General features: G+C 39.9%; 55 protein-coding genes and 1 tRNA gene (1 of these 56 running past the window's edge). 18 read left to right on the top strand and 38 right to left on the bottom strand.

Annotated features, from left to right (window positions below; translation table 11 throughout):
* The first annotated feature begins 57 nt into the window (after nucleotides 1–57).
* From B4Z47_RS21845 to B4Z47_RS21855, 3 genes are all read left to right on the top strand, one after another.
* Complete coding sequence (locus B4Z47_RS21845; RefSeq protein WP_115047615.1) at nucleotides 58–699, top strand: ABC transporter ATP-binding protein; 642 nt, start codon at nucleotides 58–60, stop codon at nucleotides 697–699.
* A gap of 46 nt (nucleotides 700–745) precedes the next feature.
* Nucleotides 746–2,140: an ABC transporter permease gene (locus tag B4Z47_RS21850; protein WP_115047613.1), complete on the top strand. Its 1,395-nt coding sequence runs from the start codon at nucleotides 746–748 to the stop codon at nucleotides 2,138–2,140.
* 120 nt (nucleotides 2,141–2,260) lie between these two features.
* Nucleotides 2,261–2,737: a hypothetical protein gene (locus B4Z47_RS21855; protein ID WP_115047611.1), complete on the top strand. Its 477-nt coding sequence runs from the start codon at nucleotides 2,261–2,263 to the stop codon at nucleotides 2,735–2,737.
* An 82-nt stretch (nucleotides 2,738–2,819) separates the two neighbouring features.
* Here the strand turns inward: B4Z47_RS21855 and B4Z47_RS21860 are convergent, their stop codons facing one another.
* The 9 genes from B4Z47_RS21860 to B4Z47_RS21900 form a co-directional block, all read right to left on the bottom strand.
* Nucleotides 2,820–3,533, bottom strand: a complete 714-nt coding sequence (locus tag B4Z47_RS21860) for a 16S rRNA (uracil(1498)-N(3))-methyltransferase (protein ID WP_115047609.1) — start codon at nucleotides 3,531–3,533, stop codon at nucleotides 2,820–2,822.
* 17 nt (nucleotides 3,534–3,550) lie between these two features.
* Nucleotides 3,551–4,864, bottom strand: coding sequence for a hemolysin family protein (locus tag B4Z47_RS21865; protein WP_115047607.1), 1,314 nt, complete (start codon nucleotides 4,862–4,864; stop codon nucleotides 3,551–3,553).
* An 8-nt stretch (nucleotides 4,865–4,872) separates the two neighbouring features.
* Nucleotides 4,873–5,415, bottom strand: a complete 543-nt coding sequence (locus tag B4Z47_RS21870) for an inorganic diphosphatase (protein WP_115047605.1) — start codon at nucleotides 5,413–5,415, stop codon at nucleotides 4,873–4,875.
* Nucleotides 5,416–5,423: 8 nt separating this feature from the next.
* The gene (locus B4Z47_RS21875) at nucleotides 5,424–6,074 is read right to left on the bottom strand and encodes a DedA family protein (protein ID WP_115047603.1); all 651 of its coding nucleotides are present in this window, start codon (nucleotides 6,072–6,074) and stop codon (nucleotides 5,424–5,426) included.
* Between the two features lie 143 nt (nucleotides 6,075–6,217).
* On the bottom strand, nucleotides 6,218–6,634 hold the full coding sequence (locus B4Z47_RS21880; protein ID WP_046674212.1) for an HIT family protein: 417 nt from the start codon (nucleotides 6,632–6,634) through the stop codon (nucleotides 6,218–6,220).
* Between the two features lie 238 nt (nucleotides 6,635–6,872).
* Nucleotides 6,873–7,346, bottom strand: a complete 474-nt coding sequence (gene greA / locus B4Z47_RS21885; protein WP_046674213.1) for a transcription elongation factor GreA — start codon at nucleotides 7,344–7,346, stop codon at nucleotides 6,873–6,875.
* Between the two features lie 143 nt (nucleotides 7,347–7,489).
* Nucleotides 7,490–8,188 (bottom strand): response regulator transcription factor, encoded by a 699-nt coding sequence (locus B4Z47_RS21890; RefSeq protein ID WP_046674214.1) that lies wholly within the window; start codon nucleotides 8,186–8,188, stop codon nucleotides 7,490–7,492.
* A gap of 15 nt (nucleotides 8,189–8,203) precedes the next feature.
* Nucleotides 8,204–9,862 (bottom strand): sensor histidine kinase, encoded by a 1,659-nt coding sequence (locus B4Z47_RS21895; RefSeq protein ID WP_088160664.1) that lies wholly within the window; start codon nucleotides 9,860–9,862, stop codon nucleotides 8,204–8,206.
* Nucleotides 9,863–9,874: 12 nt separating this feature from the next.
* Nucleotides 9,875–11,755 (bottom strand): alpha/beta hydrolase family protein, encoded by a 1,881-nt coding sequence (locus B4Z47_RS21900; protein WP_159332820.1) that lies wholly within the window; start codon nucleotides 11,753–11,755, stop codon nucleotides 9,875–9,877.
* A 177-nt stretch (nucleotides 11,756–11,932) separates the two neighbouring features.
* On the opposite strand from B4Z47_RS21900, the gene B4Z47_RS21905 reads away from it, so the two are divergent.
* Nucleotides 11,933–12,223 carry a DUF4286 family protein gene (locus tag B4Z47_RS21905; protein WP_070567317.1) on the top strand — a complete coding sequence of 97 codons (291 nt, stop codon included), beginning with the start codon at nucleotides 11,933–11,935 and terminating at the stop codon, nucleotides 12,221–12,223.
* Between the two features lie 20 nt (nucleotides 12,224–12,243).
* On the opposite strand, the gene B4Z47_RS21910 is transcribed toward B4Z47_RS21905, so the two are convergent.
* From B4Z47_RS21910 to B4Z47_RS21935, 6 genes are all read right to left on the bottom strand, one after another.
* A complete protein-coding gene (locus B4Z47_RS21910) occupies nucleotides 12,244–12,594 on the bottom strand; it encodes a DUF983 domain-containing protein (protein WP_070567319.1) in 351 nt (116 codons plus the stop codon).
* A gap of 109 nt (nucleotides 12,595–12,703) precedes the next feature.
* Nucleotides 12,704–12,967: a hypothetical protein gene (locus B4Z47_RS21915; protein ID WP_070567322.1), complete on the bottom strand. Its 264-nt coding sequence runs from the start codon at nucleotides 12,965–12,967 to the stop codon at nucleotides 12,704–12,706.
* A gap of 27 nt (nucleotides 12,968–12,994) precedes the next feature.
* The gene (locus B4Z47_RS21920; RefSeq protein WP_070567324.1) at nucleotides 12,995–13,696 is read right to left on the bottom strand and encodes an RluA family pseudouridine synthase; all 702 of its coding nucleotides are present in this window, start codon (nucleotides 13,694–13,696) and stop codon (nucleotides 12,995–12,997) included.
* Nucleotides 13,697–13,837: 141 nt separating this feature from the next.
* A complete protein-coding gene (locus B4Z47_RS21925) occupies nucleotides 13,838–14,842 on the bottom strand; it encodes an MlaD family protein (RefSeq protein ID WP_070567326.1) in 1,005 nt (334 codons plus the stop codon).
* Nucleotides 14,843–14,847: 5 nt separating this feature from the next.
* Nucleotides 14,848–15,621, bottom strand: a complete 774-nt coding sequence (locus B4Z47_RS21930; protein ID WP_046674221.1) for an ABC transporter ATP-binding protein — start codon at nucleotides 15,619–15,621, stop codon at nucleotides 14,848–14,850.
* Nucleotides 15,622–15,627: 6 nt separating this feature from the next.
* A complete protein-coding gene (locus B4Z47_RS21935) occupies nucleotides 15,628–16,386 on the bottom strand; it encodes an MlaE family ABC transporter permease (RefSeq protein WP_075991659.1) in 759 nt (252 codons plus the stop codon).
* Between the two features lie 256 nt (nucleotides 16,387–16,642).
* Between B4Z47_RS21935 and B4Z47_RS21940 the strand changes: the two genes are divergently transcribed.
* From B4Z47_RS21940 to B4Z47_RS21950, 3 genes are all read left to right on the top strand, one after another.
* Nucleotides 16,643–18,172, top strand: a complete 1,530-nt coding sequence (locus B4Z47_RS21940; protein ID WP_115047598.1) for a DUF6600 domain-containing protein — start codon at nucleotides 16,643–16,645, stop codon at nucleotides 18,170–18,172.
* A gap of 159 nt (nucleotides 18,173–18,331) precedes the next feature.
* Nucleotides 18,332–19,513 carry a nicotinate phosphoribosyltransferase gene (gene pncB / locus B4Z47_RS21945; protein WP_070567330.1) on the top strand — a complete coding sequence of 394 codons (1,182 nt, stop codon included), beginning with the start codon at nucleotides 18,332–18,334 and terminating at the stop codon, nucleotides 19,511–19,513.
* A complete protein-coding gene (locus B4Z47_RS21950) occupies nucleotides 19,506–20,207 on the top strand; it encodes a class I SAM-dependent methyltransferase (RefSeq protein WP_046674368.1) in 702 nt (233 codons plus the stop codon). Before pncB ends, B4Z47_RS21950 begins: the two co-directional genes overlap by 8 nt.
* Before the next feature lie 26 nt (nucleotides 20,208–20,233).
* Here B4Z47_RS21950 and B4Z47_RS21955 read toward each other — a convergent pair whose 3' ends face one another.
* The 8 genes from B4Z47_RS21955 to B4Z47_RS21990 all read right to left on the bottom strand — a co-directional run bounded on the left by B4Z47_RS21955 (nucleotide 20,234) and on the right by B4Z47_RS21990 (nucleotide 30,312).
* Nucleotides 20,234–21,166 (bottom strand): DUF4097 family beta strand repeat-containing protein, encoded by a 933-nt coding sequence (locus B4Z47_RS21955; protein ID WP_070567332.1) that lies wholly within the window; start codon nucleotides 21,164–21,166, stop codon nucleotides 20,234–20,236.
* 97 nt (nucleotides 21,167–21,263) lie between these two features.
* Nucleotides 21,264–22,085 carry a hypothetical protein gene (locus tag B4Z47_RS21960; RefSeq protein ID WP_286727897.1) on the bottom strand — a complete coding sequence of 274 codons (822 nt, stop codon included), beginning with the start codon at nucleotides 22,083–22,085 and terminating at the stop codon, nucleotides 21,264–21,266.
* Nucleotides 22,075–22,632 carry an RNA polymerase sigma factor gene (locus B4Z47_RS21965; RefSeq protein ID WP_046674226.1) on the bottom strand — a complete coding sequence of 186 codons (558 nt, stop codon included), beginning with the start codon at nucleotides 22,630–22,632 and terminating at the stop codon, nucleotides 22,075–22,077. The genes B4Z47_RS21960 and B4Z47_RS21965 overlap by 11 nt, the downstream gene beginning before the upstream one ends.
* A 228-nt stretch (nucleotides 22,633–22,860) precedes the next feature.
* Complete coding sequence (locus B4Z47_RS21970) at nucleotides 22,861–23,343, bottom strand: hypothetical protein (protein ID WP_070567337.1); 483 nt, start codon at nucleotides 23,341–23,343, stop codon at nucleotides 22,861–22,863.
* A gap of 68 nt (nucleotides 23,344–23,411) precedes the next feature.
* Nucleotides 23,412–25,007 (bottom strand): SusD/RagB family nutrient-binding outer membrane lipoprotein, encoded by a 1,596-nt coding sequence (locus tag B4Z47_RS21975; RefSeq protein WP_159332819.1) that lies wholly within the window; start codon nucleotides 25,005–25,007, stop codon nucleotides 23,412–23,414.
* A gap of 12 nt (nucleotides 25,008–25,019) precedes the next feature.
* The gene (locus B4Z47_RS21980) at nucleotides 25,020–28,277 is read right to left on the bottom strand and encodes a SusC/RagA family TonB-linked outer membrane protein (RefSeq protein ID WP_236560142.1); all 3,258 of its coding nucleotides are present in this window, start codon (nucleotides 28,275–28,277) and stop codon (nucleotides 25,020–25,022) included.
* 187 nt (nucleotides 28,278–28,464) lie between these two features.
* Nucleotides 28,465–29,565: a FecR family protein gene (locus B4Z47_RS21985; RefSeq protein ID WP_070567341.1), complete on the bottom strand. Its 1,101-nt coding sequence runs from the start codon at nucleotides 29,563–29,565 to the stop codon at nucleotides 28,465–28,467.
* 189 nt (nucleotides 29,566–29,754) lie between these two features.
* Nucleotides 29,755–30,312: an RNA polymerase sigma factor gene (locus tag B4Z47_RS21990; protein WP_046674230.1), complete on the bottom strand. Its 558-nt coding sequence runs from the start codon at nucleotides 30,310–30,312 to the stop codon at nucleotides 29,755–29,757.
* Nucleotides 30,313–30,527: 215 nt separating this feature from the next.
* On the opposite strand from B4Z47_RS21990, the gene B4Z47_RS21995 reads away from it, so the two are divergent.
* The 3 genes from B4Z47_RS21995 to B4Z47_RS22005 all read left to right on the top strand — a co-directional run bounded on the left by B4Z47_RS21995 (nucleotide 30,528) and on the right by B4Z47_RS22005 (nucleotide 31,855).
* Nucleotides 30,528–31,046, top strand: coding sequence for an NADPH-dependent FMN reductase (locus B4Z47_RS21995; protein WP_070567343.1), 519 nt, complete (start codon nucleotides 30,528–30,530; stop codon nucleotides 31,044–31,046).
* A gap of 82 nt (nucleotides 31,047–31,128) precedes the next feature.
* Nucleotides 31,129–31,350, top strand: coding sequence for a VF530 family DNA-binding protein (locus tag B4Z47_RS22000; RefSeq protein ID WP_046674232.1), 222 nt, complete (start codon nucleotides 31,129–31,131; stop codon nucleotides 31,348–31,350).
* Nucleotides 31,351–31,405: 55 nt separating this feature from the next.
* Nucleotides 31,406–31,855: a KTSC domain-containing protein gene (locus tag B4Z47_RS22005; protein ID WP_070567345.1), complete on the top strand. Its 450-nt coding sequence runs from the start codon at nucleotides 31,406–31,408 to the stop codon at nucleotides 31,853–31,855.
* Nucleotides 31,856–31,983: 128 nt separating this feature from the next.
* On the opposite strand, the gene B4Z47_RS22010 is transcribed toward B4Z47_RS22005, so the two are convergent.
* From B4Z47_RS22010 to B4Z47_RS22025, 4 genes are read right to left on the bottom strand one after another with little or no spacing between them, the layout of a single operon-like run.
* A complete protein-coding gene (locus tag B4Z47_RS22010) occupies nucleotides 31,984–33,534 on the bottom strand; it encodes a hypothetical protein (RefSeq protein WP_070567346.1) in 1,551 nt (516 codons plus the stop codon).
* Entirely contained in the window at nucleotides 33,519–33,770 is a 252-nt protein-coding gene (locus B4Z47_RS22015) for a hypothetical protein (protein WP_070567348.1), read from the bottom strand. The genes B4Z47_RS22010 and B4Z47_RS22015 overlap by 16 nt, the downstream gene beginning before the upstream one ends.
* Nucleotides 33,771–33,818: 48 nt before the next feature.
* Nucleotides 33,819–34,787, bottom strand: a complete 969-nt coding sequence (locus B4Z47_RS22020) for a FecR family protein (protein WP_159332817.1) — start codon at nucleotides 34,785–34,787, stop codon at nucleotides 33,819–33,821.
* Nucleotides 34,784–35,317 (bottom strand): RNA polymerase sigma-70 factor, encoded by a 534-nt coding sequence (locus B4Z47_RS22025; RefSeq protein ID WP_115047582.1) that lies wholly within the window; start codon nucleotides 35,315–35,317, stop codon nucleotides 34,784–34,786. Before B4Z47_RS22025 ends, B4Z47_RS22020 begins: the two co-directional genes overlap by 4 nt.
* 349 nt (nucleotides 35,318–35,666) lie before the next feature.
* Here B4Z47_RS22025 and B4Z47_RS22030 point away from each other — a divergent pair, with 349 nt between their 5' ends.
* Nucleotides 35,667–36,230, top strand: a complete 564-nt coding sequence (locus B4Z47_RS22030; protein ID WP_115047580.1) for a porin family protein — start codon at nucleotides 35,667–35,669, stop codon at nucleotides 36,228–36,230.
* A 155-nt stretch (nucleotides 36,231–36,385) separates the two neighbouring features.
* Nucleotides 36,386–36,459, top strand: a tRNA-Pro gene (locus tag B4Z47_RS22035).
* 160 nt (nucleotides 36,460–36,619) lie between these two features.
* On the opposite strand, the gene B4Z47_RS22040 is transcribed toward B4Z47_RS22035, so the two are convergent.
* Both B4Z47_RS22040 and B4Z47_RS22045 read right to left on the bottom strand, forming a co-directional pair.
* Complete coding sequence (locus B4Z47_RS22040) at nucleotides 36,620–36,826, bottom strand: DUF1398 family protein (RefSeq protein WP_083296025.1); 207 nt, start codon at nucleotides 36,824–36,826, stop codon at nucleotides 36,620–36,622.
* A gap of 764 nt (nucleotides 36,827–37,590) precedes the next feature.
* The gene (locus B4Z47_RS22045) at nucleotides 37,591–38,457 is read right to left on the bottom strand and encodes an SDR family oxidoreductase (RefSeq protein ID WP_070567358.1); all 867 of its coding nucleotides are present in this window, start codon (nucleotides 38,455–38,457) and stop codon (nucleotides 37,591–37,593) included.
* 113 nt (nucleotides 38,458–38,570) lie between these two features.
* Between B4Z47_RS22045 and B4Z47_RS22050 the strand changes: the two genes are divergently transcribed.
* Nucleotides 38,571–38,906, top strand: coding sequence for a winged helix-turn-helix transcriptional regulator (locus B4Z47_RS22050; protein ID WP_070567360.1), 336 nt, complete (start codon nucleotides 38,571–38,573; stop codon nucleotides 38,904–38,906).
* A 1,355-nt stretch (nucleotides 38,907–40,261) separates the two neighbouring features.
* Here the strand turns inward: B4Z47_RS22050 and B4Z47_RS22055 are convergent.
* On the bottom strand, nucleotides 40,262–40,705 hold the full coding sequence (locus B4Z47_RS22055; protein ID WP_239468724.1) for a winged helix-turn-helix transcriptional regulator: 444 nt from the start codon (nucleotides 40,703–40,705) through the stop codon (nucleotides 40,262–40,264).
* A gap of 49 nt (nucleotides 40,706–40,754) precedes the next feature.
* On the opposite strand from B4Z47_RS22055, the gene B4Z47_RS22060 reads away from it, so the two are divergent.
* Nucleotides 40,755–41,450: a nitroreductase family protein gene (locus tag B4Z47_RS22060; protein WP_070567362.1), complete on the top strand. Its 696-nt coding sequence runs from the start codon at nucleotides 40,755–40,757 to the stop codon at nucleotides 41,448–41,450.
* A 213-nt stretch (nucleotides 41,451–41,663) separates the two neighbouring features.
* On the opposite strand, the gene B4Z47_RS22065 is transcribed toward B4Z47_RS22060, so the two are convergent.
* Together B4Z47_RS22065 and B4Z47_RS22070 are read right to left on the bottom strand one after the other, a co-directional pair.
* Nucleotides 41,664–42,107 (bottom strand): nuclear transport factor 2 family protein, encoded by a 444-nt coding sequence (locus tag B4Z47_RS22065; protein ID WP_070567364.1) that lies wholly within the window; start codon nucleotides 42,105–42,107, stop codon nucleotides 41,664–41,666.
* Between the two features lie 132 nt (nucleotides 42,108–42,239).
* Complete coding sequence (locus tag B4Z47_RS22070) at nucleotides 42,240–43,277, bottom strand: NADP-dependent oxidoreductase (RefSeq protein WP_201303494.1); 1,038 nt, start codon at nucleotides 43,275–43,277, stop codon at nucleotides 42,240–42,242.
* Between the two features lie 126 nt (nucleotides 43,278–43,403).
* On the opposite strand from B4Z47_RS22070, the gene B4Z47_RS22075 reads away from it, so the two are divergent.
* The 3 genes from B4Z47_RS22075 (at nucleotide 43,404) to B4Z47_RS22085 (ending at nucleotide 44,940) form a co-directional block, all read left to right on the top strand.
* Nucleotides 43,404–43,745 (top strand): winged helix-turn-helix transcriptional regulator, encoded by a 342-nt coding sequence (locus tag B4Z47_RS22075; protein WP_070567366.1) that lies wholly within the window; start codon nucleotides 43,404–43,406, stop codon nucleotides 43,743–43,745.
* A 370-nt stretch (nucleotides 43,746–44,115) separates the two neighbouring features.
* Nucleotides 44,116–44,556, top strand: a complete 441-nt coding sequence (locus tag B4Z47_RS22080) for an Hsp20/alpha crystallin family protein (protein ID WP_070567368.1) — start codon at nucleotides 44,116–44,118, stop codon at nucleotides 44,554–44,556.
* A gap of 81 nt (nucleotides 44,557–44,637) precedes the next feature.
* On the top strand, nucleotides 44,638–44,940 hold the full coding sequence (locus B4Z47_RS22085; RefSeq protein WP_112374265.1) for a hypothetical protein: 303 nt from the start codon (nucleotides 44,638–44,640) through the stop codon (nucleotides 44,938–44,940).
* A gap of 705 nt (nucleotides 44,941–45,645) precedes the next feature.
* Here B4Z47_RS22085 and B4Z47_RS22090 read toward each other — a convergent pair.
* The 5 genes from B4Z47_RS22090 to B4Z47_RS22110 form a co-directional block, all read right to left on the bottom strand.
* Entirely contained in the window at nucleotides 45,646–46,176 is a 531-nt protein-coding gene (locus tag B4Z47_RS22090) for a FecR domain-containing protein (protein ID WP_115047576.1), read from the bottom strand.
* 66 nt (nucleotides 46,177–46,242) lie between these two features.
* The gene (locus B4Z47_RS22095) at nucleotides 46,243–46,515 is read right to left on the bottom strand and encodes a sigma factor-like helix-turn-helix DNA-binding protein (RefSeq protein ID WP_139145030.1); all 273 of its coding nucleotides are present in this window, start codon (nucleotides 46,513–46,515) and stop codon (nucleotides 46,243–46,245) included.
* Between the two features lie 33 nt (nucleotides 46,516–46,548).
* A complete protein-coding gene (locus tag B4Z47_RS22100; RefSeq protein WP_070567376.1) occupies nucleotides 46,549–46,770 on the bottom strand; it encodes an RNA polymerase sigma factor in 222 nt (73 codons plus the stop codon).
* A gap of 566 nt (nucleotides 46,771–47,336) precedes the next feature.
* Nucleotides 47,337–48,908 (bottom strand): RagB/SusD family nutrient uptake outer membrane protein, encoded by a 1,572-nt coding sequence (locus tag B4Z47_RS22105; RefSeq protein WP_070567634.1) that lies wholly within the window; start codon nucleotides 48,906–48,908, stop codon nucleotides 47,337–47,339.
* A 180-nt stretch (nucleotides 48,909–49,088) separates the two neighbouring features.
* Nucleotides 49,089–52,073 carry a SusC/RagA family TonB-linked outer membrane protein gene (locus tag B4Z47_RS22110; RefSeq protein ID WP_286727898.1) on the bottom strand — a complete coding sequence of 995 codons (2,985 nt, stop codon included), beginning with the start codon at nucleotides 52,071–52,073 and terminating at the stop codon, nucleotides 49,089–49,091.
* Between the two features lie 434 nt (nucleotides 52,074–52,507).
* On the opposite strand from B4Z47_RS22110, the gene B4Z47_RS22115 reads away from it, so the two are divergent.
* Nucleotides 52,508–56,464 carry a hybrid sensor histidine kinase/response regulator transcription factor gene (locus tag B4Z47_RS22115; RefSeq protein ID WP_286727899.1) on the top strand — a complete coding sequence of 1,319 codons (3,957 nt, stop codon included), beginning with the start codon at nucleotides 52,508–52,510 and terminating at the stop codon, nucleotides 56,462–56,464.
* A gap of 226 nt (nucleotides 56,465–56,690) precedes the next feature.
* On the opposite strand, the gene B4Z47_RS22120 is transcribed toward B4Z47_RS22115, so the two are convergent.
* Nucleotides 56,691–57,671 carry the 3' portion of an MFS transporter gene (locus tag B4Z47_RS22120; RefSeq protein WP_145327655.1) on the bottom strand. It continues 345 nt past the right edge of the window, so only the last 981 of its 1,326 coding nucleotides appear in the window; its start codon lies beyond the right edge, outside the window; its stop codon occupies nucleotides 56,691–56,693.

Here is a 57,671-nt window from a genome sequence, read left to right on the forward strand (position 1 = left end):
ATTGCATATAAAAAGCAATTTATCTAAGTTTGAATATATTTTCAATTTCTGATCCGCATGAGCACTCCAATCGTATCGACAACAAAGTTATCATTTCAGTATCCCAATTCAAGGCTAATTGAATTTCCAGATATCTATATCGAGAAAGGCCAGCATACGCTGTTATTGGGGGATTCAGGTTCTGGAAAAACAACACTGCTGAATATTTTGGGGGGCTTGGCTCGGCCAGAAACAGGTCAGGTCAAGATCAATAGCCAAGATCTAGCATTGTTATCAAACAGCAAATTGGATGAGTTTCGTGCCCAATATATCGGGTTTATATTCCAAGAGGCACACCTGCTGAGAAATCTAACACTTTTGGAAAACATCAAGTTGGCGCAGTCTTTAGCAGGGAAAAAAATAGACATCAGTGCAATTCATCTTATACTTAAACAACTACAATTAGATGAAAAAAGTGCTGCCTATCCGAACGAATTGAGTCGCGGCCAGTTACAACGCGCCGCTATTGCACGTAGCGTCATCAATAAACCAGCCTTATTAATTGCTGACGAACCTACTGCCGCTTTGGACGATAATAATACCTACAGGGTATTAGAACTTCTCCTATCGATAGCTGACACTGCAGGATCAACTTTACTGATAACAACACACGACAAGAGAATAAAAGATCAGTTCTCCAAAATGTACCTTTTAAAATAATTGTTTTACTTTATTTACGCGTCACCTTTAGTTTTTAAAATTTGTTATGAACACGATACAATTGGTTTGGAAAAATTTAAGTAGGCAGTTTGGCTCGGTCTTTCTCAGCATGCTGTTAACGGCGTTTGGAATTTCCATCCTTGCCGTGCTTTCAATTACCGGAGAAACTTTTGAAAAGCAGCTTGACAATAACAGTAAAAATATTGATTTGGTCGTCGGAGCCAAGGGAAGCCCACTTCAGTTAATCTTGTCCAGTGTTTATCATATCGACAATCCAACCGGTAATATCCTACTAGGCGAACTGGAGCCACTACGCCAAAATCCACTTGTTCGGCTTGCTGTCCCCTTATCTTTAGGCGACAATTTTAAAGGTCACCGCATTGTTGGAACTGATTCATCTTTCTTAGCTATTTATGAAACCGCTGTAGCCGAGGGGCGTATTTGGCAAAATAATTTTGAAATAGTCATTGGTGATCAAGTTGCCAAAAAACAACAGCTAAAAATTGGCGATAAGATCCATAGTTCACATGGCCTGAGCAAAGATGGGCACCATCATGATGATCATCCTTTTACCGTTGTCGGTATTTTAAAACACAATAATAACGTTACCGACAACTTAATACTGACAAACTTGGAAAGTGTTTGGGATGTACATGGCATTGCACATCAGCATGAGCATCATGAAACAGCAGCAGAGAAAGAGCAGCGCGAACGTCAGGAAGACCGGGAAGAAACCGTCAACGCGCACTTACACCACCACGGCGAAGATATAGCAGAAAATTCATCTTCTCCCGTCGAAATGAATGAAAAAGGACATCACGAACAGGAAGACCATCCTGAACACACAGAGGAAGGTATGTTTGTGAAGTCCATAGGGGCCGATATGGTCAAGCAAAATGGACTGGAAATAACCGCCATCCTACTCAAATATCAATCTCCTGCGGCGATCGGAATTTTACCAAAATTGATCGATCAACAAACCGATATGCAGGCCGCATCCCCTGCGATGGAAAGTACACGTCTATTCTCTTTATTAGGTGTAGGGATAGATTCTTTATCTATACTAGCTTATGTAATTATGTTTATTGCAGGTTTAAGTGTCTTTATTAACCTATATAATGCATTAAAGCAACGTAAATACGATCTTGCCATCATGCGTACGCTCGGAGCCTCCAAAGGAAAACTCTTTGCTATTGTGCTCCTTGAAGGACTTACAATTACTATTATTGGTGGATTAATTGGACTTATAATGGCACATTTGGCACTCTACTATATCAGTAATCAAGCGAGTCAAAGCGCTGATTTTATTGAGGCCTTTAAACTCCATCCCAAAGAATTGGTATTTTTGTTTGCTGCTTGTATAATCGGTATCTTCGCAGCAATCATTCCAGCAATCAAAGCTTACAGGACAAGTATTTCTGGAACGCTATCAAGTAAATAAGTTTAACTAAGATCAATACACTACAAAAAAGATCGCAATAAGAAGAGCAGTTTGACCTATAGGTAGGATAACGTAAAATATAGAAGAACAGCTTCTTGATACAAAACAATAGCATAACACATGAAAAAAACGCTGACAGTATTACTATTTATAATATTTTGTACAATACAATCACAGGCTCAAATAGGCAGTAATCCGGATGTTCCTGACCATACGCCTATGATGAACAAAACATGGGAAGCGATTGATAAGATGGCTTATAAAGTAACCTATAATGGGGCAAAGAAAGTATATACTCCATTCTATCCAAAAGAACTTAAAGCCCTAGAAAATAAAATAGTTGAATTACCGGGCTACATGGTTCCTCTTCATAGTGGTCGTAACCATAAAAACTTTATGATGTCTGTATTACCCGTGATGCAGTGCCAATTCTGTGGATCGAATGGAATTCCACCCATGGTTGAAGTAACGTTAAAAGGTAGCGCGATAAAATTTTCCGAAGATCCAATTAAATTAAAAGGGAAAATGATATTTACCAAAGATCCACTTAAGGGAAATGCTGAGATCCAGATTGTAGATGCGGAACCTATAAAATAAACTAGCGTCCATTTGAACGACCAAATTGGCTTTGCAAATTATTCTTCAGAGCCAATTTGCCAAACCAACGCAGCGGCTTATTTTATCTATTCAGCAGCGAAACTTCCATACATGCGGCTAAAGCGGCCGTTTCGGTCCTTAAGCGCGCTTCTCCCAAAGAAATTGGATGAAATCCCATTTGTAGTGCCAAATCAATTTCCTCCTCAGAGAAATCTCCTTCTGGACCAATGAGGATAATATAATGTTGCGAAGGCTCCAAAACCTGGTTTAAATACTTTTTTTCAGCATCAACACAGTGTGCAATTGCTTTTTGAACGCCTTCTGTTGGAATATCTCTCAAAAATTGTTTAAACGATACAGCTGGATTAAGTTTGGGAAGATAGGCTTTCAATGATTGTTTCATGGCTGCAACAACCACCTTGTTCAGACGATCTAATTTTACCTCTTTTCGCTCAGAATGCTCACAGATAACTGGAGTTATTTCCTGAATGCCAACCTCAGTTGCCTTCTCTAAAAACCATTCTATACGATCAATATTCTTCGTTGGAGCAACAGCGATATGTAGATGATACCTCGGCTGCTGAAAGTATTCCTTGACATTTAAAATAGTAAGAACGGTACGTTTGGGATGAGGGTCAATAATTTGAGCTTCGTATAAACCACCACGACCATCGATGAGATGTAAATGATCGCCGGTATTCATACGAAGCACGCGAATTGCATGTTTACTTTCTTCCTCACTAAGGATAAAATTTTCTAACGAAGGATTTAAATCCGGTGTAAAAAATAACTGCATTTATTAGCGTTATTAGGTTATTCTTCTGTATCATCATCGGCCGATTCGACCAATTCCAATTTGACAAACTCAATATTCTGTTGGGCTTTCCGGATAATAGTGAATACGTAGCCATATTCTTCTTTCCGCTCACCTACTTCGGGAATTTTATCAAAAATCTCACTCACCAAACCCGACATGGTATCGTAATCTTGACTCTCTGGCAATTCTATAGGGAGAAACTCATTCACATCATGAATACTAGCTCCAGCATCGACCATATATTCCGTTTCAGAAATTCGTTCAACAACTGGAGTTTCCTCATCATATTCGTCCTGAATCTCACCGACCAGCTCCTCAACAATATCCTCCAGGGTAACCATACCTGCTGTCCCACCAAATTCATCCAGTACAATCGCCAACTGTAGACGCTTTTGCTGAAATTCAGCCATGAGATCATTAATCTTCTTCGTTTCAGGAATGAAATAGGGCTTGCGCATGATATTTTTCATGACAACTTCCTTTCCTTTAGCTAAGAGGGGAAGAATATCCTTTGTATGTACAATACCAACGATTTGATCAATGTTATCTTCATAAATTGGGAGACGGGAATACCCCTCTTCAGTCATTGTTTCAATCAGCTCAGAGGCATCAGCGCTAACTTCAACAGCGACAATTTTGGTACGGGGTACCATAATATTCTTAACGATACGTTCGTTAAAATCAAATACATTTTTAATCAATTCGTGCTCGGAAATATCCAAAGCACCAGACTCTTTACCTTTATCCAACAGGTACTGTAACTCCTCAGAAGAGTGCGCAGATTCACCTTTAGTGACTTCAAATCCCAAAATTTTCAGTAGAAAATTAGCGAAACCATTTAAAATCCAAATAAATGGTCTAAAGATAAAGTAGAAAAATTGCAGTGGAACCGCAATTTTCATGGTTGTTGCAACAGGTTTTTGAATCGCAATTGATTTAGGAGCGAGCTCTCCAAATACAATGTGTAACACAGTAATAATTGTAAAAGCCAATATATGTCCTGCATTCGTCGCGATTGTACCTGTCAATTCAACACCGAAAAAACCAAGAAACCCCTGCACAATTTGGGTCATTACAGCCTCTCCTACCCAGCCTAAGGCGAGTGAAGAAAGTGTAATACCCAATTGTGTAGCGGCCAAATAACCATCCAAATGCTCCGTTATACTTTTGGCTATTGTAGCAACTTTGCTACCTGTTTTTGCCTGAACTTCAATTTGGGAGACTCGGACCTTGACAATAGCAAACTCTGCCGCGACAAAAAAGCCGTTAGCCAATACTAAAAACAATGTCCAAAATATATCGAGCGCCATGCTTGGGGTTATTTGTTAACAAATTCTTTTTTGTACAACTCGATAGCCTCGATCAAGATTCTTTGCGCTTCTTCACGTCCCTTTACACCCTCAACAATGACATGTTTCTTTTCGAGTGCTTTATAACTCTCAAAGAATTGTACAATCTCCTTCATCGTATGCGGAGGCAATTGATCAATATCTTTAATGTAATTAAAAACAGGATCATTTTTGGCGACCGCAATAATCTTATCATCTTGTTCTCCACCATCAACCATATTCATCACACCAATAACCTGTGCTTCAACCAATGTCAAAGGTAAAATATCCACTGAGCAAATAACCAAAATATCCAAAGGATCTTTGTCATCGCAATAAGTTTGTGGTATAAAACCATAATTAGCAGGATAAACGACAGATGAACTCATTACTCTGTCCAAAAGCAACAAACCAGTTTCTTTGTCTAATTCATACTTTCCTTTGGATCCGTTTGTAATCTCAATGATAGCATTTACGGCATTTGGAACATTCTCACCTGGAGAAACCATGTGCCAAGGGTTTTGTTTACTCATTTTTTAATTTACTGTATATTTTGTTTGTTTCTTTTATCTTTTATACGCTTTTTTAGTAACGTTATTGCAATTGGCAAAAATGCGATCACAATCATACCAACGACAACATATTCTACATAATGTAAAATCCAAGGGAACTCTATACCGAGGAAATATCCAGACAGGGTCAACACAAGTACCCAAATAGCAGCCCCGGCAACATTGTACAGAACGAATTTCTTAAAATCTAATTTTACAACACCGGCAAAGATAGGTGCAAAAGTACGAACTATTGGAACAAATCTTCCTATAATTAAAGCTGTTCCACCATATTTATGGTAAAACTCTTCCGCCATGACCACATATTTTCGCTTAAAGATGAAGCTATCTTTTCGCTTAAATAACATTGGTCCGGCTCGATAACCAAACCAATACCCTGTAAAATTCCCTAATACTCCCGCGACAAATAAGCCTAGACAAAGCGTGTATATATTAACGTCAATTTTATTTAGTGCACAAAATAATCCTGCAAGAAATAATAAATAATCACCAGGTAGAAAAAATCCAAAAAATAGACCTGTCTCAGCAAATACAATTAAGATAACCAGATAAAATCCACCAGAGCTCAATAACTCTTCCGGATTTAATAATTGTTGAAATGACAACAAAAGTTCATGCATAATCTTTAGTAAAAATCAATATTGCGTTTCTTTTTTAGAACAAATCCTACGCTTATTCTTGTACAAATTTTAAACAGCAAAGTACAAATATAGCATTCTTCTAAAAAACGAACGTAAATCAAGTGTAATATAATCTTTTCTAGTTATTGATTTTGAGCAGTTATACCGACAATAGACTCGCGAATAGTAGTCGCAATTTCATGAAGTTCATCATTAGACAAGCTCAATTTAGGTCCAGCAAAATTTAAATCACTAATTTTATTAATAGGTACCAGATGTATATGTGCATGAGCTACCTCCAAGCCAACTACTGCTACTCCGACTTTTACACAAGGAATCACTTTTTTAATACCTTGAGCAACAATTTTAGCAAATACCCAAAGTGCCATATATTCATCATCCGCTATATCAAAAATATAATCTGTTTCTTTCTTAGGGATCACCAGAACGTGTCCCTTAGCCAATGGGCTGATATCCAAAAAAGCCAGAAAATCATTACTTTCTGCAACTTTGTAAGCTGGAATCTCCCCAGCAACGATTTTTGAAAAAATTGTCGACATATTATTCTAATCTTGGAATAAATCTTTTAAACAGTGATTAGCAAACAACAGACTTTAAAATGCAAAGCCTTCGGTATGTTAACAATTAAAAATTTAACTGTAGATTTTATCACACCCTGTTTTTCTACTGTCAACAAATATAAACAAAAAAGGTCGCGATTACTATATCACGACCTTCTTAATATAAAGTTAATTTGTGGATGCGCGGTTATGGCATACCGCACATAACCGACATATATTATCTTGAAATCTCTACGATTTCGAATTCAATTTTACCGGCAGGCACTTCAATAACAGCTGTATCACCTTTCGATTTTCCCAACAAACCCTGGGCAATAGGAGATTTAACTGAAATCTTGCCCGACTTCAAATCTGCTTCTGACTCCGCCACCAATTGATAAGTCATTTCAGCACCATTCTTTTTGTTCTTGATCTTAACAATCGATAAGGCCAAAACTTTAGATGTATCCAATTTGGACTCATCAATTAAACGTGCAGTCGCCAATGTATTCTCCAAATTGGCAATTTTAGCTTCGTGAAGCCCCTGAGCTTCTTTAGCTGCATCATACTCTGCATTTTCTGACAAATCTCCTTTGTCTCTAGCCTCTGCAATAGCATTGGCAATTTTAGACCTTCCTTCCGTCTTCAGATAAGCCAATTCTTCTTTAAGCTTACGCAATCCTTCTTCCGTAAAATAAGTTACTTCTGCCATAATTTTATCTTTTTTCTTATTTTCTACTTTTTAAAAAAGAAACAAGACCATATTTCCCTCGTCAGGAAACATGGTCTTGCTTTGAATCTATACGAAGATAATAATTGTTTTCAACAAAACAAATTCTTACCCGTTAAATAAAATTAAATCTCTTCCTCATCAACAAATTTATACCCCAGCCCCCGAACTGTTTGTAGATAATGTGGCTTATCTGGATTTGTTTCGATCTTTTTCCTTAAACGAACCACATGCATATCCAAAGTACGTGTGTTGACATTGGAGCTATAACCCCAGACAACCTCCATTAACTCCTCGCGTGTAATCTCCCGGCCTAAGTTTTGTAAAAAATGAAGCAAAATTCGGTTTTCCAAAATGGTCAACTCAACTTTCCTTCCGTCACGTATTAAGGAATGAATATTCGGATGATGTTCCGTTTGCCCAAATTTATATACTTCGGGACTGTTCTTAGGTAAGAAAAATTTCACCTTATTATCGATCATAGCAATAAGCACATCCATATTGAATGGCTTACTAATGTAATCAGTCACACCAAAGCTATAGGCTTCAATTTTGTCCACATCTTGAGACTTCGCTGTCATCATGATAATGATATTCTCAAACCCGGCTTTACGGACATCTTCACAGATTTCGTTGCCTTCTTTTCCTGGAAGCATCCAATCCAACAAAACCACATCGGGTCTCTTTTCCAAGATCAAACTTTCCGCTTCATTCCCATTTCCACTCTGAATGACCTGATAGCCTTCGGATTCCAATCGATGTTTTACCAAGAACCGTAAGTTCTCATCATCTTCAATAACAGCAACAGTGATGTCTTTATTCATATTTAAATTTATTTTTTAAACCGGAAATACCAAGGTAAAGGTGGTCCCCTGTCCCAATTGACTTTTTACTGTAATATCACCGCCTATAAATTCGGTAATCTCTTTACAGAAAGCCAAGCCCAAACCGATACTTCCTTGCTGATTATATTGACTTTTTATTCTATAAAACTTTTTGAAGATGTTGTTAAACTCTGCCTTCTCAATACCTATTCCTTCATCCTTAAAAGTGATAACAAAATTCTTCTTGTTTTGTTGTATCGCAATATCTAAGATTTTATGCCCCGCTTTCGAATATTTATAGGCATTATCGATCATATTTTGAAACACACTACTTAACAGTACCGGATCTGCAAGCATTGATGTCCTTACATCAATTTTTGTGCTAATCTTGAAATCCGCATATTTTATTCTTGACGAAGCTACTAGATTTTCGGTAAATTCCTCCAAATCAACTTCTTCTTTATTTAATTTTATGGTTTTATTTTCGATCTGACTAAAAGACAACAGCTTATTCATCAAGTTATTTAATCGGTCTGCCTCCTGATCTAATATATTTCCATACATTTTCCGCTCTTCATCAGAGAGTACCTGCGCACTCTTAATATTATTTCCAGCAATTTTAATAACACTCACAGGCGTCTTAAACTCGTGGGTAAGATTATTGATGAAATCGTACTGCAATTTAAAAAGTCTTCCGTTAATTTCTAAATTTCTATAAATTAAATATAATATTGCAATCAAAATAATATAAATCAGGGATACCCCTCCCAATACCGGCCAAAAACTGCGATTTATCTCTTTTGACAGAAAACTTTTACTCGACCTAAAAAGAAGTTTGTAGTCTGCTAAGGCTCCAGGTAACGGCATCTCCGTTGAAATCTCGTCATTTTCCGGCGTGATCGGAGCACCAACCAGTGGCACTATTTCTACTTTCTCATAAAGATTTGAATAACTATTTTTTACTTCCAGATACATTGGATCAATCTGAAAATTGAACATATCCTGTTCATATCCGACAGTATGATCCAAATTACCTTCCATAATAGACTTATAGACTATTAAGTCGTTGACCCTTGGAATATTCAGATAGGTAATCTGTCCAGGTCTTATGGTATAAAAAACCTTCAGAATATCCTTATCAGAAAGCTTGGCATTCGGTTGCAATTTATCGATATAAGTTGCCAGCTTCACACCAATATTATTAATCTCTTCGGAATGCAAGCCCATCTGCCCACGATCCCGAATCGTATTTTTATTCAGGCCAGACCTGGAAACGGTAAAAAAAGTAATGGTTTTCGGTTGAATTCTAAGGTTATTAACAATAAAACCATAGTTCAAGTTATGATCATTATTAAATTGTAAATCAAAAAAACCAATTTCTCTAACGAATGGGTAGGAACTTAATATACTATATGCATATTTTCCCGCCTGGACTGAATCCAAAAAACCTTGATAAAAAGATACTTCAGGAATTCTATTCTGAAAAAAATCATTGAAAGGGACTAAGGTTTGATCAAATATCTCCGATTTCCGATTGGTAAATTCGTTCTTAATATGCGATTCTGTATAATTACGCGAAAGAAAAAGGGCAAATATATAAAGACCACTAATCACGATGAAAAACATCAACAATAATCCGTAATTTTTTCGATAGCTATATTTCTCTGCTTTCATAATCTCCCGCCCTTAGTCTACAAGATATTTCGCCAAAAATCGCTCCAACTCATTATAGTAACCAAAGACATTCTCGTCCCGTTTAAAAGTTCTATCCTCGTCCTCTTTTAGGATGTATTGTACGGGAATATTATTATTCTTTAATTTCTGTACAAATTGATTTGCATCTGTTACCGAACTAAACCGATCCTTTCCTCCCTGTACCAATAGCACCGGTATCTTTACTTTATCCGAATGAAATACAGGTGAAATATTTTTAAATAGCTCAGCCTCCCGAATCGGATTCCCAACTACTTGATACATTTTCTGCACATACGATTTAAAATATGGCGGTATATCTCTAAAGTAAGTGAACAGATTGGTATAGCCGGAATAAGACACGGCACATTTATAAAGATCAGAATTAAAACAAGCAGCGTGTAGCGCCGAATAGCCTCCGAAACCTTTCCCTACAATAGCGACACGTTCCCGATCAGCAATTCCTTCTTTAATCAACCATTTTACTCCATCAGTAATATCATCCTGAATCTTCCCGCCCCATTCCTTAAATCCCGCAGTCCAAAACTTCTTACCGAAACCGGTCGATCCCCTATAGTTCATCTGAAAAACCAAATAACCCCTGTTCGCCAAAAACTGCGCTTCGTTATCGAATCCCCAAACCTCCCGTCCGTTAGGTCCATCATGGGGCAATACAACCATAGGCAGATTTTTGCGATTGGAATGAATGGGATAAGTTAAATAACCCGAAATCTGAATGCCATCTCTCGCCGTATAAGTGATATACTCATTTGGAGAAAGTTCTTTGTCTTTTAGATCGGAATTATTATCTGTTAGCTTCGTTAATTTTTGAGTCGAAAAATCATAGAAATAAATCCCGCCCGGGTTTACGTCCGTATAGGTTTTGATAATGACCTTGTTCCCCGAAATATCAGTATTCAATACCTGAAACTCAAAGCCATCAATCTGCTTCGACAATTGATTATATTTCTTTTTGGTAGCCTCATCAAAAAAATGTCTGTTCTGTCTTGATGTGCTATAATTGACAAATAACAGCTTATTCTGTTCAGTGAAATACCCCCCAGGGCTCACGTCAACATCTTTATGACTATATAGCTCGCCCAGCTCTTTTTGGTTTACTAAATCATAACTTACCAAGGCCAGTTTATCCCGGTCTATATTGGATAAAGCATAAATGATGGCATTTGAACTATCCTTATAACCCAGTGGAGTAAAACTACTTTCAACATCACATCGTATAATCTCTTTAAATGGTTCTTTTTCTGAACTTCTATAGAGCACAGATTGCTGTACAGAATCGTTGGCCACTGCCAATCGTACCTGCCCATCATTAGATACAACCCAGGAGCTCATATTTCCCGGATTCTGTAAAACCAATTCCCGAGGCCTCCCGTCTAAATAGATACGATAAAGGTCAAAAAAAGAAGAGTCTCTATCGTTGATTCCCGCTATAAAACTATCACCTCCGGTCGCCATAGCATGAATCCATCGAAACCGACCTCGTACCGGTTTAATCAATGGCCAAATCTTTTCTGTGTTGATGTCCACAGCATATAAACGTAAACTGTCCTGCGAAGATTGTTCCGTCAAAAAGGAAATTTTTGAATCATTGTTCCAAGCGAAGGATTTTACATTAATATCATTTTGATAAGTAAGCTGTTTGGAACTATCCTTATTGATCAAATCTATTAAATAGATATTTTTGCAATGATTATCTAAGCCAATGTAAGCGATAAATCGACCATTTGGAGAAATCTTAAAATTTGATTTTTCAGGTGTAGAAAAAAATTGATTTATTGGAATAAGATCAACACTATATCGTTGACACCCCAACATGATCATGGCAGAAAAAAACAAACCTATCCAAAATTTCATCCTCATAATCCCAAATACATCCTTATCATTTATTCCAAATATTGCAATTAAATACGGAATTGCATGAAATGCAACCTTATTTTTACAAGATATAGTAATTAAATGTAATATTCAAACTTATCTCGGTTCTGTCCTTTAGAATCTTTTTTATCGCAGAAAAATAGCGTATTTTTGCATATGTTTTTATACAATGTCTCCGTTATAGCAGAAGAAACAATCCATCAAGAGGTCGTTTCATGGATTCAGGATAATATCGTGCAATCCCAAAAATTTCAAGTGCATTTTCTGGAAATGCTCCAGTCGCCGCATGAAGGTATGACCTACTGCATTCAAGTTATACTCCCTACAGAAGACCATATAGCAGATTTTCAGCAAGTGCATCTAATTCCATTACAACAACTCATTTCGGAAGTATATAAAGACAAGGTGTTCCTTTTCGACAGTACCATGAAGTATCTAAAAAAATAAAAGAGCTCTGTGGAGCTCTTTTATTTTTTTATTTCATTAATATCGTTACCATCTTCTTCAAGGTTCTTATTATTCTTTTCACCTATCTCTGCCGCCAATTGATAGCGCGGATCATAACTGATTTTTGGCGTTAAAAAATGAAGTAAAATCAAACGGGCATATCTAAAATTAAAAGGTGCGAAGACCAAAATGGTTACAGCTAGACCAATCAGATAAGACCAAGGAGACTCGCTTCCTGTCAAAATTGCGATAGCAACAGATACAGTAACAATCTCAGCGACAGACAAAGCATAACTCACATACATGGCAGCATAGAAATACCCCGGCTCAACCTCGTACTTGACACCACAATAAGGGCAAGTATCATTCATATGCTGCTTATGTAAACTGTATACCTTTCCTACAAATACATTACCAATATGACACTTCGGACATTTGGAATGTATCATTGCATGGAATTTGGATGTGGGCATTAAGAATCTATTTTATTTCGTTTAAAAATTTCTTTGTTACGGGGTTCTTCTTGCGGTATTTTTTATACCATAAATAACCAAGGCCCGCCGCGGCTAGATAAGGTATTACCAATAGAAACAAAATACCGTCATTCAGACCTCTTCCTTGCATATTTCCTTCCTTCGTAGAATTCTCAGCGTTCAATGTACACATCGCACACTGTCCGTACGAAACAGACACAGCCGAGCAGCTTAAGGTAAATATTAGGAGTAAATATTTAAACCATTTCATAGCACAAAGGTACTGAAATTTTAACGATTAGCGTGCCAAAGATTCAAATTTATCCCAAAAGCCATCTTTCGGCAAAGAAGCGATCAATTCCATCTTATCCTTTTTTATTGGATGCGTAAAGGTCAATGAACGAGAATGTAAACAAATACTGCCCAAAGAACTGCCTCTTGGATATCCATACTTATTATCACCAACAATAGGACATCCCATCGCTGCAAGTTGCGCACGAATCTGATGTGTACGACCTGTTAAAGGCTCTACGCGCAGCAAATAGAATCCATTCAACTCACCCACCAATGTATAATCCAGCTCGGCATAACTTCCGCCTTTCACCTCGCGTGGAAAGGCCTTTGTTACCCTTGTTTGTCTATTCCGAACCAACCAATTGATAAGTTTCCCCTCAGTTTTTCGCGGACGCTGTCTAACGATTGCCAAATAGGTCTTTTTCACATGTCTATCCTGAAAAAATTTATTCATTCGCTCTAGCGCCTTGCTTGTTTTGGCGAACAAAATCATACCACTAACAGGTCTATCTAATCGATGAATAACACCAACAAATGCTTCATTTGGCTTATCATATTTCTTTTTCAAATATACTTTCACCATATCTTCTAAAGATAGGTCTCCTGTTTCATCCACCTGCACAATATCCCCGGCTTTCTTATTTATAGCGATGAGATGATTGTCTTCGTAAATGACGTCTTTATCGGTTATTTCGCTGTGATTCATTTCTTTCAAATATAAAAGGGTTATCCAAATACTACACAGTGCTAAGACCTGTTGAGTTGGATCCCATAATGACGCTATTATTTATTAAAAAAGGCCCTACGCAAGCGTACAGCCTTTCCTTATGTTCTTTTTTAACACAACTTACTTTGCAGTGTCCGCTTTAAGCAACTCAGCTTTTTTCGCATCCTCCTTCATCTTCTTTTTAAAGAAACCACGCAACAAGAAATTATGCTGCAATGCCTCCATATTCTCGTCCAGTTTGGATGTGCTCGAATTTAAATTATTGATTGCCGATTTAATTTGATTTGCCGATGCCGGGTCATTCAATAACACACCCACCGCATTATCTTTATCATTCAATCGACTTGAAGCATTATTCAAATTGTTTATCAATGCATTTGCTGTCTGAGAAACTCCTTGCAACTGCGCTGCAGACTGACGCAGGTTAGAGAATATAGCGGTATCAGTCGTTAAATCATGAATCAAGCCCTTATTGCTATTTAAAGAGTTTGTCAAGGTAACCAAATTAGCAGATGCTTTATTCGCATTATTCATTGCAGCACTGATTGACAATAATGTAGCACGCAATGTATTAACCATAGAAGTATCGGTCAACATCGCTCCAACCATTCCTTTTCCGTCCGCCAATCCACGTGATATTTCTACAAAGTCAGTCGTAATCTTTGCTAAGTTTTCATTATTTACCTGCAATGTTTCCATCATTGCTTCCATGTCCGCAGTCTTCGCCGAACGCAAGAAATCACCTGTCTCCACTGTTGGCGCATTTTGCGACCCTCCAGAAATCACTACGATCTTGTTACCAATCAAACCGTCCGAGCCCAATTTTGTTACAGCATCTTTACGAATATATTCAGCAGATTTCTCCTCGATTGTCAATACCACCTCAACATCCTGCACGCTTTTAAAATGTATATTCTTAATGATCCCTACCTTAACCCCAGAAAACCACACATTACTCCCCACTTTCAATCCAGCGACATCGGGAAATGAAGTCGTAATTTCGATATTTCTAGTAAATTTCTTTTGCTGGCTACCCAAAATAAAAATACCCGCTAAAAGAATCAATACGCCTAAAAAAACAAAAATACCGACAATGATTGCTCTTTTATTTTCTGCCTTACTCATGTATATTATAGAATAAAATTATAATTATAAAACGCTCTTACACGTGCGTCATCTGTATCAAAAATCTCTTCAAAAGACCCCTGTCTTTCAAACTTACCATCCAACAACATCACAATCCGGTCTCCCACTTCTTTCGCACAAGCCAAATCGTGCGTGATAATAATTGATGCTGTTTTATACCTCTCCTGAACCTCGTTAATCAATCCATTAATCTCCAAACAAGTAATCGGATCGAGCCCTGCTGTTGGCTCATCGTACATCATGATTTCAGGTCTAAGAATCAGGGTACGCGCAATACCAATTCGCTTCCGCTGTCCACCAGACAACTCTGAAGGCATCTGATTGATCGCTTGCGAAAGCCCTACTCCATCCAACACCTCTTCTACAGCTTGATTGATCTCCGAACGAGTTAAGTTGCGTTTATTTCGAACCAATGGAAATTCCAAATTTTCGCGCACAGTCATACTGTCATAAAGTGCGCTATTCTGAAAAGAAAACCCTATTTTCAAACGTAATTCACGCAATTCACGATCATTTAATTCAAGAACTGACTCTCCCAAAACATTGATCGTCCCCTCATCCGGTCTTAATAAGCCCGAAATCAATTTGATCAACACGGATTTCCCTGTTCCAGAACGCCCAAGCACAACGAGATTTTCTTCTTTATATAAATCCAGATTGACACCACGTAGGACGTGATTATCACCGAAAGATTTACTAACATCCCTAATTTCAATGACCGGCTTCGAATGGTCGATGGTTGATTTAATCTTTTCCATAGCTCGCTATCCAAAGAACGATAAAACTTGAACAATAATTATTTCCTCAATAAATACAAGGAACATCGAAGCTACAACGGCAGCATTGGCTGCCTTACCCACACCTTCAGTCCCCTTTGAAGAAAAATAACCGCAATAACAACTTACAGCTCCAATAGTAAAACCAAATATAACCGCACGCAAAACCATAGCACCTAAATCCTTAAATGCTATCGTCTCAAATACTTGCGTAAAAAAACTCAAAAAGCTTAAGTCGTCTTTACTCATCATACTTAGGTAACCGCCTAAAAGACCTATACCCGCTACATAAAAACATAGTACAGGAATCCCAATAGTTGTAGCTAATATTCTACTTACAATAAGATACTTATATGGATTAGTTCCCGAAACTTCCATGGCATCGATTTGCTCCGTGACATTCATCGAACTTAGTTCCGCACCGATTTGCGAGCCCACTTTACCCGAAGCTATTAAAGCTGTCACCAGCGGTGCAAGAGCACGAACAATAGCAATCGAAATAAGCGAAGGCAACATCGAAGTCGCCCCGAATTCTTCCAAAGAAGGACGCGATTGTTTTGTAAAGACAAATCCAACAATAAACCCCGTTAAACTGATCAAAGGCAACGATTTGTAGCCTATTTCATAGCACTGGCGGACAATTTCTTTAAATTCATAGGGTGGAGTTACCAATTCACGCCAAAACCGTAGCAAAAAACGGTGAATGTTTGCAAATTCTAGAAAAAAAGTCTGAAGTTTTTTAGCCATTTAAATGATGTCTATTTCAAATTAATGTGTCATAAAACACGTCTTATGCTGAACAAACACGTAGCAATTCGAGCGGTAAAGGTAAATAAAAAATATGTATCTAAAATTGTCGTTTATGTAAAAAGATCATCAATTTGACTTTTATATAAAAAAAATCAGATTTCCAGTGTACCGATTAAACCATTTTATACGTTATGCTGTCATAATAACAAAGACAATACAATAGAGTTTTGTCACACTTTTAAATATTACAGTCATGAAAAATTTAGGCAACATAAAATATTGGGTACTTGGTTTTATAGGTATCGCTTCTTTTTCAAGTTGCGCGACTTCGATGGCCCAACGGGGTGGATATAATAATGGTTATAACAATAATGGTTATAACAATTATAACAATGATGGAGTTTCGTTCCAGCTATTCTATGATCAGCTTTCACCTTATGGACAATGGGTTAATGATCCCAATTATGGTTATGTTTGGATCCCGGACGTTGGTCCGAACTTCCAGCCTTATGCAACCAATGGTTATTGGACAATGACTGACTATGGAAATACCTGGGTATCCAATTATGACTGGGGTTGGGCCCCTTTCCACTATGGTCGCTGGAACTACAATGACCGTTATGGCTGGGGATGGGTTCCTGACTATGAATGGGGACCAGCATGGGTAAATTGGCGTCAAAGTAATGACTACTACGGTTGGGCTCCTCTGGGCCCAGGCATGAATATTAATGTATCCGTTAATATCCCAATGAATTTTTGGACATTTGTAGGCGTCAATCACTTTATGCGGCGAGACATGGATAGATATTATGTTAATAGAAGAAATTACAATAATATCTACAACAGAACCACCATTATCAATAATACCACGATAATTAACAACAACTATTATGTTGGCGGTCCGCGAAGATCCGATATTGAACGTTCGACAGGAAGAAGCGTAACAGTGAATAGAATCGCAAGTGTCGATAGACCTGGGTCTGTACGCAGTAGCAGCAACCGCAGTAATGAAATCAGTATGTACCGTCCGAATGTAGACCGTAATACAAGATCCTCTGCACGCCCCACGAATGTCGTAGATGCTTCTACCCGAACACGAAATAACAATAGTGAGATTTCAGATCGAACCAATCGTGTCATAACCAACAGAGATAACATCGACTCGAGATCAGGAAATCGTGAGTTATATATTGACAACAGTGGAAATGCTTCTGTAAGGTCTCGTAATGATGCCAACAGCGGTGGTTCAAGCCGTAGTTCAATTAATAATACTCGAACCGGAGACAATGGTACTATAAATAGAAATACGAATGGTACACAACCTAATTCGAATAACTATGATTTTAGAACGCGATCAAGTCGCCAGTCGGATGCTTCAAACAATAACAACCCTACATCTACCACTAGGGACAGGCAAAATCGCTCCGTTGACAATAATGGTGTAGCCAACGGCAGAAGTACAGACTACAATAGAAACACAGATTATAATTCACGCTCGCGGTCTAGTGCGAACGGTTCCGATCAGGCTGTGCCGCCAAGAGTTGCGCAACCTACGACAACGCCGCAACGAAATGGAAATTATGATGGCAGCAGAACACGTTCGAGCCAACCTGTGTCGCAACCTGTAGCACAACCAACTCAAAATCGGAGCTACGAAAACACAAGAAGTAGATCAAATACAGACAATTCATCCTCAGTATCTCGATCAAGGTCTTCAGAAAGCTCAGGCGAACGTAACTCTGGACGTTCTTCGCAAGGATCAGAAAGATCTAGAACAAGATAATGACAGCCGAATAAAATAATAATTCACATTTGGCGGGTAAAATGAAAAATTTTACCCGCCTTTTATATGCATGTCTTTTTATATTTATCATGAACAATCCATACATTTTCACGTTAATTAGTAAATTTACCGCTTCAAACAAAAAACAGATCGATAAAGATGGCTTCATTTACCTCTATATTAGATAATGACTTTTACAAATTCACCATGCAGCATGCCGTGGTCAAGTTGTTTCCAAAGGCCAAGGCACGTTATCATTTTATTAATCGGGGACATCATAAATTTCCCGATGGTTTTGATGTACTCCTGAGGGAGGCCGTCCATGAGATGGCTAATTTGAAGTTAACAAAAGCAGAAAAGGCTTTCTTTGCCAAGACATGTCCTTATATAGACCCAACCTATTTCGATTTTCTTCAAGGTTATCGCTACGATCCCGAGGAAATCAAAATATTTCAGGATGGCCCCGACCTTGAAGTCATTATCGAAGGGTATTGGTACCGTACTATTCTTTGGGAAGTCCCATTAATGTCGCTTATCTGTGAACTTTTTTATGAATCCCAAGGTCTACAACGTGCCTCGGATGCAGCTGTGATCGCCACCGCCAAAGATAAAATCGAAAAATATAAAAAACTCAATATCACAATTGCTGATTTTGGCACGCGCAGACGTCATTCTTATGAAGTCCACGATTTGGTCGTTCGCACACTGAAGCAATACGGCGAAAAAACATTTATAGGCACCAGCAATGTACATTTAGCAATGAAATATGAGACGAAACCAATCGGCACACATGCCCATGAATGGTTTATGTTCCACGCTGCCAAATACGGATATAAAATGGCGAATCTCCTTGGCCTTGAACATTGGTCTGATGTCTACCGGGGTGACCTCGGAATAGCACTATCGGACACCTATACGACGGAAGTCTTCTTTCAGCAGTTTGACAAAAAATTAACCAAATTATTTGATGGAGTCCGACACGACAGTGGAGATCCACTTGAATTTACAGATAAGGTCATCGCACATTATAAGAAGAATGGAATCGATCCCCTCTCCAAAACAATTATATTCTCGGATGGACTGGACTATGAGAAAGTCGAAAGAATCGCGAGCTACTGTGAGGGAAAAATCTTGCATTCCTTTGGCGTTGGCACCAATTTCACCAATGATGTCGGTCTTAAACCCATGAATATCGTCATTAAGATGACCGACGCTTTGCCAGAAGATGATCAATGGACCCCGGTCATCAAACTATCTGACGAACCCATGAAACATACGGGAGATGAAGACTCCATATATATAGCAAAAAAAGTACTAATGATTGATGATGACAATGCATAGAGACGTATACGGTGAAGCTTTAGATGATTATTTCGTACATCAAGAAGAAAAATTTCCTTTAGTACTCCACACGAGTTATGGCGACCGAGACGAAATGCCGGTCGAGATTTTCTTTCGTGAACCTGATGATTTCCCTGAACTGGAATTTATTGGTCTATCCTTATGTGATGGACGTGTACTGGATGTTGGAGCTGGAGTTGGCAGCCATAGCCTTTATCTACAAGAAAAAGGTTTTGAAGTAGATGCACTGGAACTCTCGCAGACCGCCTGCCATATTATGCAACAACGCGGGGTACAACATATTATCTGCGAAGATTTCTATAAATTCGAAGGCCAAAAATACGATACACTTTTGCTTTTGATGAACGGAATAGGCCTTGCTGGCGACGTAGATGGCTTTCGAAAACTATTACAGCATAGCAAAGAATTATTGACTGAAAATGGCCAACTGATTTTTGACTCTTCAGATATCAGTTATCTGTACAAAGATTATAACATCAAAAAACCAGCGCATTATTTTGGGGAAATTCAATATCAATACGAATACAAAGGCAAAAAAGGAAACCTGTTCAAATGGCTCTACTTAGATCAGGATTTGTTGATTAAAATTTCGCACGAAATGGGCTGGGTTGTCCAAATTTTGTATGAAGATGAGAATGATCAATACCTCGTCCGCATGGAACTAAAAAAATAGCCTGTTATTCTAACAGGCTATTTTTTTTATTTCTGTGTTCTTATGTAAATATCTCCCATGGATGTTTTTAAGATAACATCCTGTCCACCACCATTCATTTTGCCTTTCACCGCATTTCCCATTGGCGTTGACTTCGGCTCTTCAGACTGTTTCTCAAACTGAAACTCGTCTGCTGCATAGATGTTCCCCATGGCTGATTTCACATCCACATTAGCACCAAAATTCTTTGGAAAGGCCACATCTACGGCCCCCATTGCTGCGACCAAAGAAATCGGTCCTTTAACAGGTTGAACAAATTTGGCCGTTACATCTCCCTGTGCAACCTTGACATTGATCGGCCCCGTCACGTTCAATAAATTCACATTCCCCATTGTACTAGCAACTTCGACCTCAGCCCGGATATCTTTTAATTCGATTTCCCCAGCATTAAACATCGCTCCACGACCGCCTTTGATCGTCACAGGCAGATCCATCGGTATCCTGATACGAATAGAATCTTCTAAGGGCATCCCTACCATACTTATTTCAGTCACCCCACCTTCTGTTTTGATATTCATACCAAGCCCTGAATTATCCGATAAGCCCGAGCCATTGATCACACGTAGGCCTTTGGCGCGGTCATTTTCTTCACTTTCCTCCACTTTGGCCGTAATCAGCACGTCTTTTCCCTTATACCCTTCGATATAAACATTATCCAATTTTAATAGGAGCTTATTCCCCAAGTTGGGCACTTTAATTTCTTTCCAGCTTTTCGGCCCATTGGAACGGCCGAATCCAGCAGAACTGTAGGTAAAATTATGATTATTACTGACAACAACTCCTGACACCGCTCTAGCCTTTTTAGGAGGATTAGGAGGTTTTGGCGCAGCAACTCCTTCAACATTTTCATTTACCTGGGCCTGCAATGCGCTTGCAAAGATCAGTGCGACCCCAATCATCATTATCCTTATCTTTTTCATTTCGTTTTAGTTTTACTTTATTATGTGTCAAATAATGCATTTTAAGCTTTTTCATTGATTAACATACACAATCCGACTTCCAACTTAATATATTCCGTTATTGATTTAATAATACTGCATAGGCCTGCTCCTTCACAAATTTCAGGGTAAAGGGATCTTCGACAATTTCATTTAACTTTTCCTTTGTCGTCGCCTTCATCGTCGGATCCGCCTGTTGGGCCATCATTTGCATCAGTTCCATTTGTAAAGTGGGATCATTTTGCTCCACAAAAAAGTCCTGAACCTTTTGTTGACGTTCTTCCGGACTAAGTCCATTTAATATCGTTTCAATTGCAGCCATGCGTACATTACTGCTTTGATCTGATACAGCAGTCTTTTCTAAAGCTCCCCTACTATTCCCATCTAAGCTTCCCCCATCTTTCATCGCCAAGACAGCACTTAACCGTGTACTCGCAGAACTGGAATCTTGAAGCATCTGAACATAATCCATCTTCTCTTCCTTTTCGCGATGAGCAGCTTCGGATACGCTTACTTTTGCCAATTGTTTTCTTTTGCTTTCGATACCCGCTATTGCCTTAACGGGAGCTGAAGCCTCTTGGCTACCAGTATGAATTCCCATCACCTCAGCATCAACTGCTTTTGCATTGTCTTCTTTTTCCGGAACAGTAATAGGATGTACCGCAGCCACAGGTTTTTCTACCGCTAATTCATGATGTTGGTCAAAAGCAATAAAGGTTGCTGTCCCAACTAACAATGCTGCTGCCGCAATACTTGCCCATTTCCATAAAGGCTTAATCTTTCTTTCCTGAACAGTGGGGACTACTTGTGGCCTAATTTTATTCCATAAGTCAGCCGAAGGTTCTCTCTGATCAAATGCCTCCCGATTAGCGTTCACAAAATCTTTTAAATTATCCCGCATAATTATACCTTTCCTTCAATTGTTCGTAAATTTTCTTTTTAGCACGGTGGTATTGGCTACGTACAGCAACTGCTGTCATCCCCAATGTTTCCGCAACTTCATCATGGCTCATATTTTCAAACAGATAAAGATTGACCACCATCTTAGGTACACCGGTCAGTTGATCGATCACATTTTCCAAATCTGTCAAACGACATTCACGCCACTCTTTTTCCAGCAATTCGTCTTCGCCATCATCCTGAATTTCCAGATCATCCACCGGCGTAAAATATTGCTTATTCTTCCGTAATAATGAGATTGCCTTATTCACCCCCATTCTTCTCAACCAGGCCTCCACACTAAGCACTAAATGCCATTTATCTGATCTTGCAAAAAAATCAACAAAGGTTTCCTGTAAAATATCTTCACTTTCTTCCTGATTCGACAAAACCCGATAAATAGAATTAAAAATCTTTTTTGCATACCGATGATAGAGCTGCGCAAAGCCAGACTCGTTGCCCGTTTGGCACATCGCTAATAATTCCTTATCGCTAAGCTGATTTTGCACGTTCTAAAATTAATACTGTTAATTCTTATGTTTCTACTATGTAGTCGGGCCCCTGTTGAAAATGTTGCAATATAATTTTATTTTTTTTCTAAAATAATGCTATTATCGCATAAAAGCCTTTTAAAGGGCCTCCCAGCAAACAAAAAAAACACTCAAGAAATCTTGAGTGCCTGCATTAATAAAATAAACTTAAGAGGGATGTTAAAATTCCAGGTATAAGAATATTGATTATTTGACTTTTAAATAGGTTTCCACAATGGTATGTTTAACCCCCAATTCAGGTAAATTTTCCTCACCGGTTTGAATCAAGGTATCTCCTTTTAAAGTAAGTTTAAAATCAAACTTATTGCTTTCCCAATCCCGCATTGAACAATATTGTAGTCTTTCTTGATAGTTGACACCATCAAAAGAATAGGTACCGCCACCGGCTACAAATAGCGGTTCTTTCCCTTTACCTTTTTCCTTATCGTGGTTAAAGAAAGAAAAATGGTCATCATTGAACATTTTAAACATCTCTGTTTTACTGGTATCCGTAAAAACGGTCACCGTATCCTTCCCTTTAATTGTCTTGCTTTCAATAAGCTTATAGGTACCGGACAAAGAAGTTGATTTTACCGCATCAACTTCTTTTTTTTCAGTATTATTTTTACATGAAAAAACAAGACAGGAAGTCGCGATCGCAAACAGCAATTGATTTTTTAGGTTTATCATATTTTATAAAAGGTTTAAAGAGGCCAAACTACGAAAGTTCAGCCTCAATCAAAAACAAACCATTGTAATTATTTATCCCACCAAACTCGACCAGACAACTTGTCTCCGCCAGGTACTGCGGCCGAAGCTGCTCTGTAGTTTTCGCCATTGATAGCCGCTTCAGTAGAAGGATAAGGGAATCTTCTTGGAATAGTCCCCGACGTTGCATTGCCTGGATAATTCACAGGAGTTAACGCTGGATAGCCACTTCTACGCCAGTTGCTCCAAGTTTCATAAAAGTCCATCATCGTTATGGTATGTGCCCAGTATTGAGTATTAATCTGCTTTAAGGCATCAGCAGCATTAAATGGATTTGCTGCCAAGTAAGTCTCGGCATCTGCATCACTTATTGCCAAGGAACCATCATATTGATTCAGATACGTAATGCTTGCCTTCACCCCTTTTTTATAATGGTCGCTTGCACTACCACCGATGCCCCAACGTTGGGCAGCCTCTGCTAAAAGCAATTCGGATTCACCGTAGGTCAAAATAAATGTCGCGCCAGTCCGCTTGATCATATTAGGATTGGGCGAAGAATATTCCGCAAAGGTCGTGTAACTTGGATCGCTACTGATGTTATACTGCGCATTTGAGCCCAAATCCTTACCGTTAGGCATCCCCTTTTGCTTGGTTGGGTCTGTGATAAAACTCCCGTTCTGTCCTTTATCCTTTTCCGATAAATACAGTTTTGTGACAGCTACCTTTTGTAACCTCGGATCATTATTGCTTTTTAGATAGTCAATAAATGTTTTAGACCATTTGACATAATAATTCTCTTGACCACCATCACCCAATAAAACTTGGCTATTTCTATTTTGCGTTACCCGAGATCCAGACTCATCATGTAAAATAAATGCATTGTCAGCATTACTGTCCATTGTCTTGCCCGCAGCCTTCTGCACATACTCTTTCGCTTTAGCTTCGTCTACTTTAACCAAACGCATCGCTGTGCGAAGCAGTAGAGAATTACCAAATTTACGCCATTTGGCAATATCACCTTTATAAATAACATCCCCAGTGACTTTATCACCATCATCCTTTAACGCTGCAGTAGCCGCTTCCAGTTCCTTCAGCAAATCAGTATAGATATCCTGCTGCTTGTCATACTTCGGTTTATAAACTTTGGTATAAAAACCCAGTCCCGCCTCCGAATAGGGAACATCGCCATACAAATCAGTTAAGCGTGCGAAAATTAAAGCTTTCCAAATACGGGCGACATTGTGGAGATTTGCATATTTTGGTTTGTCTTTTGTAAACTCAACCACATCCACAATATTACGAACCTGCTCAATATAGGCCCCTACTGTACCCGTCCCCCAATAAGCCGCGGTATAACTTTCATTCAGCATATATTTGTCCCCAGCCCAATAACTCACTACGGTCGATAAACCTTGCATCATTGTGGAAGAATAAATCAGATTTCCACGCCATGTATCGTATGCAAAATCAAAACTTCCGGTGTAAAACAATTGTGCTGAGCTCAATGTATAATTTGGATCCCAATTTTCTTTTCCGTAAGCAACTGGATCTGTATTTATCTTATCAAAATCTTTGGTACAGCTACTTTCCATAAATAATGTAGCCGCCATTAAACTAACAAATACCGGTTTAATATATCTTTTCATGATTGTTTGCAATTAGAATTTAACACTTAAATTAACACCGTAAGTACGCACTGCTGGAACACCGCCGAGTTCTAAACCCGGGAAAGTTGCATTATAGCTCGATTCTGGATCAATGTTATTTGTTTTCTTCATGATCGTCCAGAGATTGCGCGCTACAGCACTTACCGTAATTGACTTAACTTTGTTATTGAATAAGTTGGAAGGGAAAGTATACCCCATAACGACCTGTCTCAACTTTACAAAATCAGCGCTGTTTACAAATATCTTGGATACATTATTCGCTGTATTGGTATAATAAGTAGAGGCCGTTCTACCCAAGCTTTCACGATCTGCCACAGTTTCCTGATGCAATCCAAAAATGTAACCGTAGTAGTCTGTTCCTGAGAAAAGCTTTCCACCCCACTTTCCATCAATCAAGAAAGAGAAATTAAACCTTTTGTAGTTAAATTCATTGTTCCAACCTGCAAACCATTTATTCATAGCTGAACCATAAGACTTTAACTCACCCCGGTCAGGAGAACCGTCAGCCAATTTTACGATCTCGCCATTGCTATCATACTTATAATCGAAAGCCATGATCTGAAAAGCAGGCATACCAACTTTATTCATTAAGTAACCTACGCCCGAACGGGACGTTGCTACCGTCTGTTCGTCCATTCCTTCAGCCAATGAAATCACTTTATTGTCGTTGTAAGAACCATTCAATGAGGATACCCATTTAAAATCTTCGGTTTTAACAACAGTAGCAGAAATCAACGCTTCAAACCCCTTATTTTGCATCTTTCCGGCATTGAGTACGGCACCGGCGTACCCGCTTGCTGAAGGGGTTGTGATAAAAGAAATCTCATCTTTCGACTTCTTGTTATACCAGGTTAGATCCAAGTTTACACGATCATTAAAAAGACGCAACTCCGTTCCAATTTCCAACTCTGTTGCTGTAGAAGCTTTCAAGGAAGAGTTCGGGATATTCACATTGTTAATAACCCCTAACGGTTGACCGTTGAGTACCTCGCTTCTAAAATTATAGGTTAGCAAGGTTTGATAAGGATCTGTTGCCTGCCCTACCTGAGCAAAACCTGCCCTCAACTTTCCAAAACTCAACCACGATGGCTTTAGATATTCTGAAAAGATAAATGATCCCGAAACTGCTGGATAAACCGAGTTCAATTTATTATCCACTCCCGGAGTTGCTAGCGTAGAAAACCAGTCAGAGCGCAAACTACCTGTCAGATAGGCGACATCTTTATAAGCAAATTCTAAGGTACCGTAAGTAGACTGTGTCTCCGATTCGCTTTCGAGATACGCTACCGATTTATTTTTTGCATTCAAAATATTGTAAACACCGAATATCGCGAAGTCGGTACCCAAATTTGTCGTTTGTCTGATTTTAGTATTTCTGTAACTCGCTCCGAGATTAGGCGTCAGGGTATAATCTCCGAAAGTGAATGACTTACCAACCAAAACATCCGTATTAATATCCGCAAATTTGGTTTCTTGTTCAGCGATTTTACCATTTTCATAATAACCCGTACCAGAAGGCAATACATTTTTATAATGATCAGTATAGCCATCCCGTCCCGCTCTTCCTTGAACAAACAAACCGTTGCCCATCGTATATTTAGCCGTAACAGAGGCTATGGAGCGGTCACGATTGGTGTTATTGATAAACTCATTTGCAGCAAACCAAGGGTTGGTCGCATACACATTGCCTGAATTATAGAGTATCTCTTTTCCATTGCCATCCTTCCATGGCTTCAAATCATTGACATTAATGCTCGATGGCAAAAACATAACGTTGTAATTGGCGTTTCCTGCACCGTCAGAAACCATTGGACGATTTTTGACCTGCTCCAAAATCATGTTGTAACGCGCATCAATCGTCAAACCTTTGAGTGGTTCAAAAAGTCCGACCAAATTAAACGACTGTCTTTTCAGTCCCGAATTTGGAACAACAGACCTGTTATTGACATCTGTTCCCGACAGACGGATAGATCCGCCATCAAATGATTTATTTAATGCCAGCGTATTTGTCCATGTTGAACCCGTACGATAAAACCTATCTAAATTCCCTTTTTGTAATGAATATGGTCTTGATACACCGTCAAATTGGACTACGGGAGAACCGTCCAATTTAGCTCCCCAGCTCGATCCGCCCACTTGGGCCGCTCCTGCTTGGGTTGTTGGCTTCTCACCGTTCGCCCCCTGACCATACACTGTTTGCCAATTGGTGTTGTCAATGATCTGCTCGGCAACAAGGTTACTATTGAAATCGATCGAATTACCTTTACCTGATTTTGTCGTAATGAGGATAACACCAGCTTTCGCTCTTGAGCCATATAATGCTGATGCTGCCGCACCTTTTAGAACCGAAATACTTTCAATATCGTCTGGGTTGATATTGCCGATCGCATCACCAAGATCGGGTGCATTATCCCATTGGCTTCCTGAGTTTCCCTTGGAATTAGCATTTCCAATTCCTACTGGTTTACTTTCCATGGGGATACCATTGATTACGTATAATGGCTGATTTGTTTGGTTCAAACTTGATACCCCACGAATGGTCACATTGGACGCAGCTCCAGCCCCACCAGATGTAGAACTGATATCCAATCCGGCCACCTTTCCTACGAGTGAATTCATCACATTATTTTCACGGGCTGTGGTTAGTGATTCACCGGCAACCTGCGTAACAGAATACCCCAACGAGCGTTTCTCTTTCTTCATACCCAATGCCGTCACAACAACCTCATTGAGCATCCGATTGTCTTCCAATAAAACAATTTTCAGATCACCCTCTTTGGTTACGGCCACTTCTTGCGAAGTGTAACCTGCAAAAGAAATAATTAAGGTGTTTCCAGTTGCGGCATCGATCGTAAAACGTCCATTGATATCTGTTGCCCGCCCCACCGCGGTTCCCTTAACACGTACCGTGGCACCAGCTAAGGGATTGCCCTTATCGTCCGTGACGACACCTGCGACAGCTACCTGCTGTTGTTGACTGACAACCACAAGACCTTCCTTAGAAACGGAGTAAACCAATCCACTTTTATTGAAAAGCTTAGCCAATACATCCAATACCTTGGTATTATTCGCATTGACTGACACTTCTTTATTTAAATTTTCGTTCGTCGAATTATAGACAAAGTAATAATCACTTTGCTCTTCGATCATTTTAAGTACCTTGCTCAGTTTTGTTTTTTGGACATCCAAGGAGACTTTTTGTTGGGAAAATACATTTGCCGAAACATTCATAACAGCACACGTAGTCATAATTAAGGCTAGTTTCATCCGGATAATGAATCTAAAATGCACAATATATCCATTGCGCATTTGCAATAAGCAATTTTTAATCATATTTTAGTGTTGGTTAAAATTAATATTAAGCAGCACGCCCCAATGTTGCTGCTTTTGGTTAATCATTTTTTCAATGAAGGATGGTGTTGGTCCACCATCCTTTTTACTTTTCTGATATAGTTATTTTTTTCCCATATACATTAAATTTAAAAGGTTCAACTTCCTGTAAAGCACTTAATACCTGAACAATACCTTCCTTGCTGAAGGTTGCCGTAAAGCGATATTGTTTTAATTGATCATTTTGGATTTGTATATCCACATCATACCAACGTTCCAGTGTTCTACGAAGTGATTCAAAATCTTGGTCCACGATTTCTAATCTATTTTCACGCCACGCAATGTCTGGTATTTCAGCTGTATTGGATTCTATTGTAGGGATATTCTCTATGGCAATTTCCTTAATCGGTAATTTGCTCACGTTTGGTTTATTGGTTTTACGAGCGATTGCTACTTCAGTTTGATTCTTAAAGATCGTGATTTTTTGATTCGGTTTTATGACAACAGAATTTTCACGCTGCCCTTTGCTCGTCATCTCAATAGAACCTTCCACTAGCAATGCTTCTGCTGTAGGTTCATCAGAATAACTCTTTACATTGAATGTTGTCCCCAGTACCTTGATATCAAAATCAGCTGCCTGTACCACAAAAGGTTTCTCCTTATTCTTTGCTACCTGAAAATAGCCTTCACCAGCAAGCCGCACCACACGCAATTCCTGATTGAAATCTGCGGACAACTCTAATTTACTCGCAGAATTTAGCGTTACTGTACTTCCATCACTTAATTCGAAGGTCTTTTTCTCCCCATTTTTTGTTTGATATACTTGGCCGATTGCGCTTATTGGCAATGAGGAATCAACTTTACCGGGTTGAGCATAATACCAAACTCCGCCCGATACCAATGCAACAAGTACAGCGGCAATGGCTGCCCATTTGGGCCAGTTAAACCGAAAGGATGCCTGATGCTCCACTGGAACATTCTGCAGATCTGTCTTCAATTTTTCCAATTGCTCATTCACAGGTCGACGATTGCCAACCAAGAGTTGATAGAGGCGTTTGGCTTTCAGAATCGTCTCCGCTTGTTCTGGATGGTTCAGGCTATATTGTTGCCAGTACAGAATACAGTTTTTATCTTCTCCCGAACAATACTTTTGAAAAGTATCGTCAATCAAAAAATCTTCTAACTGTTTATAATCTTTTTGGCTCATTCTTTTGGGTATTTACTCTATAGTGCCCAAAAGACGTTCTTTTGCCTAAAGAAAATTTAAAATATTTCATAAAACACTGAAATTCAGATTTTTATTTTAAATAAAGAATACAAGAATAGCATTCTGTAATAGTTTTCAGCGCATGCTAAACGATTATTGGATCTGCAAAGGAACCACAACAGGTTAAACTTAAATATCTTTTAACTCTTCCCGTAGGATTTTCAAAGCATCGTAAAGCGTATTATAGGCTGTCTTTACAGACATTTGTGTAATTTCTGAGATTTTTTCATACGAATATCCCTCAAAGAACTTGAGATTCACCAGCTGTTTTTGACGAAATGATAACTTCTCCAGTGCTTCTTTCAAACGGATCTGTATGATTTCATTCGTCTGTACTTTGATGACAAACTCCTCATAGGGCATCTCCACCCAATCATCTTCAGCTTTTACATGTTGAAGGGCTGTATTTATTTTATGTTGTTTCTCCAGCAAACGCAGAATACGTCTTTTTAAAAAAGTAATGAGATAGGACTGTACATTTTCGACCCGGTCAAGCTGTTCTCGTTTTTCCCAAATTTTCACAAATACCTGATCGGTTGCTTCACTTGCCAGGTCACTATCGCCACATGTACGTATTCCAAAATTGACAAGCTCTTGATAGAGTGCCGCATATAGGTCAAAGAAAGCCGTTTCGTCTCCAGTACGAATACGTTCCCACAATAAGCGGTACCCCATTTTATTTCTCATAATAAAGCATATAATCCGAAAAAAGGCTAATATAAGTCCTCAGTTCCAAAAGTATAAACTTAATCGGTAAAAGGAGAAAGAAACGAAAAATTACATTGAAGCGAAGAACAAAGTCAATCGTTTGAATTGAATAGTGTAATTTAGTTCCTAAATTAAGAATATAAAAAGTAAAAACTCAGCAGCAGTATACAGCCGTTGATTAGATTTAAACTCACATGAAAACTATTTTTGCCATTGTTGGTAGCGCCAGTGCACATTCATCCAATCATCATATTGTAAATCACCTCCAACAGGAGATCAATGCCGATATCCATTTCACCCTATTTGATCGTCTTAAAGAACTGCCTCATTTTGATCCAGAGGAGAGCCAATCTCATCCACCTATTGAAATTATTGCACTTCGCCAGGTAATCAATGACGCCGATTTAGTATTGATCAGCAGCCCTGAATATATTTTCAGTGTACCCAGTGGATTAAAAAATCTACTTGAATGGTGCGCCGCAACGACGGTTTTCACCGATAAGCCCGTTAGTATCATTACTGCTGCTGCGCAAGGCGAAACAGCGCATGTCGAACTACAGCGTATCCTGCAGGGATTAGGAGCTCAAATTGACGAAAAAAGAAATCTACTCATACAAGGAGTCAAAGGAAAACTGGATGCTACGGGAGCAATTTGGGACGAACAGCTCAATTTAGATCTAGAAAAGCTGGCCACACAACTTAATGAATATTAATACACACTAAGTTCTGTTCCATTTTCATTCAAACCATAGAAATTAGCATAATCCATAATTTGAAGATTATTATCTTTACGACATGCAAGAACAAATTAATAATCCATTACACGGAAAAAGACTCGACACCATTATTGAATATTTAGTGGAGTATTATGGCTGGGAAGAGTTGGGACAACGCATATCCATCCGTTGCTTCAATGAAAATCCGAGTGTCAAATCATCCCTAACTTTCTTAAGGAAAACACCTTGGGCAAGAGAGAAGGTCGAGCAACTCTATGTAAAAACCTTGTTGAAGAAATAAGAAAATTTCTTATTTCATAGCGAATAATCTGATTATTAAGCATATCTTTGCCGCCATGAAAAAAATTGCCGACTACCGGAAGTTACTTAATGTAGATAAATCTGTGGATCTGAAAACCCTAAAATCTACTTACCGGACAATCATGAAAGAATGTCATCCCGATAAATTTGTCAATGATGAAGAAGGTCGTTTGGCTGCAGAGCAAAAAAGTGTTGAAATGATCGAAGCATACCATTTTCTGGTAAGCATTTGTCCGGAAACATTAGAGCAACAGTTACCAATCTACACGGAGACAATTACCAATTCTGGTATTCAGGATATTGACTGGAAAGGACAAATATTGACAGTCACTTTTCACGATGGTAGTCAATATGAATATTTTGGTGTTCAGCGGAATGACTATATTAAATTTGTCAACGCAGATTCTTTAGGTCGATTTGCCCGCAGACACATCTTCCATTCTTATCCTTACCGTAATGTATTAAAGACTGCGACAGTCGCTTAAACACTGTTCTCCAATCAGCTATACAAAGATAAACGCCCGCTATCAAATTGATATTGGGCGTTTACGTAAAATGTTAAATGTTTAAAAGCTATCTATAGAACAACACTATTAACAAATAGTTTTCAGTTTTATAATTTTAACATCAGCCCTGCCATTCCACCGCCATAAAATGTATTTCGTGTTCGGTCTCTTCGCCAAGCTTTCCATACCGTACTACCGCCAGAAATTGTATTTTCATCTCGCTCCGCATAGTTCAAACTGGGAGCAACAAATATAGATATACGGTCACTTAATTTAAAGGCTGGAATTATCCGCAGCGAGGACTGATGGTTATCCAGCATTTTAAATTTCTCGGTCAAAAGATTACGCGCTGTTATTTCAGTGCGGAGACTGAATTTAGACCCATTGAGCACTACAGCTCCTAACCCAGCTTCAAAGGCATATTTATCAGGTCGATTACCTTCAAGTGCCACATTGATCGATAATAGGCTATAAAGTACACGACCACCTGAACGAAATTGCAGTCCGAGGTAGCTATCTTCATTAATTGCTATTGAAAGACTTTTCTCGCCATTTTTAATAAAATTGAGCAGACCAATGGGATAATCGCTGCTATCCGCGATATTGACGATACCGGCCAATTGAATTCCTTTTACTTTTTTTGCTTTATTGGCGAGGCCTGCAATTTGATTTCCAACAGTCGATTCGCTATGATTAAGTATACTGGCAAGCTGTACCGTTCCAGAAGCATCTTTCGTCAAATTTACAACTCCGGCAATCTGAACTCCTCTCACCGTATCTGCTTTGTTGAAAACACCCGCTATTTGTAGACCTTTTACTTGCCCGACAACATGGTTTCCCACACCAGCGATCTGTACCCCACTTACATTTCCACCTACGCCATTAAAAACACCTGCCATTTGCAAACCTTTCATTTCTCCGAAAACACGGTTTCCTACACCGGCGAGCTGCACCCCACGCACATTTCCGCCCACCGCATTGAACACCCCAGCCATCTGCATACCCTGCATATCATATTGATTCATATTAAATACGCCACCGAGCTCCATACCTTTTACGCCCGCCGTAGATCCACCAATGATATTGATGGAAAATTTATTCACAATTTGCGAGCGTATAAAACCATGCGTACTTAATCCCGGTGTCATCGAAATTTGGTAAGGACTATACAAAAACATTCCACCTAAATTCATACTTTGGATCTTCTGGGCAGGCGAGAGAAACACCCGTCCCCAAAACGATCGATAAAGACCATGATCTTCTTCATAACCCTCAAAATAGCCATAATCACGCGTTTTCTTATCTCCAATTTTCGCTTCTATCGGAAAAATCACCATAACACTGGTATCCCGAAAAGCCTCCTTACTCACATTCACAGCAATGAGATTACTCCTTTTCTTTACATCTAGTTCAAAGTAGCCGTTTTGATCCGTCAATGTAGACAGTAAAGCATTTCGATCAAAGATACTCGCATTGGAAATCGGGCGGTTGGTTCGAATATTCTTGATATAACCTGTTATAACCACTTTATTCTTAGTGGGTGTTTGTACTTCAAAATCTACCGACATCCGTTGTGGTGTATATTGAATGATAATATGTCTGCCCAGTTCTTTAAAAGAATATTCCTTTCCCAAAATCCCATCTAGATAATCGTACAAATTTCCTTTAAAAGGCTTGGTATGAATAACACTGTCTGTAGGATATTTCCATTGAAGGAGAACAATACATCTTCCTTCTCTTTCAAAAGCTGAAAGATTTCACCTACTGTGGTCTCCGCAAAAACAGGCATCTGAATCTCTACAGCAAGCTTTTGCTGTGCTCGTCCCGAATGGAACGAACACAGCATTAAAATGAAGAGGTAAAGCTCTATCCTTTTTATAAAAAATAGTATCATGTTGTTTTTATATACAATTTTGTTCCGAAAATATATCTATTTGTTGGCTCATCTCGTCAGATGAATCTCCCTATCTTTCACATGGACTTTTAATCCAAATGTGCTAGAAATGACTTTCAAAATTTCAGTTAAACTATTTTGTTCGAATTTTGCTGTCAATAACAATTTCTGATCAGGAGAATGATCTATAATAATCGTATAGTCATAAGCTTGATTGAGCACCTCGACAACACGTTTCAATGGGGTATTCTGAAAATCAAACACACGATCAACATAGTATTTATAAAACTGATCTTTGACAGGTTCCTTTCCTACTTTTATCGTATCCCTGTCCCGGATCGTAATCATTTGTTGTGGCCGCAAAAAGACTTCCTTATTTGCATACCCCACTTTGACCAATCCTGTAGCAACAATAACTTCCGTCGCATCGGGTATCCGTCGCACATTAAAACTTGTGCCCAATACCGTGATTTTGGTTTTACCCGTTTCAATGACAAAGGGGTGCTTTTTATCCTTGTGAACCTGGAAAAACACTTCCCCTCTTTCCAGGGTCACGTTTCTATTTTTATTGGTCCAACGACTTGAATAAGCCAGCGATGTATTTTTATTTAGTGTAACAACCGAGCCATCAGGAAGGGAATCTTGGCGCACTTGATCCCTGCTCGAAAGAAACATTTCTTCACGATGCGACTGATCAAATACATAGAATCCTACTGCACAGAGTATCAAGATACTCGCGGCGAGCCACCAGCTCCATTGAATTACAGAAGTCTTTTTTGGGGGGATTACCGCAGCTTCTGACGCTCTTTTATCTCGTACCACTTTGAAGTCAGCCCAAGCCTTATCCACATCCACATCAGGAACATCTAGGGGTTTGGGCAAACTATCCCACATTTTTTTCATTTTTATGTATTCCTCCTTATTGTTGGCATCTTCTTCCAACCAATTTTTTATCATGGTATTCTCTACCTCGTTGGTCTCACCAACGATATATTTTTCTAACAGTTCCTTATTCATAGCCTATAGATAAGAAAGCAAATAATCAATGTTAAATAATCCACAAGTTCAATACGCAAATGTCGCAGCGCCTTACTCATATGTCCCTCAACAGTCTTTATCGACAGATCCAAGGTTACTGCGATATCCTTATACTTCATTTCCTGAAAACGGCTTAACTCAAAAACCGTCCGACTTTTTTCGGGTAATTCCGCCAAGGCAATCTGGAGCCTTTCGTCCAAATCCCGTGTACTTTCATCAACTGCAGGCGCAAAATCCTGTCTATGCTGCTCATGTGATTGATATTTTAGCTTTCGTTGCTCCTTTTTTAGCACATTCATACTTTCATTATAAATAGCCCGATATAAATAAGCTTTTAATGAAGTATGTATCTGCTCCTCCCAATCGCGTTCCCAAAGCCGCAAAAACACCTGTTGCACAACCTCTTCCGCCACATCACTATCACCTAGATATCGATAGGCATAACGATGTAACTCCTTGTAATGTGTGCGAAAAAGCTGCTCAAAATTCTTTTCTTTATTTTCCGACATTGATCAATTCTATTGTTTAAATAATCCGCTCTATTAGTAAGACATCCTAATAGATTGTTACCCTTACAAATTTTTCATTTTTTCATCAGCTTCAATGACCTGAATCAGGTGATCGCAAATCCCTAAGTCGAACCTATTCTGAAATCTTTTCATATCAATACGACAACAAGGACAGTCCATTTCCCATCTGAAAAATGGGATTCACCCGAGAAGAAGTATAGAAAAGCTATTTTTATCACTAAAGGTAAGTCATCTATTTTATAAAATATTTTTTTTCTAAGGGTATACAGTTTTTCCATTGTCATAAAGGAAAGAACAATATACAATTGATAACAAAAATAATTTGACAATGAAAACAACATTCAAAGTAGCCCTGCTGGGATTGACATTATTGGGATTAACAGGTACTACACAGGCACAGGACATCACTTATGGGCTGCAAGTCGGAAGCAATTATCATATGAGTTCCTTTGGCAATAAGTCTGTCAAAGATAATAACGGCAAAGTTGGCGTATCAGTTGCAGGATTTGCACGTATTGGAGATCGTGTATTCTTTCAGCCTGGAATCGGTGCCAGTCTTTTACGCAAAGCATATAACTTCGAAAACGGACAGAAAACGCCTAAATTTTATCAGATCAATCTTCCCCTTCAAGTAGGGTATAAATTTTTGGAAAATGGCGACTTCAACCTCCGGGGACTATTGGGCCCTCAGTTAAACTATGATGTTAAAACAGTCAAGTCGAGTGCAAATACCGATTATAAGAAATTTTCATTTGATGGTCGTGTGGGTATTGGTGTAGACATCAGTCACCTCACCTTAGATGCTTATTATAGCCACGGTTTTACGAGTGTAGACAAAAACTTAGATGCAAAAAATAAAACAATCGGCATTATGGTCGGTTATAAGTTCTAAGCAGCATCTCGTAGTACACAAAGCGCCATTCTAAAAATCGAATGGCGCTTTTTCGTAATTATATTTTATTTTTTGTCAATAATTATTATTTTAGCGCTACCAAAAATTATTCTTAATCATGGTCCTATTCATAGCGGCCGTTCGATCAGAATAAACGGGATGTAGCGTAGCCCGGTATCGCGCCAGCATGGGGTGCTGGAGGTCGTCGGTTCAAATCCGGCCATCCCGACTTGATTATCAAGGACTTATGATCTAAAATCTTAAGTCCTTTTTTGTTAGGTCTAACATGGGTCTAACACTTTCTTTGTCTTTCCGTGAGTTGAACTAGATTTGAGTTTTTCGTTTTGTGTAATTTATTAGTTTTTATTCTGCATATATTTCAATCTGTTTTACACGTGCTTTGCCGCTTGCTCGCAAAACGTCGAAAAATCAGTTTGGCCTTTCTGGTGAATCGCAATAATATAACGTAATTTCTCCGGAGAAGCATCCGGGTTGATGGGCTTAGGCTCATAAACGGCTGGCGCAGCTATCTGGTATCCGCTTTCACCATAGTACGTAACTGTACCGTCAGTGACGCTATAGTTATAATTTTCAATCCAAGCGCTTTGATTTCGTGAATGTAGCGTGGAAGTCGGCGCCGCTTTTTACTTTGGCATGAGCTGCCTTTATTTGTTCGAGTGTGAATCCTTTTGCTGCTGAGTTTTTTTCCACTGTTTTTTGAACTTTAAAGGGGGGATACCGTAACGCTTAGTATCACCCCGGTTAACAATTGTTCTTATAACCGTGCACCCCACGTCTTGGAATATAGGCAGACGATTGTCCCTGCCGGAGCTTCGGTTTGGGCCATTGAACTGAAATCCAACCACCAAGCGGTATTGGGTAACACATGATAAACCTGGGCAACTTCAGCGCGTGAGATAGCCAAATGACGCTGCAAGGGACTTTTCCTAAACTTTATCACATATCCGCCAAGTTGCGGCTAAGAAGAGGCAATTTAGTAAACTTATCGAAGATCAGCCTGCTGGCTAAAACTTTCTGAGTTTAGTTTTCTACCGCCACTTTGTGATCTTGACGGTGGTCCCTTTCCCTAATTCGCTGTTTATCTCGGACCGATCTGAAAATCTCTTTGCGCCGGGAAACCCGATGCAAAGCGTTTTGCCGGTTGAGTACCCCTGCTCCATCGCAAGTTCCACATCCGGAATTCCACGGCCTGAATCAACAAAGATGACGTTAACTCCCTGCCTAGAGTTATGCGAAATCAATTGGATTTGGACAGTGCCTCTGCCTCCATATATAAGCATATTATTATGCGGGAGCGGTTCTATAACCGGCACTTCCACAAAGGATTTGCTTCTACCAATTAACTGTATATATTTTGCAGAAATTCTTTTAGGCTGACCGGGCTCCTCCCTAGTAGTCGCTTCACATCGCTTTTATTCGTATCAAATTCACCTCTAGCAATCGCTCCACAGAACCTTGCAATGTACGCTGCATCATCTTCAGAAAGACCGGCCTGTATAAGCTGTGCAACATATGCACTTACGTCCGGCTGGTGATAAGCTAATGTTTTTCCGGAAATGTCTGATAGCAGGTCAGCAATCTCTGCGAAGGAAAAGGCGGTTTCTGAGGCGATGATATATTCTTTGTTTTCATGACCCGGAGTAGTCAATACAACAGCATTTGCTTCAGCCATTTCGCTTATTGGTAAAAAGGGAGTTTTGCCATCTCCTGCAGGGATAGAGATTCCATTATTCAATATATCCTTTCCTACAAGGAAGGGAATCATGTCAGCATACATTGTGTTGTTCATTAAAGTGTAGGGGATACCTGTTTGTCTTAAATAATCAGCTGTATATGCATGATATCGAACCTCTCCACCCATGATACTTTGCTGTAAATTCTTCATGTCAAAGCTCGTATAAATAATATGGCCAACACCAGATTCATTCGCCGCATTGATCGCATTTTTGTGCTGCTCAAACCTTTTGCCTATATCTGATGAAGAAGACACCAGCAGCAGCTTGTCGACGCCCCGAAACGCACTTTTTAAAGACTCCAAATCCTGATAGTCGCCAAGTTTGATTTGAAGTCCTTTTGATTTTAATTCTGCCGCCTTGCTTTCATCTCTGACTAACGCAGTAATGTTGTTTGGGGCTATACCCCTGTTTAATAATGAATCGATGGTGGCTTTACCTAAATTTCCTGTTGCACCGGTTACTAAGATCATATTTTTTTGTTTTTAGATTAATTATTTTTGTCAGGTAAAGAAACAAATTTGATTTTGAAAAATTACCCTTGCTGCGGGTAACAAGACAAAAAGCGGTAACCTAAAAGTGACTAATGGAAAAGGAATTAGAACATGATGACTGTCCTGTTACAGCGACGATAGCCTTATTCGGAGGGCGATGGAAGCTGCCGATTTTATATATACTTTCAAAAAATACCAGACGTTTTGGCGAAATCCAGGTTAGGGTACCCTCTATTTCAAAAAAGGTGTTAACTAATCAATTGAGAGAGCTCGAAGCCGATGGCCTGATCAGCAGGAAACAGTACAGGGAGCTGCCTCCCCGGGTAGAATATACGCTCACTGATTTTGGAAAAACCCTTTGCCCTTTGTTGATTGATATAGCAGCCTGGCAAAGAAAAAGCATGGACACGCTTACCAAGGTGAAATAAAGCTTTCCCGTGAAGTCGTAACCAAAACGCCTAATCAACGTGATTATGAAGTACTGTTTTGGATAGATAAGGATAAAACGCCTAGGTAATCACTAAACCATTGCACCATCCCTAAAAGCTATTAAGCGAAGACGAAACTATCCTATTTGCCGTCTAAAAAATCGGGTGAATACAATGTTTGCCCATGTGAGCGGGCAATATCCTGAATGCGTTTAATCGCTTCCGCATTCGTTGGAGGCGGAAATTCTCGTGCGGCTACTGGCTGCCCAATCTCTAAAAAAATCTTCTAAACCTGCTGGCACTACAGTACGGAGCAACTTAGCTACAGCATCGCTCACATTTTTGGAGTAATGCACAGCGCCGCCCTTGGGAATGAGTACGAAAGCGCCTTTCGCGGCGGTATATACGTAGGCCTAAGAGTGTACTTCAATCTCACCTTCCACGATATAAAGAGATTCAAAAAAGTCGGCATGTGAACTTGGGCTAGGACCATTTTGCGGAGGAACCAGCATTTCTATACCTATTCCGTTACCTGTTTTCAGTTTTTACCTTCGAGGCATTGAAAGTGAAGTTATGATTTGTGATACAGGGAAATGGGCACTGACAGAGCCTTATATAGGGTTATTTTTACCCTTTTTTTACCATAAAGCCGAAGGTTTCAATCTAACTCAGTAGTCAATTTGGCCCTGAACAGGGTGGTCAACCACCATACGCTCCTTTCTTCAATTCCGGTGTTGTAACCGCTTGTTTTTGGCGCAAGACAAAGCCGGTGCCCTGCGTCAGGAATCAGAAAAAACGAAAAACATGAGATGCGTTAACGGCTTATTGCTGCCGAATTTTCATTTGAACTGTCAATTTTTCGAGGGGAAAGAAGTGGTACATGGTTTGCCTGCGGCTTTCTTTTCCAACTCTACCCGGCATTCCGCCTGGTTTGATCACTGCCGGCGTCCTAACGATATTGTTTGCGGCGCAGGTATTCTTCAACCCTGTATTGGGTGCCGTGACCATTGACCTGGACGGCAACGGCCTTTATATTCACCGGTATTTTTAATGGTCTTCTGGCCTTCAGGTTGAAGGATGCCAACGATTTTTTTAAACGTCATTCATTATCAAACTGATTGTTGCTTCAGGGCGTTACAACTTAGCCTCCTTAAATTTGAGCCGAATAGAAGTAGTTCGCCGGAATAGCCGGTGTGATCAGAGGTCGCATCAAGTCGGCCTTTGATCACACCAGCCGCTCCGGCAAAGCCCGATATCTATGTCCACTCCATTCTCATTTTTAAAATGTGTACGAGAAAGCTTTCTATACGACTGGGTTATTAATAAATGAGTTTCCTTTTCATCTGTAAATTCAATTACCGGTCTTGCTTGTGCGAGTCAATGATGCGTTTCCTGTGTTGCAATCCCCATTCCGCAATACTGTCAGTCAGGCTCTTCAGCGTCATTCCATAAGGCGTTACATCGTAGGTTACAGACAGCGGTTGTGTTTGAGATACCTCCCTTTTAACCAGACCGTTTGTTTCAAGATCTTTTAATTCCCGGCTAAGTACCTTCCCTGCAATGCCATTGATATCTCTTAGAAGTTCCGAATACCGCATCGGCTTATAGCCAAGGCGTGAGAGTATCGATATTTTCCATTTGCCGCTTAAGATATCCATCGTGTCATCTATTGCCCGTATCTTTTTAGCACACTCACTGTCTATAAACCGTGATTTAGTTTCAATTTCCTTTTCCATAAATTTATATGGATACTTTTTTGTCACATAGGTTACCTCAATGTCACAGTTACTTTTTGTCACAAAGTTACAATATAACAGCGATCGCGCTACCTTTACTCAAAAATAAAATATGAGTTTACTTAATGATTTACAATGGCGCTATGCCACCAAAAAGATGAACGGAACCAGGGTTCCGGAGGAAAAAATTAATTATATCCTTGAAGCCGCCCGGATGGCGCCATCCTCTTCAGGTCTTCAGCAATACAAAATAATCGTCATTTCTGACAAAGCATTACTGGAGAAGATCAAAGGTGTCGCTTATAACCAAAGCCAAATCACCGATTGCTCCCACTTACTGGTGTTTGCCGCATGGGATCATTATGACGATGAACGTATTTCGAAAGTATTCAACTATATCATGGACGAACGCGGGCTGCCGCACAGTACGATGAATGCCTATAAAGAGACAATTATGGACCTTTATGAAAAATCAGGAACGGAATGGCAGGCGCATCATGCGGCAAAACAGAGTTACATCTCATTTGCAATCGCGATTGCGGCAGCAGCAGAACAAAAGGTTGATGCCACGCCTATGGAAGGCTTTATACCAGAAAGACTGGACGAGCTTTTAAAGTTAAAGGGTACCGGTTACAAAAGTACGGTGATCCTACCATTGGGTTACCGGGATGGAGAAAACGACTGGTTAGTCAATATGAAAAAGGTACGCACCCCTAAAGAGGAATTCATTACGGAGATGACCATTACAGACGCAGTGGACACAGTTGAGCCAATGGCAGAAAATCTTGAGGCATTCGTGCAGAAGTAATTGCCAACTGTTTTTGATATTAGAGAGGCTGCCGAACAAGCAGCCTCTTAACACCTCACAGGACATCATCGTAGTGAGTCAAAATCATCAGTACCCTATCTCAGTCTATCTATAAAGCTATTTTCAGTTTTCATTCTCTTACTGTAAACTTCCATAAATTATGGTGGATTAAGCCGGCTTTGCTTCTTAACGCTAATTAGATGTTTTGCTTGATCATTGATAAACCTCAGATTTATCCTGCCAGTTAAAAGTTCCTGTTCGCTCAGCAATAAGCCAGCGGTTACCATCACGTACATAATCATCCTGGTAAACCGCCCCAATGGTGGTTTTAATTCTTTTGCTGTTCTCTGTGCCAATCAAAGTAATGGTACAGTAACATGTTCCTGAGGCCTTATCGCCATCTATGCTTATAATGTGCTGTCCGTTAAAATGGTAAACAGTTTCGTAATCCTTAAGGAAATTACCAAACGCTGCTGCCATTTCCTTCCGGCACCGCAGTTTTAAGATAGAAGTTCCGCCGGCAAAAGTTTCTGACAACGCATCTTCCGAAAATAGCTGGACCTGCGCGTTAAAATCCTTTCTGTCGCCCAAAATTGAAACCCTGTCTACGAGCTCCTTTATCAATAGCCTGTCTTTTAATTGTTCAAGATCCTTCATGGTCGTTATAAAATAAATAAGTTTTTTAGGGTCTTATACCGATTAGAATTAGAAAAGGCTATCTGTAATGGATAGCCTTTTAATGGGACTCGCTGTAGTGCTTTGACCCCAACCTAGCGAGCCTTTATCTTTCTAGGCCACGGTGAGCACAATCTTACCCTGGATACTTCCCTGAGCAGCTCTTTCGTGGGCTTTTCGGGCATCGGCAAGCGGGAAAACACTATCAATGACGACGCGTATCGTACCGTTGTCAAGTAATTTGGCTACTTCTGCCAATTGCGCACCATTCGAACGGACCTGGGTGGTGGACATCGTCACACCAAGCTGCTCAGCCTCTGCTCCACCGGACGCGCCGAGCCCGAAAATGGGAAAGAGTGCGCCGCCCCGCCTGAGCGTACGTAAAAAACGACTAGTCGTTGGGCCGCCAACCGAGTCGATGACCAGATCAACGCCACGCACCTCATCCTCGGGTACGGTCTTGATATAATCAATGAATTCGTCAGCGCCAAGATCACGCAAAAGTACTTCATGCTTACCAGATGCCACCACGATCACGTAGGCCCCTTTCCATTTGGCGAGTTGCAGGGCAAAGTGGCCGACACCGCCGGCCGCACCATTGATGAGTACTTTTTTGCCCTCAAGCGGCACCGGTTCATGTTGCTTCGGCTGAAGCGGATTGGGTACATTATGCCCCTGTTCAATCATGAATTGCCAGGCGGTGAGCAGAGACATAGGAGCAGCGGCCGCATGGATATGATCGATAGCGGCCGGCTTAAGCGCTACCTGCGATGCGGGCGCGGTGATGTATTCGGCATAGGCACCACTTTCTACAGAGAGACCCTCCGGAAAACGAACCATCGAGTAAACTTCGTCCCCGACGGCGAAGTCCCTAACATCATCAGCCACCGCCTCTACCACACCCGATACATCTGTTCCCAGAATAAGCGGGAAGTTCCCCTTTGGCCTCCACTCAGGAGGAAGCGATTTAAACCCGTCACGCAGGTACCAGTCGGGCGGATTGAGACCAACCGCGTGAACCCGAATGAGCACTTCGCCCTGCTTAAGCATAGGTATCGGAGCGTCCTCATAAAGGAGAACTTCAGGACCACCAAACTCGTGCTGACGGATCGCCTTCATTAAGCCTGATTTGTTTTGTGATTTTAATTCCATTTTTCTGCTGTTTGATGTGGACAATATTAAATTTTTCCAATACTTTTGTCAAGTATGTACTTATTTGTATCTTACCTACCAAAAAGTATGTATTATTGATTATCAAAATGTTGTAAATAAATTAACATGAAAAAAAATGCAGAAATTCCTGAGTGTATACAAAAATGTGGAGTTGAATATGCTTTTAAACGCATCGGCGGGAAATATAAAGGTCGCATTCTCTGGCATCTGGGCATGCGACCGGTATTGCGGTATGGAGAGTTGAGCAGAACCCTCCCTGATATCACTACCAAGATGCTTACGCAAACTTTGAGAGAGCTGGAAGAGGACAAGCTCATCATCCGGAAAATGTATCACGAAGTGCCGCCTAAAGTGGAATATTCATTGAGCGAAACCGGCCTGGAGTTGATGCCCTTTATAGAGCATCTTCATAACTGGGGAAAGAAACAACTTGAAAAAGAAGGATAGGATAAGAGGCCGCAGGGTACAATTTTCCTAACAGCATGCTGCCGTAGTTTCTAAAAACCCGAGGCGCTGCTTGAGCCATAACCGTAAAAGCCTGTCTCGTATTTTGTTTTTGTTGATGATCGTTAGTTGCGTTATTTAACTATGTAAAGTTGTCAGACAGGATGAAAAAAATTCAGTTTCAAATGGCCTAAAGCTGTTATTTTGCTATTGAAAAAGCCATGCGAAACAGTTAAAATATAGCATAATTGCTGTTTTTTAAACATTTTTTGTACAACCATTTCGGATTGGCATGCTGCTTGACTAATCGTTCACAGAACTTCGGTTCTTAAGTTTAATTGATTCATTAATTGTTTAAGAAAGGAAATAAGTTATGTCATTGGTTAAATTTAATTCAGATCGAAAACAAAATGCGTTAATGCCAGGCTTTAACGACATCTTTGAATCTTTTTTTAATGATTCTTTCTTATCGGACCGTATGGTGACCCGTGTACCTGCGGCTAACATCAGCGAAACCCCTGATGAATACCATATCGAACTTGCCGCTCCTGGCCTGAAGAAGGATGATTTCAAAATCAATATCGATCATCAGGTGCTGAACATTTCTGTAGAACAACGCAGCGAGAACACCGAGAACAGTAAGAAATACAATAAGCGCGAATACAGCTATAGTTCTTTCGTGCGTTCTTTCACCTTGCCTGACAGTGCGGACGACAGTCGCATCGAAGCAAGCTATACCGACGGCGTTCTGAAGATCAATGTGCCTAAGAAAGAAGAGGCCAAATCGGTGACCCGTCAGATCGAGATCAAATAAGGTTGAATTCTCCGGAGTTTACGGGCTGTCCGAAAGGGCAGCTCGTTTTATATCCCGCTTTATCAAAGGAGTTTGATCGGCATGGCAGGCAGCTATCATATCAGTCTCGAACTGAACACGCTTTTCGGAATGGAAACGATAGGTTCTCTGGAACTTGGCACAGAAAAGGATTTCGCTGCTCAGGTATTTGAGGAGCTGCATGGAGATGACCAGGTCACCGGGCAGGGATCATTTACCTTGATATTAACAGCATGTGAAGACGGCGTAAAACTGCCATTAACCATGAAGCGCTGCAACTCGGATGAACTCGCCTGGAACGTGAAACTCATCGCCCGCGAGCTCTTTAAGAAATATAACCTGGAAGCAGATGATCCGGACAACTAATATTGTATTGAAATCGATGTAAAAAAGTGACGATAAATATTTTTCAGGAGGTACAACAATGTTATTGAACAAACGTCCCCCTTTTAAGTATCTGTTCAACAAGGTCAGGTCTGAACTGATCTACATTACTATAACCACGATCCTCGTGTACGGGCTTACCAGGGCATACGAACATTTGATCCCGGAGATCCCGCTTACCATCATTAACAGGAGTCTTCGCATACCGCAATTTATAGAAATTAGTAGCCAGATTTAAAGTATATCAGAAATGATACCTAAGTAATTAGTTCATCTTAAAGTGCTAACGAATTTCCTTCCGATAGAATATAAACACTCCTGACCATTGCAACGCTTAAACAACCAGAGTTGGAAGCAGGGAATTGTCAAGGGCAACGGTGATAGCCGTTGTTTATACACCCTTGACGGTTTTCCTGCGTAGCTACGTTTGTAATGGCGGTGCAGTGCCCTTCTTTCTATAATACGTAGGGAAGGCAGGCGTATATGAGGTACAAATATTTGCCTGCGTGCGGCGGCGAGGCGGGCTGCGCAATGAAACCCGGCGCAAAGTGTGTGGTGCAATGCAGCAACCTGCCTCAGCTGCTGGCCTTGCCTCCTAAAGCTCAGTTTTCTTTCTCCTGAACATGCCGCTGCCAGTACTGCTCCAATATGCGTTTGTCCCTGCCATTCGCATGTTCAACTGCCGCATTATAATCCACGATGAATTCTGTTCCCAGCGCAGTTGGTCATCAACGTACCGCTTTCGACGATGAAAGGTTTTGAAGGATCTTTCGCTACTTTAAAACTGACCCTTCCACTGAATAATTTAACCCGTCCAAAATCAAGATCCGGTTTTATGCCCAGCTGAATCAGTGCCCCGGGTTCCAAGGTTAAAATCGAATGGTCCGCTGCAACAATTTCTTTAGGCTGAGCAGAAGGGTTGTAGTAAATTTCATGAATGAAACTCGCTGTTTGTAAAGGTTCATCAGTTGATGTGCTCAAAAGATTGGTTAAGATGAACAGGAAACCAAACAGGATGAATACAGTAATGATTCTCAACAGGCTATCACCACCACGTTTTGACTTATTTTCCTGATTGATATAGGAAACCCAGTCATCTTCTGAAATGAAATCATCCAATAAGGTCGGATCATCATTCAGCCATTTGAAGACAAGTTTCGCTTCCTCAGCAGAACATTCATTCGCCAGGAATTTATTTAATAAGGATTTGCGATTCATAACAGTTTCTATCCTTTTAGCGGGATAGGTATATAACTGTTATACGAATAGTGATGGGCTTGTCCCCTAAGACAACTTAAAAAATTTTTTAATAAATTTCAGACCAATGCTAACGTGGTTTTCTACCGTCTTCGGGGAGATAGACAATTTGACGGCAATTTCTTTATAACTCAATTCCTCAATTTTATGGAGATAAAAGACCTGTTGCCGCATAAAAGGCATTTGTGTAATCAGCTCTTTTACGTATTCTAACTCTCCTTTATAGGCAATTTGTCGTTCAAGATCTTCATATTGGGTCAGTACAAAAGGTTTCTCAAACTCTACATATTTTCTATTCAAAGCACGCCGCCGCAACTCATCAATTAATTTTGTTCATGCAATCTGAAAGAGCTGGGTACTGAATTGGATTTGCTGATTCGCATGATTCTTGCGTTCCCAAACAATTAGAAAAGTCTGCTGGACGACATCTTCGGCCAGATTCGAACATTGGGTCTTCTGATACAGAAAATAGTACAATTTCCTGTACCAATAACGATAAGCTAAAAAAAACTCCTTTTCGTTAGTCGGTGCCCGCTGTAGGATTTTATCCATCATAATCTACATTTAGATAGTCTTGTTTCAATGCTGTTATCCTCTTTCCAAAGAATATCGAAATTGGTATCTGACAGAATTTCAATTTGATCCATCAAAATGACCCATGCTTTTTGGCTAGTTATCCACCTCTAAAGTGATTATTTTTTATCAAAAAAACAAGATAATATTTTCGATAAGGCCATCGCCTCAATCTCCATTTTAAGCGCTTTCTTTCATAAAAGCTACTTTGCCGATAGGCAACTTATGGGTCCTGTTTTCTTCTCTTGTATTTTTTAGGCGCAGCAAGTTCGTTTCAACTCGTGACCAAATTAGTCCTTTTAACAGTGCTTGTTCAGTGATTGCTCAGTGATTGCTCAGTGTAAACTGAATAAACAATGACTGATTACTGTCTAAAAATTGATTAAAAATTGTGAAGAGGTATAAGTTGGTATTAAGATAGATTAGTTTTAATCACTATATAGAAAAAAGAAGGTATTTAGATGATAAGAAAAATCACTTGTCATCTAAATACCTTTGCACTAAAACAAACACCGTGAAACTGCTTGTTTTATGGATATCAATAAAATCTAGTATCCTGGATTTTGTTTTAAATTTGGATTGACAGCAAGCTGTTGACTCGGAATTGGATAAACCAATGTTTTCGGGCTGGAATCCGCAGCTTTTTCCTGCCAGGCTAATAAAAACTTACCAAAGCGGATCAAATCCTGTCTTCTCCAACCTTCCCAATACAACTCACGCGCACGCTCGTCTAATATATTATCAAGCGTCAACGCTGTCAAGTTATTCACACCACGGTTTGTCCGAATAGTGTTAACTAATCCAAGTGCCTCTGTTGCAGTTCCGGTTCCGCCTCTTAATATAGCCTCTGCTTGCATCAACAATACATCGGCATAACGGAAGACTACCCAGTCGTTATTTCGTTGACCAGTGACAGCATAATCAAAGGCATACTTCATTGGACGGATACCCGCTGTTTCCAATGTAGCTCCAGAGGTCCGGATGGTCACTTCACGCGTGAAGACCAAAGGTGCATTCGCTGGATTTCGCGCCATCAATGGTTTGTTTGTACTCCAATTGTATTGCTGTCCTGCAAAAAAACCTACATTTTGACGTTTGAATTCTTTTGTTCTGTTAGAAGTCGTATCAGCCGGATAATTATAGTAAATTCCTCTTCTTTCATCGGCATCCGAAAATTTATCGTAATAATCTGATAATGTACACCAACCGTTCCAGCCCCCAGGTCTCATATTATAATGCGCAATAGTATTCCAGGTACGATCCACATTTCCACCTCTATCGCCATTTTTATTATATAAAGTGAAAATATTTTCGGTAGACTTTTCGTCATTATCGGGCGCGAAATTATCAAAGTACTTGCCCTTTGCAGAAACAGTATAGGATCCCGAAGCCGTAATTTCCTTGGCTAAGGCCACCACTTTATTCATATCTTCGGCAGCAAAAGAAGGAGCTTGTCTGTTTAAAAATGTTCCCTTATTCAAATAAATCTTCATCAGCAATGCTTTTGCCGCATTTTTATTGGCTACATAGGCTGCTTTCGGACCGTTTGCAGGCAAACTCGCTATAATTTCGTTGAGATCCTTCACGATATAATCAATAGCCGCCTGTGGCTGTAACACCTCTGGTGCGATTCTAAAATCTTCAAAAGAGGCTCCTTCCCGGACGGGTACTACGCCATAGAGATCCAACATATCGAACATGACCAACGCACGAATAAACTTCGCTTCAGCACCTTGCTGTGCACTCGGATTATACCGCAACACATTACCCGCATTATAGATGGCTGTACCAAGACTTACAAATGTATTGTTCATATAACCATTATCAGCATTCCAGGTATGTAAATGGATCGCACGATGCATCCCATTATCATCCCAGTCACCTCCCCGTGTAGGAGCCATAGCAGCATCTGTGGATATTTCCTGCATCACCCAGCGCTGTTCCTGCTGATAAGGGGTATTCAATGAATTATAAGCTGTGATCAACAAGCTTCCAGGATCCACATTGGATGTCCCCTCTTCCAATTCTCCTTTAAATTCCTCCTTTAGTTTAGTACAAGAAAATGTACTTGTTACAATGGAGCCAATTATTCCGATATATAATAAAGTTCTTAATTTCATCTTTTTCATCCGTCTAAATTTGATTATTTATTCATCCATTTTGACTGTAAGGCATTCATACTGCCTTTAGTGTTTCATTCGTAATGAGGCGATCAGATTTATTCATTCACTAATATGAATATGTTTAAATCAATCTTAATACTCTCCTCTTTTTATTATCTAATGATCTACAGTATACGCTTAAAGTGAGAAGTTAACCCCCAATAGGATATTTCTTGCCGGTGGATATGGTAAATATTCGATACCCAACGAAGGAATACCATTTGTTGCACCATCTGTATTCACCTCAGGATCAAACCCTGTATACTTCGTGATGATGAAAAGATTCTGTCCAGTAAGGGATACATTTAAATTCTTCAGTGTTCTGCCTACATTTCCAACACGATAGCTTAAAGTAAGATTAGCCATTTTTAGATAATCACCTTTTTCAAGGAATCGCGTCGAAGGCGCAGCCGAATTGGAAGTAGACTCTTTTACAGCTGTATTAAAGAATGCTGAACCGATATTCCGTGATGACAAATTGCTCAATCCCAAAGTTGTCGCTGCCGTATTATTGAATAGATAATGTCCAAAAGCGCCATTCATATTGGCAGCCAAAGAAAACTGTTTATAATTTACATTGGTGGAGATACCCAATAATGTGGTTGGATTTGGACTGTTCATATAAAACTTATTAATTGCAGGATCGTTGGCCGTACTGATACTACCATCCTGTCCACGGTACATGCTCATTCCGGTTTGCGGGTCGATACCTTGGTAATCGGCCAAATACCATACATTCAATGGCTGGCCATTGACCATTCGTTGTCCCAATACACCAGAAAAACCTTGTCCGCGGAGTGCTCCTGTCTCATAATAACCAACAAGGCCACTTACACTATTCTTAAGAAATGTTGCATTACCTGTCAAATCCCAAGTCCAATTGTCATTTTTAATAATTGTACCTGTCAACGCGACCTCTACCCCTTTATTGACAATCTCACCGTCCAAATTTACCCAAATACGTCCCGCAGGAGCTGGCTGTGCAAGCGTTTGCTCAAATAGCGCATCTGTGGTCTTTTTATTAAAATAATCAATGGATCCATATAGACGGTTGCCCCAGATTCCGAAATCTATACCCGCATTGATCGTCGTCGAAGTTTCCCATTTCAAGTCAGGATTTCCATAGTTAGCCTGGCTTACACTCTGATTACCGAAGACCAATCTATTCAATGAGGCACCAGAAGGGAATTCTTGGTTACCTGTTTTTCCCCAACCCAATCGCACTTTCAATTGGTCAAAGATACCGGAAGACTTTAAAAACTCTTCCTGATTAACATTCCAGGCTACGGCCAACGAAGGGAACATGGCGTATTTGTTGTTTGAACCAAATTTCGTTGAACCATCCCTTCGCACTGTTGCAGTGAATAAATAACGGTCTAAGTAATTGAAGCCGCCCCGTAAAAAAAGCGATTGCAATTGGTTTGTTGGACTTCTATACGACGATATTTCACGCGTGGAAACAGGCGTATATTGTAGATAGTCAAAATAATCTAACCCCAGGTAGCGAAATCCACCGCCAAAGGAAATGTTATTATTATAATTATAATCCAAATACTCGTAGCCTGCTACCGCATTGACACTCCAATCTGAATTGATTTGTTTATTGTAAGAGAGCATATGCGTCATTTGCAAGTTCGTTTCTCCGTTATTGGAAATAAAGGCCTGCTCATTGTTCACAGCTGAAGGATCAATAAGTCCTGCGCGGTACATACCTTCACGGTTTCCAGTTTGTCGCATTGCACTATAGATAAAACGATATTCCAAATCGTCTGTAATTTTATAGTATGGCGCCAAGTTGATTACCATGGTATTTGTTGTCGCCAAATCTTTAAAGGCTTCAATGCTTGTCAATGGGTTTCGCGTAGTTGAACTGACAAAGGTTAAATTGCCTTGATCGTCCCGTAATGGTCGTGTCGGATTCCATTGTAAGGCTTGGGAGATCACATTTCCTTCCGAACCTACCATCGCATTGATCGGTGCGTATTTATTATCCATTTGCGTCAAAAAGACTGCAAAATCCAATCCCAATCGTTTGTTTTCCAGAAAACGGAAATTTCCGTTAAAATTGGCTGTGTATTTCTTCAGCTGTGATCCACGAATAATACCGTTTTGGTTTAAATATCCACCTGAAAGGCGATACTTACCATACTCGGTTCCGCCAGCTACATCAGCATAGTAATTTTGCGTGATCGCTTTTCTTGTAATCGCTTTAAAGGCATCCTCATTGCCACCAAAATCAGCATTTGCGACTTCAGATGGTGTATAATATTTCAACGCTTCTCTAAATCGAGCAGCATCTAATACATCAGGATATTCCCGCATGGTCGAAACTCCTGCTGAGGCTCCTACAGAAACCTCGGGCTGCCCTACTTTACCTCTTTTCGTCGAAATAATGACAACGCCATTTGCCCCACGTGAACCATAAATTGCTGTAGCCGATGCATCTTTAAGGATGTCCATACTAGCAATGTCACCCGGATTCAAGTAAGTCAAAGGATTTCCTCTATCGGAAGAAAAGCCTCCTCTTCCTTCGGGCAGAGGCGAATTACCCGACATAGGCACACCATCCAGCACAAATAACGGGTTGTTACTGGCCCGGATCGATGAGTTTCCACGGATACGTACTGTGGTTGATCCGCCAGGTTGCCCCGTATTATTAATCACCATAACCCCTGGTGTCTTTCCTTGTATTAATTGATCGGGACTCGTCATGATCCCCTTATTGAAGTTTTTCGCTCCAATAGTGACCATAGACCCCGTTAGATCTTTTTTACGGGCAGTACCATAACCGATCACAACGACCTCATCTAGGCCCTGACCGGCACTAGGTTCCAGCGCTACGGTGATATCGTTTCCCACAATGGGTACTTCTTTTAAAGTATATCCAATAAAGGATACTTCCAGCGTTTTCGCTTCACTGGGAACAGTCAATGTAAAGGAACCTTCCGTGTCTGTTGTTGTAGCCGCGGTTCCCCCTTTTACCTTAATTGTAGCTCCTGCCAATGGACCTTGAGTCTCATCTACAACCTTTCCCTTCAAGACTTTCGTCTGGGCAACTACAATAAAAGATACAAGCAAAAATGTAAGCGTCATTACGCATTGTGCAAGTAGTTTATTTTTCATACGCTTTTTGATTGGTGGTTTAATTGATTTTTATATCGTGCATCTAGGATACACAAATGATACTAAGTGATTTTTAATGATATTTTTTAGGCTCCAAAGCCCTTTTGAAATGCGTATAGTCTTCCCCAATAATGCCAAAGACGTAGCGCTGGGTATCAAGGCCTTTAAAGCCAAAATTCAAAACCAAAGCATCGTGAACATCATGTCTCACAGGTAAAAACAAAAACCTAACAAACTGAAAAACAAGGACACAGGACTTACCTGTCATAATTCTAGGGCGAAACATACGTTTATATTTGGTTATTATTGTTTTATAAAAATGCGGAAATCCTTGTAGCTAGTCCAATCAGAGCGTCTCAATTTTATATCAAAGCGTATCAGTAAAACTCTTTTTTATCTTTTAATTGACTATTTTTAGTTCAACGTAATCAGTTTTGAAAAGAATAACCACCATACTCCTTTTATATATCTTGCTAGCATGTATTAACGTGCAGGCACAATCGATCTATTTTAAAAATTATCAAACCCACGACGGTCTCTCCAATAGCACGGTCAAATGTATTACACAGGATGTTCAGGGTTTTCTATGGTTAGGGACAAGGAATGGTCTCAATCGCTTTGATGGCAATCAATTTAAGATATTTAGACACAATGCTTCAGACTCTACAAGTATCGGAAGTTCGTCCATTTTAAGTATTCTCACAGACAGTAAAGGAATACTATGGGTGGGAACCACACGCGGCACCTATTGTTACGATCCCATTAAAGAAAATTTTACACCATTCAGGGGTGTACCAATCGGTGAAGTAAATGCCATACACGAATACGCAGGCTTTATATGGTTGCTTTCCAATGGAAAACTGTACCGTTACAAATCTTATACAGGAGAAATATCCCCATTTGATCTCAACAAAAATACCCTAGTAGCGATCACCAGCAGTAAGAAAGGTGGGTTGTGGGTAACAGACAATAACAGTACAATACTACGGTATCAGGTTAATACGGGTAAATTTTTCCCTGTTGATCTTAAAAAGATCGATCGACAAACACTAGCGAATACCAAAACCGTATATGCGATCAACGATTCATTGCTAATGGTCGGAACAATCAATTCGGCTTATTTGTTTGATTTCAAAAATGGCACATTAAAAAATCTATTTGCAAGTCATTACCCCAACAAAGTCATTCAGGCAAACTGTATTATTCAACAAACAGAGTCGACATACTGGATTGGAACTGAAACCGGAATATACACCTATGATATTCACACAGGCCAGAGCCAACACATCAAAAAAGACCTGCTCAATCCATTTGCCATTTCTGACAATGCTGTCCTGAATTTCTATCGGGACCGTGAAGACAATATCTGGTTTGGAACATTTTTCGGTGGCTTTAACCAATACAGCAACCAATTCGACAATTTCAAGAAGTATTTGTCCGGATTTGGAAAATCAGCCCTATCAGGTAATATTGTACACGATATCAAAAAAGATCGCTATGGAAATTTCTGGATCGGAACAGAAGATGGCGGATTGAACAAAATAGATGCCCAAACACAACAAATCCAGCATTTCATTGCCAACGGAAAAAAAGGCAGTATTGCGCATAACAATGTCCATGGCTTGGCAACAATCGGCGACGATCTTTGGGTAGGATCCACCACACATGGACTTGACATTCTCGACGTAAAGACTGGAAAATTAAAAAAGCACTATGACCGCATCGGCCAAGGTCCCTTACAAAGTAGCTTCGCCGTATGCATTTATAAGTCCAAAGACAATACGATGTTTGTTGGCACAGACCGCGCTTTATACGCCTACAACAAAAATAAGGACAGTTTTGATCTCCTTCCTATTCAAGCATGGATACAAGGCATTTATGAAGATGAATATGGTATACTCTGGATCAATACCTATGGCAGTGGGATCTTCCAGTATAACCGCAGCTCGGGAGAAATACAGCATTTGCTGTCCGAACAAGGTAAACAAAATACACTCGTCAATAATTACGTCAACGGCCTATTTGAAGACAGCAAAAAGAATTTATGGTTTTGCACCGAAAGCGGCCTTTCGAAATACCGCCGTGATGGACGTTTCACCAACTACCTGACCGAATCCGGTTTACCTTCTAATCAAGTATTCAAGGTCTTGGAAGACGACAACAACAGCATCTGGATATCGACCGGCGGTGGACTGGTCCGGCTGGACGAGGGTGTCCCTCGAAGGGTCATCTATACCTCCAGAGATGGGCTTCCCGCAGATCAGTTTAATTATAATTCGGCTTTTAAAGATAGCGACGGAACTTTATATTTCGGGACTATCAAAGGAATGGTAAGCTTCAACCCCACAAAATCCATTAAGAACAGTTTTATTCCACCCATATTCATCAGCGGCATTCAGATCAACAATGTCAGTGTGCCGGTTAGTGAAAATGGCATACTCAAAGAATCCATCTCCCTATCAAAAGAGATACACTTAACCTACGACAATTCCAATATCAGCTTCCATATAGCAGCCTTGAGCTTTGTTTCCCCAAAGAGCAATCCTTATCGTTATATCATGGAAGGTTACGATAAAGACTGGACCGATATTACAGGCAATCAAAAAATCTATTACAATAAACTTCCTCCGGGCACTTATACGTTTAAGTTCAGAGGTGCAAATAACAACAGCGTCTGGAATCCGGATGAAAAAAAACTGCTCATCATCATTTCGCCACCCTGGTGGCAGTCAGGTTGGGCATACTTACTTTATTTTTTGAGCTTCGGCACCATTGCATTGCTCGTATTACGGTATTACTTTCTCCTTATAAAGGCCAACAACGCCCAAAAGATGGATAGTTATGAACGAAAAAAAGAACAGGAAATATATAACCTCAAGCTGGAATTCTTCACCAACCTGGCCCACGAAATTCGTACGCCACTCACGCTGATCAAAATGCCCCTTGAGAAAATAATCAATAACCATAAATTTACCGATCGCGACACAGCCAAAGACCTTGCGCTGATTGAAAAAAACACGGCACGATTAATTCGCCTCACCAACCAATTACTTGATTTTAGAAAAGCAGAAACCAACAATATGAGCCTTATTTTTACTAAAACGGATATTAATGCCCTCCTATCCGAAGTATTTCACGATTTAAATTATCTCGCAAAAGATAAACAGCTGCACTATGACCTCAGTCTCCCGCGTATCAGTCTCACGGCTTATGTGGATGAGGAAGCCCTTCGAAAAATCTTTACCAACCTGATTCACAACGCCATCAAATATGCGGATCAAGAAGTCTATGTCAAACTCCTCCCTTTTAATAGCGATGACATTATGTTCAATATCGAGTTTAAGAATGATGGTGAGCTCATTCCTTTTGAGAAAAGAGAAAAAATATTTGAACCATTTTATCGCTTAAATGAATCCGATAAAGATACGGGGACGGGAATTGGTCTTCCTTTATCCCGCTCCTTGGTCGAATTGCACCAAGGAAACTTATCCCTTGTACATCTGGAGGAAAACCGCAATATATTCCTGCTATCGATCCCAATTTTTCAGGAACAATCGCTCGACATCAAATCTTTTCAGGAAGATAATGACGATCATGTATTGCATGATAGATCCGATGAACAGGAGGAAGAAAAGCCGGTGATTCTACTCGTCGAGGACAATAAAGAAATATTGGCCTACCTCAATAAAGAATTGAAAACCAGCTACACTGTTCTACGGGCAGGGAATGGTGCCGAGGCCCTTGAAATATTAGACCAAGAGAATGTACAACTTGTACTAACAGATATTATGATGCCCATTATGGATGGTCTAGCGCTATGCAAACGCATCAAAACAGATATTCTGTATAGCCATATTCCCGTTATTTTTCTAACGGCAAAAAATGCGCTGGATTCAAAAATTCAGGGATTAAAAAATGGTGCCGATGCCTATATCGAAAAACCTTTTTCGCTTGAATTCCTCATGGTACAGATACGCAACATCCTCAAAAACCGTAAAATTATCAAGAATTACCTGACCAATTCTTCCAATTCCAACTTAATGGATATTAACGTTTCAGCACCCGACAAAGATTTTATCAGTCAGCTGAATACGGTTATTTATGAGAATATTTCAACGATAGATCTCAATGTGGATGAACTCGCCAAATTGATGCATATGAGCCGTCCAACACTTTACCGTAAAATCAAAGGACTCTCCGACCTCACACCCAATGAATTGATCAATATTTCACGGTTGAAAAAGGCGGCAGAACTACTCACCCAAAAAGAATATAACATCACCCAGGTATCAACGATGGTCGGTTATACCGTACAATCCAATTTTTCAAGGGACTTTCATAAGCACTATGGCATGTCGCCAAGCAGCTATATTCTTGAAAACAGCAAGTGATGAACACCAGTTCTAGTACCAGGAAGAATATTATTCCAATGGCGTAAAAACTGTTCCCGAGATGCCAAAAGAATATCGGCACTTGATAAAGAAAGAAACCGTCCCTAGGTAAAGAAAGAATCGGGGACAAATACAAGGAGCTCGAAAATCTTATTGAAAGACGCTAGCGAAGAAAAAAAACGTAGACGTAGAAGGTTTAGCCTACGTCTACGATAATGGCATGAACTTAATTCTTACGCTTTGGAACAAAGAATGCCGCCAGTAACATAAATATGCCGGCCAATAGCAAGCCATAAATGGATTGGCCATGAAAAAAATATTTGATGATCATGCCACCAAAAAATCCACATACAATCTGAGGTAGGGTAATGAAAAAATTAAATAGCCCCATATAGACCCCCATTTTACCCGTAGGTAAATGATCGCTCAAAATTGCATAGGGCATTGCCAAAATGCTTCCCCAAGCGATACCAATACCGATCATAGGAAGAATCAGTAGATTGGCATCTTTGATCAGAAATAATGAAATTAACGAAAGCCCACCAATGGAAAGCCCAAGAGCATGCGTTTTTCCACGCCCAAAATGTTTAGCTATCCGCGGAATAAACAAGGCATACAAGGCCGAGACTCCATTGTAAATACCAAAAAGCACACCTACCCAATTGGCAGCCTCCATATAGAGATCCTGCCGATTTCCTTCCCGCAGGTAAAAAACCGAATCAGCAATAGCTGGAGTGGTATACACCCACATCATAAAAAGGGCAAACCAGGAGAAAAACTGAACCCAGCCCAACTTGCGCATGATCAATGGCATCTTACCGATATCGCTAAAGATAGAACGCAAGCCAAACTTTGGTGCCGCATCCTGTTCAATAGCAACCGTATCCGAAAAAGTCTGAAGTTCTGTAGGTGAGTACTCTTTTGTTTTGAACACAGACCATAACACCGTTAGAAGCAGGACAAAACCGCCTACATAAAAGGAGTAGATAACATTGCTCGGTACCTGCCCGGCTTCAGAAGTACCTGCTACATGAAAATACTTCGTCAACATAAAGGGAAGTAGCGAGCCAAGGACAGCGCCAATCCCGATTAAAAAGGTCTGTACCGAGAAGCCCAAACTCCGCTGACTGCTCGGCAGATTATCACCGATCAGCGCTCGAAAGGGCTCCATGGTCACATTGATGGAAGCATCCATAAACATCAATAA

The sequence above is a fragment of the Sphingobacterium sp. UBA2610 genome (assembly GCF_002339225.1).
Classification (GTDB): domain Bacteria; phylum Bacteroidota; class Bacteroidia; order Sphingobacteriales; family Sphingobacteriaceae; genus Sphingobacterium; species Sphingobacterium multivorum.

Excerpts from the sequence above, each read along its gene's own strand:
- B4Z47_RS21880 (WP_046674212.1), bottom strand. The coding sequence starts at position 6,634 with ATGTCGACAATTTTTTCAAAAATCGTTGCTGGGGAGATTCCAGCTTAC.
- B4Z47_RS22090 (WP_115047576.1), bottom strand. The coding sequence starts at position 46,176 with ATGAATCGCAAATCCTTATTAAATAAATTCCTGGCGAATGAATGTTCT.
- B4Z47_RS22085 (WP_112374265.1), top strand. The coding sequence starts at position 44,638 with ATGGCAGGCAGCTATCATATCAGTCTCGAACTGAACACGCTTTTCGGA.
- B4Z47_RS22080 (WP_070567368.1), top strand. The coding sequence starts at position 44,116 with ATGTCATTGGTTAAATTTAATTCAGATCGAAAACAAAATGCGTTAATG.
- B4Z47_RS21870 (WP_115047605.1), bottom strand. The coding sequence starts at position 5,415 with ATGAGTAAACAAAACCCTTGGCACATGGTTTCTCCAGGTGAGAATGTT.
- B4Z47_RS21875 (WP_115047603.1), bottom strand. The coding sequence starts at position 6,074 with ATGCATGAACTTTTGTTGTCATTTCAACAATTATTAAATCCGGAAGAG.
- B4Z47_RS21895 (WP_088160664.1), bottom strand. The coding sequence starts at position 9,862 with ATGAAAGCAGAGAAATATAGCTATCGAAAAAATTACGGATTATTGTTG.
- B4Z47_RS21890 (WP_046674214.1), bottom strand. The coding sequence starts at position 8,188 with ATGAATAAAGACATCACTGTTGCTGTTATTGAAGATGATGAGAACTTA.
- B4Z47_RS22110 (WP_286727898.1), bottom strand. The coding sequence starts at position 52,073 with ATGAAAAATAAACTACTTGCACAATGCGTAATGACGCTTACATTTTTG.
- greA (WP_046674213.1), bottom strand. The coding sequence starts at position 7,346 with ATGGCAGAAGTAACTTATTTTACGGAAGAAGGATTGCGTAAGCTTAAA.
- B4Z47_RS21920 (WP_070567324.1), bottom strand. The coding sequence starts at position 13,696 with ATGAATCACAGCGAAATAACCGATAAAGACGTCATTTACGAAGACAAT.
- B4Z47_RS22000 (WP_046674232.1), top strand. The coding sequence starts at position 31,129 with ATGCAAGAACAAATTAATAATCCATTACACGGAAAAAGACTCGACACC.
- B4Z47_RS21955 (WP_070567332.1), bottom strand. The coding sequence starts at position 21,166 with ATGAAAAAGATAAGGATAATGATGATTGGGGTCGCACTGATCTTTGCA.
- pncB (WP_070567330.1), top strand. The coding sequence starts at position 18,332 with ATGGCTTCATTTACCTCTATATTAGATAATGACTTTTACAAATTCACC.
- B4Z47_RS22100 (WP_070567376.1), bottom strand. The coding sequence starts at position 46,770 with ATGATGGATAAAATCCTACAGCGGGCACCGACTAACGAAAAGGAGTTT.
- B4Z47_RS21910 (WP_070567319.1), bottom strand. The coding sequence starts at position 12,594 with ATGAATGATACTTGCCCTTATTGTGGTGTCAAGTACGAGGTTGAGCCG.
- B4Z47_RS21935 (WP_075991659.1), bottom strand. The coding sequence starts at position 16,386 with ATGGCTAAAAAACTTCAGACTTTTTTTCTAGAATTTGCAAACATTCAC.
- B4Z47_RS22105 (WP_070567634.1), bottom strand. The coding sequence starts at position 48,908 with ATGAAATTAAGAACTTTATTATATATCGGAATAATTGGCTCCATTGTA.
- B4Z47_RS21930 (WP_046674221.1), bottom strand. The coding sequence starts at position 15,621 with ATGGAAAAGATTAAATCAACCATCGACCATTCGAAGCCGGTCATTGAA.
- B4Z47_RS22045 (WP_070567358.1), bottom strand. The coding sequence starts at position 38,457 with ATGATCTTAGTAACCGGTGCAACAGGAAATTTAGGTAAAGCCACCATC.
- B4Z47_RS21855 (WP_115047611.1), top strand. The coding sequence starts at position 2,261 with ATGAAAAAAACGCTGACAGTATTACTATTTATAATATTTTGTACAATA.
- B4Z47_RS21905 (WP_070567317.1), top strand. The coding sequence starts at position 11,933 with ATGTTTTTATACAATGTCTCCGTTATAGCAGAAGAAACAATCCATCAA.
- B4Z47_RS21975 (WP_159332819.1), bottom strand. The coding sequence starts at position 25,007 with ATGAAAAGATATATTAAACCGGTATTTGTTAGTTTAATGGCGGCTACA.
- B4Z47_RS21980 (WP_236560142.1), bottom strand. The coding sequence starts at position 28,277 with ATGACTACGTGTGCTGTTATGAATGTTTCGGCAAATGTATTTTCCCAA.
- B4Z47_RS21985 (WP_070567341.1), bottom strand. The coding sequence starts at position 29,565 with ATGAGCCAAAAAGATTATAAACAGTTAGAAGATTTTTTGATTGACGAT.
- B4Z47_RS22050 (WP_070567360.1), top strand. The coding sequence starts at position 38,571 with ATGGAAAAGGAATTAGAACATGATGACTGTCCTGTTACAGCGACGATA.
- B4Z47_RS21960 (WP_286727897.1), bottom strand. The coding sequence starts at position 22,085 with ATGCGGGATAATTTAAAAGATTTTGTGAACGCTAATCGGGAGGCATTT.
- B4Z47_RS21995 (WP_070567343.1), top strand. The coding sequence starts at position 30,528 with ATGAAAACTATTTTTGCCATTGTTGGTAGCGCCAGTGCACATTCATCC.
- B4Z47_RS21865 (WP_115047607.1), bottom strand. The coding sequence starts at position 4,864 with ATGGCGCTCGATATATTTTGGACATTGTTTTTAGTATTGGCTAACGGC.
- B4Z47_RS21940 (WP_115047598.1), top strand. The coding sequence starts at position 16,643 with ATGAAAAATTTAGGCAACATAAAATATTGGGTACTTGGTTTTATAGGT.
- B4Z47_RS21850 (WP_115047613.1), top strand. The coding sequence starts at position 746 with ATGAACACGATACAATTGGTTTGGAAAAATTTAAGTAGGCAGTTTGGC.
- B4Z47_RS22015 (WP_070567348.1), bottom strand. The coding sequence starts at position 33,770 with ATGATACTATTTTTTATAAAAAGGATAGAGCTTTACCTCTTCATTTTA.
- B4Z47_RS22065 (WP_070567364.1), bottom strand. The coding sequence starts at position 42,107 with ATGAAGGATCTTGAACAATTAAAAGACAGGCTATTGATAAAGGAGCTC.
- B4Z47_RS21845 (WP_115047615.1), top strand. The coding sequence starts at position 58 with ATGAGCACTCCAATCGTATCGACAACAAAGTTATCATTTCAGTATCCC.
- B4Z47_RS22020 (WP_159332817.1), bottom strand. The coding sequence starts at position 34,787 with ATGAATAAGGAACTGTTAGAAAAATATATCGTTGGTGAGACCAACGAG.
- B4Z47_RS21925 (WP_070567326.1), bottom strand. The coding sequence starts at position 14,842 with ATGAGTAAGGCAGAAAATAAAAGAGCAATCATTGTCGGTATTTTTGTT.
- B4Z47_RS22025 (WP_115047582.1), bottom strand. The coding sequence starts at position 35,317 with ATGTCGGAAAATAAAGAAAAGAATTTTGAGCAGCTTTTTCGCACACAT.
- B4Z47_RS22070 (WP_201303494.1), bottom strand. The coding sequence starts at position 43,277 with ATGGAATTAAAATCACAAAACAAATCAGGCTTAATGAAGGCGATCCGT.
- B4Z47_RS22060 (WP_070567362.1), top strand. The coding sequence starts at position 40,755 with ATGAGTTTACTTAATGATTTACAATGGCGCTATGCCACCAAAAAGATG.
- B4Z47_RS22075 (WP_070567366.1), top strand. The coding sequence starts at position 43,404 with ATGAAAAAAAATGCAGAAATTCCTGAGTGTATACAAAAATGTGGAGTT.
- B4Z47_RS21915 (WP_070567322.1), bottom strand. The coding sequence starts at position 12,967 with ATGAAATGGTTTAAATATTTACTCCTAATATTTACCTTAAGCTGCTCG.
- B4Z47_RS21860 (WP_115047609.1), bottom strand. The coding sequence starts at position 3,533 with ATGCAGTTATTTTTTACACCGGATTTAAATCCTTCGTTAGAAAATTTT.
- B4Z47_RS21970 (WP_070567337.1), bottom strand. The coding sequence starts at position 23,343 with ATGATAAACCTAAAAAATCAATTGCTGTTTGCGATCGCGACTTCCTGT.
- B4Z47_RS22030 (WP_115047580.1), top strand. The coding sequence starts at position 35,667 with ATGAAAACAACATTCAAAGTAGCCCTGCTGGGATTGACATTATTGGGA.
- B4Z47_RS21950 (WP_046674368.1), top strand. The coding sequence starts at position 19,506 with ATGCATAGAGACGTATACGGTGAAGCTTTAGATGATTATTTCGTACAT.
- B4Z47_RS21990 (WP_046674230.1), bottom strand. The coding sequence starts at position 30,312 with ATGAGAAATAAAATGGGGTACCGCTTATTGTGGGAACGTATTCGTACT.
- B4Z47_RS22005 (WP_070567345.1), top strand. The coding sequence starts at position 31,406 with ATGAAAAAAATTGCCGACTACCGGAAGTTACTTAATGTAGATAAATCT.
- B4Z47_RS21900 (WP_159332820.1), bottom strand. The coding sequence starts at position 11,755 with ATGAAATTTTGGATAGGTTTGTTTTTTTCTGCCATGATCATGTTGGGG.